This window comes from Candidatus Nitrosopumilus koreensis AR1, from assembly GCF_000299365.1.
Lineage (GTDB): Archaea > Thermoproteota > Nitrososphaeria > Nitrososphaerales > Nitrosopumilaceae > Nitrosopumilus > Nitrosopumilus koreensis.
The window spans coordinates 677,027-730,493 of record NC_018655.1; the positions used below are offsets into that span (position 1 = coordinate 677,027).

The following is a 53,467-nucleotide window of genomic DNA, read 5'->3' on the forward strand; positions in this document are numbered from 1 at the left end:
GTTTTAAATCTCCAATTGGAATAATTTCACTAACTCTAATCATAAAAAACTCGATATTATTATCAGTTATGATAAATATGCTTGTATTCAAATAATATTGTACAGTAAACAATTCCTGTCAGAAATTGAACTGAAAATCGAAGAGATGCCACAGGCCTATGTGGGTAAGGGAGTGGCCATCGTTGATCCAAAAATAATTGAAGAGAATAACTGGAAATCGGGACAGATTCTAGAACTGTCTGCAAATAAAAAAAGTCATGTAAAACTATGGTCTGGATTTCCAGAAGACTATGACAGCAATGTTATCCGCATAGATGGTTTGACTAGATACAACATCGGCGCAAGTATCGGGGAGAATCTTTCTCTCAAAGCAGTTGATGGGGAAGAAGCAGAACAAATTGTGTTATCCCCCATTGAAAAGATTCATGCCGAGGGATTGCATGAGTACATGTCTTCACTTTATCAAGGCCATATCTTTACCACAGGCGATACAGTGATAGTCAATACCCAGATGGGAAGTAAGATTCAGCTTGTTGTGACCAGCACAAAACCTGCAAAGCCTGTTTTTGTAACCGAGGATACAATATTCAAGTTAGGAAACATTACAAAATTAGATGATCCTTCCATACCAAGAATTACCTATGACGAGTTGGGCGGACTAAAAAATGAGATTCTAAAGATACGTGAAATGGTAGAGTTACCGATGAGGCATCCAGAATTGTTTGAGAAAATCGGCATATCCTCACCCAAAGGTGTTTTGTTGTATGGTCCTCCCGGAACTGGAAAGACGTTACTTGCGAAGGCAGTTGCAGGTGAGACAAATTCCCACTTTACATCACTTAGTGGTCCGGAAATCATGGCAAAGCATTATGGTGAAAGCGAGGAAAAACTGCGAGAAATTTTTACACAAGCTGAGGAAAATGCCCCTAGCATTATCTTCATTGATGAAATTGATTCAATTGCTCCAAAAAGAGAGGAGGTTTCAGGAGAATTGGAAAAACGCATTGTATCACAATTACTGACATTGATGGATGGAATGAAATCTCGTGGAAAAGTTGTAGTTATTGCTGCAACCAATAGACCAGATAGCATAGATCCTGCACTTCGAAGACCAGGCAGATTTGACAGGGAAATTGAAATCGGAATTCCTGATGAAGATGGAAGATTAGAAGTGTTAAACATCCACACACGTGGAATGCCTTTGGACAAAAAGGTAGATCTAAAGAAAATTTCTAAAACAACTCACGGATTTGTGGGGGCTGACCTGGAAGTTCTTTGTAAGGAGGCAGCAATGAGATCCCTTAGAAGAATTTTACCTGAGATTAATTTGGAAGAAGAAAAAGTTTCAAAGGAAGTGCTGCAAAAAATAAAGATAACTAGCAAGGATTTTACAGATGCATTAAAAGAAGTCAGGCCTTCTGCACTAAGGGAAGTTCTAGTTCAGATTCCAAATGTAAGTTGGGATGATGTAGGTGGATTGGACAAACTAAAGGAAGAACTGCGTGAGGCAATAGAGTGGCCATTAAAATACAAAGATGCTTTTGATTATGCACATGTAAAAACGCCAAAAGGGGTGCTGCTTTACGGTCCTCCGGGAACAGGAAAAACACTAATTGCAAAGGCAGTTGCGACAACAACTGAATCCAATTTTATCAGCATCAAGGGTCCTGAACTGCTATCCAAATGGGTTGGTGAATCTGAAAAGGGGGTAAGAGAGATTTTCAGAAAAGCACGTATGGCTGCCCCCTGTATAATTTTCTTTGATGAAATAGATGCACTTGTTCCAAAAAGAGGAAGTGGTGGTTCAGATTCACATGTCACAGAAAATGTTGTCTCCCAGATTCTAACTGAGATAGATGGGTTGGAGGAACTCAATAACGTATTGATAATTGGTGCAACAAACAGGCTGGACATTGTGGATCCAGCACTACTCAGGCCTGGCAGATTTGACAGGGTAATAGAAGTTCCAAACCCTGATGTTGCAGGAATAGAAATGATTCTCAAGATTCACACCAAAGACAAACCACTTGCTGAAGATGTCAATCTAAAGACCTTAGCAGAAATGTCAAAGGGATTCAGTGGAGCAGAAATCGAAGAGGTGTGCAATCGCGGAGCACTCTTGGGAGTTAAGAGATTTGTGGAAAACAAGGACAAAGACGTAAAGTCCATCAAAATAACTCAAAAGGATCTAGAATACTCGATAAACGAAATAAATAAGACAAAAAAGATTTGAGGTGTTTCTTGACTTGCTTTGCAAATATAAAATCACAAGCAAATGAATTGTGAAATATATGCTGTCCTGGGCATGACGAAATTCTGATATTCAAAACGGTTTTTACAACATCTTAATTAATTAGAAAATGGAGATCAGTGACATCTATGAATAAATCACATGTGTGCGAAAAATGTGGGAATAATTTTTCTAAAATAGTAGGGATCATAAACATTTCAAAATGCCCTCAATGCAAAGAAATTGGTTTTGACATGACAACCCCTAAAACAGGATTTGAGGATGATGGAGAATTTTTGAATGAAGAAGGATGATGATTGAAATGAAGGTTTTTGCTTCCGTATATGCCTAATTTGGTTTTACCTACAAACCTATTGACGGCACGTTCAGTTCAATTGACATGTATTAAACCAAGATAATGATTGATTTGTGACCTTTACTTGGATTCTAATCATTCAACTGGATAGTGAAAATGACAACTAGGACATATCCACCATTGAGTATCTGCCTCTCTAATCTTCTCACATAGAACGTGGCAATTCTTACAAAAGTGGCAATACAACCTAGTTCCTTACGGACTATCAAGTAAATGAACTAGGTTATTCTAAAAAAAGTACACTTGCCGTAGTAAATGACTTGATAGAAATTAAGGCCTTTTTTAAAATCTGAGTATTTTCTGGAAATCTATGTATGATCTAAACAATTAATGTAACTTTTATCAAAGTTAAGCATTCAAGTTTTGAATCTTTTCAATAATCTTAAGTTCCTGACAGTTTAGAACCTTGATTTTTCATTTTACGCCCTAAAAATGCAATAACCCAACCGATACCAATCAGTGCTGAACCAAATAGGATGTTCCATTCATAATACTTTACATACTCCTCTTCAAATCTAGGATCTTCTTGGAATTGTTCTTGTGGAATATCTGTTAGAAACAGAGCCCATATTGAAAAAACAACTATGAGCACACCCAATGCAAAAAATGCAATCATTACATACTTTGAAGCTCCACGAATCATGCATTCATACAAGAATTCCCCTATATGGAGTGTGGTGTCAATTCTAAACTCTTTTGAGAATAATCAATACGCTCAAGTTCTTAGAAAATGTAATCAATGTTATGGGATTTCTAGACAAATTCAAAAAAACTAAAGACACATCAATTGATTCTGAAAATAGGTCATCTGAGCAAGAAGAGATGAGAGACGAACAGTATCAACTTGAAAGAAAATTATGAAAGTGACGAAAATTATGAAGACTCTAAAGACTAGTTAATCATACTTAAGTTCATAAAAAAATACCTTTTAACGACAATGAACAAAATATGCCCTTGCAAGTGTGGATGTGAACGAAAAATATCCAATGTCTATTACGATACTTGTATCTTTTGTCTACTTGGAGAACATAAAAATGACTCAAACTCTTAATTTGTTCATTTCTTGTCCAATACTAGGTAAACAGTATTTGGTATGCAAGCCAACAATTTATGAAAAATTTAGGACAATATTTTTGAAGTAATTTGCAGAACTTAGGGTATTGATCCAAAAGTAATAATTCCTTTGATATCATTCGATATGTTCAATTTCAACAAAAAACGTATGTTCAAAATTGTTCGTTTTTTACTTTTACCGTGTCCAGAGTTCAAATTGTAATGAGAGCATTTTGTTGTGGGGATATAGTTAGATGATTTAAAATCATACCCACGTGGTAGGAGTTTTGAGTTATTTATGCAGATTTATCAACAGCTTCAGGAAATTTTAGCCAATAACACATTTCAGGATTATGGCATAATTGGATTATTTCTAAATTCTTTTTTGTCAGCTACTGCAATACCTTTACCTACTGAAATTCTGACTTCAGCTTTACTGATAGGTGGAGAAAATCAAATTCTAATTGGGATAGCATTAGTTTTGGGCTCTACAATCGGTGGAGTGTTGAATTATTTTATTGGGTTTGGTGGAAACACACTGATTACAAAATTCAAGAAAAAGAAAGATCAAAAGGAGGCTGAGCAGAAAAACAAAGACAATAAACTACTTGAAAAATTTGGCTGGAGTGCAGTATTTTTCGCATCTTGGATTCCAATTATTGGAGATTTCATTCTAATATCTGCTGGTGTAAAGAAAATGAACTTCACCAAGTTTTTCATTTTTATGGTCACAGGCAAGACTTTCAAAACTATTGCAGTGGTATCTGGATTGGGATTGATCTTTTAAAAAAGACATGTCAAAATTTCCAATATTTTTTGCATTTTTCACAAAACAGAATAGGTGTTAAGATTGGACTCTATTGGAAGATTCATAGTTTTTATGAATTATCAATGTGTCAAAACCCTCGTCTTTGTTGGGCGTTTCAAATTCCTTTAGTTGTTTGTTTATTGCAGCCAATGGAAAGGAATCACGTCTCCTTGTTCTTCTTTGTTCAATGATTCCTGACGAGGTATTCATAAAAACTCCAATCATTTTGGCGTTGTATTTTTTTGCCATATCGATATGCATTTTTCGAATGTCTTTTGTAATATTGGTATCATCAACAACTATGCTTTTGCCTTGCTTGAGGCATTGTTCAATGTAATTCATCTCTTTTTTTCTGTCGTTGTCAAAATAATAAAGTCGTATTTCCTCATGAGTAAAATTTGCTTTGACATAAGTGGTTTTCCCACTCAATGCAATACCTATCATAATGACATATTCCAAGCTCATTTCTTATCTTTTCTGATTTTTAATCAATATGACTGAACCAATTATTCTTGACAAATCATTTCTCAAAAGTGTAATTAATAGAATAATCCTTTGACAGGGGTTTCAGATGTTCTCCTGAGGGGATCCTATATAGAAGACATATACAAAATCTGCACTCCCATAACTTTCTGAATCTTGCCTCATTCCTTTGTCTAGAAAATATGATTCCACTTTGTCTGCATCATCTTTGGAATTGGCATCCCAATCCCTCCAACTATTTGGTTCTCCGCGTTTGGTTTTACTGTTTTCAGAATCATTTGTTCTACCTATCATCCATTTTGAGTAATTTCCATCTGATTGAGACTTTACAAGTTCTTCTATTTCAGAAATGATTTCTGAGGATTCCATGATTTTCTAGTGTCCCTCATCTTAAAAAAGAATGCCAATAAAACCATTCATGATAATTCAAGATGGATGTTTTGTCTTCTTTAATTCATTTATCTGGTATTCCAGATTTTTTTGAGTTATCTTGAGTGACTTTAAACGCTTAAGTTTGAATGACATTAGATAAGTAATATGATAGATGTAAAAGATTTGAGAGTGTGCGTTGATTGTGGAACCGTATACAATGAAAAATTTTCAAGAGGAACGTGCCCAAACTGTCATACCAATAATTATGAACAGGTATCTGCAGATAGCGGCGTGGGAAATTTAGACAGATAAACAGCCTTTGAAAAGATCGAATGGATAAAAAACAGATACGAGAAAACTTGTTCATCTATCAAAGACTCTGAATGATATTCTACTGACATCTGAAATTGCCCCCAAAAACAAGTCAATACTGCAAAAGCTCTCCCTACTCTGCATCCTAATTAACCTCAAACAATATGAAACTCTATAAGCAATATTGGCGTAAAGTTAGTAACGTAGTGGTGTGAGTTTGCATATCTGCAAGGAAGGACTGAATTGACTACTCAGCTACGTGCTGTTGTATTATGATTGGAATTTTATGTCTTTATATGCCAGTAGTGACTAAGTGAATTATATCGGAAAATATTTTTGCAAAATTCAAAGTAAGAAAAGAAAAGACACCAAAGGACGTTAACGCATTCAAAGAATCTGAAGAAACGAAATTAGTGAGGATAGAAAAATAAATGGCGTATCGCTGCAAGCATTGCAATTTTAGATGGGATGCATGGCAAGGCAATTTTCAAAAAGTATTAGATCATGAAAAAACCCATTTGAAAGACAAGAAAGTTCAGACGGCGGAGACAACAGGATAATGCAATGATTGCTATTGATGATTTGAGATCCTGTGAGAATTGTGGTAACGTGTTCTTGAAAAAAATAGGGGGCAAGATGACAAACAGATGTCCTGCATGTAATGTGTGGAAGAAGGAAACTATTTCCCAATGAGACTACACACATATTCATATCTCAAGAAATTACGGATTAGTTTTTAGTTACAAAATCGGTAGATTTGGAAATTCTGTGATCATAGAAAATATGACAACAAGGATCAATTAAAGAGAAATAAAGCACAACACGTCTAGAGCCGCTTAATATGCTTGGTCGGGTCTACAGTACTTATGAAGTACTGCCACAGTTGTTTAACTCCAATTAACAGATATTCAAAAGAAGAGTATTGTTTGATATGTCAAAGAAACAAAACCATCTCAGGTTAACTTGATTTCTACAATTTTTTCCTAAATGTTAAATCGTTATGATTGCAAATATCCTCAAACAGTATTGTACGACAAATGAGTTTTCTGATGAATCCTGGGCAAAGGAGTTTGGTTTCCAAGTAATTGTATCTGTATGATTTATGAGTGTGTATACTTGACCTGTTTTTGATTTATCATGTCTATCCAAAATAAAACACTAGAAAAATTCATGAAAGAGATGGTTGCAGATTTAACTGCAAAATTTCACGATGAGATTGTTTCATTTGTACTGTTTGGCTCTGCAACAACAGGCGAATGGATTCGTGGAAAATCCGACATTGACTGTATTGTAATTATAAAAAATAAAAAATTATGTAAAGATATTGAAACTTATCTAAGCAGTCTTTTGCTCACTCTTGATGCAAAATATGATCTAAAACTATCAGACACATGTACATCCTACAAAAAGACTGACAATCCTGCACTTGATCTAATCTTTAAGACTGAAAACAAGATGATGTTCGGTCAGCCGTTTTATGTGGTAGCAGAGGATCAGCTTGACCTGAAGGGATTTAAGATAAGAAAAAACCTCAAAGTGGAGATTGGAACCAGAACCATTGCGTCTCTTGGTCTGTTCTTGCAGAGAATAAAAAATACTGGAATTATTTTGTATGGACGTGACATACGAAAAGAAATACCAAAAACTGTTCCTACTCTTGAGAAGATAAAGGCATCATTTAATGCGATGTTGCTCTTGATGATGAGCTTTGTGATATTTCCATTCAGTTTTAACTCTGCATTCTCTCATGCAGTAAAGGCAAATTTCTGGGCATGTGATGACGTATTATTTGCATTAGACAAACCTCTGTCCACTACAAAACAGGAGATACTTGACATCTGTTCAATTTTTGGCAAGTCTGAGATTGATTCAGAGCATCTGCTAATGTCCTTGGAATACAAAAAAACTAAAGACAATATGAAACTCAGTAAGGGATTTGTTTTTGGATACATGATAAAGAGCACAAAATTCGTTTATGGGCTGTATGCTGTTGCTCTAAAAAAGATGTTGAGAAAATGAAATACTAGATTTTTTGAATGCTATGAGGCCCAAAATCTCAACAATCTCAAATGCAATTCCTTGACAAACGGTTCATAATTCTGACATATTTGTCGATAAAAGTAACAGAATAGTCAGCATTGGTTAATACTCTTAAATTCACATACTGTACATGGCAACAAAAAATAATCCAGGACGCATTTCAAAGTTTCTTACAAGAGCTGACAAAGCGATTGATGGTGGCATCAAAAAGGCTGATGAAATGTTAGATGAGGCAGTAGAGTTTGGGCATATGACCTATGATGGCGCAAAAAAGACACGTGATGAATCGAGACGAAGAGTAGCCAAGAAGGCTGCAAAGAAAACAGATGGAAAATAAACAATTAGATTTTCAAGTAGAAATTGTGATATTATCATGTTTTCAAGTCGCACTAAAATAATTGGGCAGAGTGGGGCAATAATTAGAAAAACGTCATAATCTGTTCTTGTTGTTTAATTTCTATTAACTGTGACAAATGTGTAAGTAAAAACAACATTCATGTCAGCGTGGCTTAATACACTATTTGCAATTATGTTAACAATGACAAAAACAAAACAAATTCCTAATAATCCAGACAGAGAGCCATTTCGTAAAATGCGTAACGATCGAGAAATTGGAAATGTTTCTAACCTTCCAAAAGATGCAATTGAAGGTTGTAGAAAAGACATGCAAATCGGAACTCTGTTGGATAAATGGAATGTAAGAACTGTTGAGGAACTGAAAAAAAAATTCAGAAAACAAAACAGACTCAAAAAATTTAATCAAAGATTAGATTAACATATGGAATTTACGCTTATCTGCGTCCATTTCTATCCCCAATTTGGTAGTAGTCCACGTGAAGTTGAATCGAATCATTTTCTTTTCCCATAATCGGTTCAGGCCTTTGCGGATTTCATACAAAACACCAGAAGGACTTTTCAATGACTGGGATTGACTTTCATAGAGTATGGTGATATTGTATGTACATAATTGTCAGCGTCACTTAATATCTTATTTTATGAAATAATGTTGTGACCTGCAAATATTGCGGAAAAGATTTTTACCATCGTGCTAGTACTTACTGTTCAACTGATTGCGCAATTAACGGACAAGATGCTGTCCTTTGAATAATTCCAACACCAGATCAAATCTAATTAACAGACAAAAAATTTTATGTATTTCTGTATTGTTTGTTTTCATATTAGGTATTCCTTCCATACCTAGTTCGTATGCTGATCATGCTAATGTTAATGTGAATATCGCAAAAGGATCTTCAGCATCAGGATGTGAGGAAAAAAATGAGTGATAATTTTTGTAGAAGTATATGCGGATACTATGATGCAAAGGCAGAATTTCGAAATTCACAAAGCAACATATTCAGAAAGTACTGCCCCACATGTGAACTAGAACTAGTTTCCAGATATTCTAACTGTCCTTGTTGTCATCAATCATTTGATTAATTCTCAGATTCAAAATTCTAGAATTTTCAAAAATAGATACTTTCTAACTATTAGATGACAAAATTTGGAACCGAAATAGAACTTCATAGATACGAATCCGGTCGAATCCAATCATCTATGATTCGTAAAATCTAGTTTAATTTTGGTTAATTAGGTTAACCCCGTTAATTTTCATAAACATAGTTGTTTGGCATCTCTGTAAATATTACATTGACAATTATGTATGTACCATAAACAAATCTGTATTTGAAACATACGCTAGTGTAAGCGCAGGTTAATACTGATTAGTATACACATTTACTATGATTAAAAATAATGTTTTAAAATATTTTGCAATATCTGTATTACTTCTTTCATCTTTGACTATGTTTCAAAACAATAGTAGTTTTGCAGCAACATCTCTGGATCTTGGAACATCTGCCAACTTTGGTGTCTTGGGTTCCTCAACGGTAACCAATGACCCAACATTAGGCACTGGTACAACCATCACAGGAGATCTTGGATTAAGCCCCGGTACAGCGATTACTGGCTTCTATGGTGCTAATGAAAATGGTGGTCCAGGAATTGTAACAGGAACGACACACCAAGCTGATGCAACAGCAGCCAAAGCTCAAGCTGATGCGCTTGACGCATTTAACGAACTTGCAGCCAAGAGTTGTGACACCTTTGCTCCTTGGCCTGGTGGAGGCGGAATAGAAATGAATGCATTAACACTTGTACCTGGAGTTTACTGTTCTACTTCATCACTTACTTTAGCAACAGGTGGAACACTTACTCTTGATGGTCCCGGAGTTTACATCTTCAAGGCTGCCAGTAAACTAACCACTTTTTCAGATTCTAATATAATCTTGACCAACGGCGCAACAGCTGATAACGTATTTTGGTATGTAGGTACTTCTGCAACTCTTGCATCCCCAACCACAGGTTCTGGAAATACGTCTGTATTCTCAGGAACTGTAATTTCTTCAGCAGCAATCTCGCAAACCGGCGGTGACGCTGACACTCTCTTGGATATAGACGGCAGATTAATTTCACTAAACGCAGGAGTTACATTTGCATCTACTGCGCATATCACAGTTCCAGCAGATATTACTCCACCAACTGACACCACTGACAATACAACAACTAAAACCACTGACAATACAACAACTACAACCAATGACGATACAACAACTAAAACCCCTGACAATACAACAACTAAAACCCCTGACAATACAACAACTAAAACCCCTGACAATACAACAACTAAAACCACTGACAATACAACAACTAAAACCACTGACAATACAACAACTAAAACCACTGACAATACAACAACTGATCCTTACAAATCTAAACAACCAGATCTTAAACTGGTATCACCTTACTTGCAAAGCAATACATTGAAGGATTTTCGTACAACACAACAAACAACTGAAACCATCACATCTTCCAGCGGAAGTTCTGGCTCTGCTGTAGGTTCTACAACATTAGATGAAGAGTATGTTTTACCTAAGCCTGGAACTACTCCTGACTCATTTGCATATGGATTCAAAAAAGCATTTGAAGGGTTAGACTTGGCATTTACATTTAATCAAAACGATAAAGTTGCAAAACATCTGAAATTTGCAGAACTACGACTGAGTGAAACAAATGCAGTAGTTCAAAAAGGAATGCCTGAACTAGTTAATGGTCTAACAAATGACTATGAAAAACAAGTATCTGATGCAAACAAAATTGCAGACTCTGCATCAAAAGCTGCAGACAAGGCATCTTTAACTGAAGATATAATGTCTGCATCATCCAACCATGTAGAAGTTCTAACTGAACTCAAAGATACACTTCCAGAACAAGCACAATTAAGAATCCAAGTGATAATTGATAATTCTAAAAAAGACATTGGTATTGCAATGAAAGAACTCTCAAACTATGCTAATGCTATGGAAAAATCAAAAGAAATGAAACAAACAGCTGAAGATCGCAAACCATAATCTAATTTTTAAAATTAGACTTTTCATGCATACTTGCATCCACTTTTAACCCAATAATGGTGGCAGTCCCCGTGGAGTTGAATCAAACAAATTCTTTTCCCAAGAAAGGTTCAAGCCTCTAAGGATTCGTACATTGGATTAGGACTCTTTATGACTGATTGATTTGAAGAAATAGATAATGAAAACCATTTTCTTGATAATTATTGTAGGGCTTATCATTTTATCATCTGTTATTTTTGTTGCAATTTGGAATAGTATCCCTAAAGAATGTGATGATAAATGCAAACATGAACGGAGAGCAATAGAAGCCGGCAAAATAGTTACTGGCTCATATGAATTAGAAAAGCCATTGTGTTTGGGAGGTAGGGGCATGATATTAAATGAAGATTGTGAGATAATTGGGAAATATGATGTCTCGACAGGAATGCCAATAGTTGAAAACAAAGAACAGTATTCAATTGAAATAACTGGATTGAATAAGATTTATCGTATAGGGGAACAATATGATTTCTCATATGTCATAACAGGATATGGATATTCATGCGGTAGTAAAGACGTCACTTTTCCTGATCAAAATGGAGAACTTGTGACAATTAGTTCAAGTGGATTATGTGCGGCAGATGTGCCTATGAAGAATTTTGTCTTTGATATTCAAAAAGAGAGAGGTACAACATACGGTCATGTTGGATTAAAAAATCCTGGAACCTATAATGTCACTGTTACTTTTGATAGACCAAGTCGGGATTCTCCAACAACTGCCATCAAAGAATTCCGTGTACCTCCACCAAATTCTTGGTATAACAATCAACTCAGAGATGCTGATCTTCAAACCGTTAAAGACAGTTGTGTAAATGACTCTCCAAAAGAAAGAATGACAAATGCATTAAGATATACAAATGAAACTCATGTTTTTTTGAATCTAGGGTGTGAGTGGAAAAAAATTGGAAAGTTTATGGGCGAATAGAAAATGAATACGAATCTTCTTTTGGCATTATCTGTGGTAGTGGTTGGAATAATCCTAATTTCGATAAACTATGAATCAATTTCAAATTTCTACACATATTCTGTGCCTCTAAAAGACTATACAGTATCAAAGTACTCTGATATTTCAAAAACCTTCCAAGGCATGCTTGATGATGATTCTGAATGTTTTACAACGTTAAATGGAAACCTGTTTTGTTATCTTAACCCAGTCAGATTCAATGATGATGGCTCTTCGGCATCTTTTGTAAAAGGTGAAAATGGAATAGAAGGAGAGATTCATTTTGATCCTGTTGATGTTGGTGCAACGTATTTTCTAATGCTTGATATGACTCTGGTTTCCGATAACAAGGCAATGATTACGTTTGCAGACAAGGATTACAGAATCGGCAACAGTCAGGAAACATTCTATGAGGTAGATGACAAGTTTGAGTTTTCTGCAACTGTTGAGAAATTTGATACGTTTATCTCGCATTGTAGCAACTATGAAGGGACAAAAATAACCATAGTGCAATACCTTGGAATCAGAGAGATTAACGGGAATGATTATTTTCTGACATGGCACACATCTGCAGACTCGGAGCAAGGGATTGCATGTGATTACCCTCAAATTATTCAACACAGTCTTGATTATAATTTTAGGGAGTTATAGAAAATGAAAACTAGAAACAAAATATTACTTGGTGTAGGTATCGTTATTGCAATAATTGTATTACTCTCTTCATTAATGGCATATTTTAACAAAAATGGAACGATTCTTGAATCCGATTACAATAATGATCCTAGTAGAGTATTAGCTCATTGTGCCCAACAAAAATATGGTGAAGAAAATGACTGGAAAACTCCTGATGGAAAGAATTTTGCTGTGACCTCAATTGGATTATTTGCCATGAATGAAACTCATTATATTGACAACAATCTTTGCACTTGGATAGAAAGACCTTCTGGATTAAACACTATGTTGTCTGGAGACGAATTAAAATTCTACAAGCAAAAACTAGCAAAGGATAAAGATGAATCAAAATCTTGTCCTGATGGACAAAATTACAACGAAATCCTGTTCAAATGTGTGGTTTCTTGTGAAGATGATCTAGTTTACAATGGTTATACTGATTCATGTACTACTGAATTTGAATTAAAGTATCATGGATTCTGTGATGATGAGTTTACATATGATCCGTTATCTCATATCTGTTATTCTGATGATGGTACTTTGCAGACTCCTCTAAAGGATCCGCCAAGAACTGCTCCTCCAGAACCTGAATGTTCAATTCAATGCTTAGTTTATGATCCTGTTTGCGGAGTAGATGGAATTACTTATGCTTGTGGGATAGAAGATGCTGCATGTCATGGAGTTAAAGTCAAACATGATGGAGAATGTTCAGATTCAAAATTAGGCACAGAATAAGTCTAGTTGTTTAATTTGCGTCCATTTCTATCCCCAATTTGGTAGTTAAGTCCCCGTGGGGTTGAATCTCAAATTACTTTTACAACATATTGTTAACAAAAAAATAATTATTTAAAATGGAATGTCAATAAGCGCATTTGAATTTGCATTGCACTGTATACTGATAGATTAAGTACGAATTCTAAAATCACAAAATCATGGAACCTGTAAAAGTAAAGTTTGACTGGGATAAACCATCACTAATTGAAAACAACGGTCACAATCAAGGTGAATGGGGACAAAAACCAAAAACCAGAATAACTGCATACAAAATGAGTTGGGAATAGATATCATTTTAGATGATTCTCTGTTCATGAAATAGAGGGTAACTGGGCAAGTTTTCTAAAAAATGAATGTCTGTGTAAACGGATATTAGAAATAAAACAACAATACAAATGCGTGAATAAAACATCCTCTATTGCAGTTTTTGCTGCAGTTGTTATCTGCATTGCAGCTATAGTCGCTGTGACCCTATTTTCTGATACTTTTGTGGCTACAAATGCCGCTGATACCGTATTCTTTACGCTGCAAGGTGATGATTCTATAGGTAACCTTGATGGCAAGACATTCCAAGCAGGACCCAAGATGACGTATGTCTCCATTTCACAGGATGGGAATCTAATCCTGGCCACAAGTAGTGGAAGTGACACTGTATTTGCATATGATTCAGATGGAAACAAGCTAGCAGAGATTCCGGTTGGAAAAACCCCAAAGGGTGTAAAGATTCATCCAACACAGGACCTTGCCTTTGTCGCAAATGAGAATTCTGGCACAATCAGTGTCATTGATCTTCAAACCCTAGAATCAATCAAAGATATACCTGTTGGAAAAATTCCTCACAATATTGTTTTTCATCCAAATGGTATAACTGCATATGTTACAATTCAAGGCGGTGATGAAGTTGCAATAATTGACATTTCATCATTGACTAAAACAAATGCCATTCCTGTTGGAGCATTGCCTCATAATCTGGACATAACTCTTGATGGCAAATTCCTGTTTGTGACCAATATTGGAACAAACGATGTTGCAGTAATTGATTTGAATAGTAATGAAATCATCAAAAGAATTCCTGTAAGTACAGGACATCATGGAATTGACATCCCTCCTTTTGGCAACAAAATCTTTGTCTCTGGAATAGGTGATGACAAGGTAAATGTGATTGATGCATCTTCTCTTGAGTTAATCAAACAAATTCAAGTGGGAAAAGGCCCTCATGGATTAAGATCTGATCAAAATGCAAATTTTGTTTATGTCAGTGTATCTCAGACAAATGAAATTGTAGTTATTGATGTGAATAGTCTTGAGATATCAGATAGAATATCTCCTGGCAAGACTCCCTTTTGGGTTGCAATTCCAGGGAACCCCTAGTTTACAATCTTTGTAACGAATTTAACCTAGCCACGATTACATTTACTAAAATATGAAATTCATACTATTACTAGTATGATTGTATAGAAAGATCTTTTAATTGATTAATTGTGGTTTTTTGCATGATAGATTACTACAAGTATCTAAAATGTCCAAAGTGTAAAGAGTCTGGGCTGTATTGTGCTACTCATAGAAGAGAAGTAGAAGAGATGCTTGAGAAAGAAGAACAGATTAGCTCATAGAAGCATTATTTCCAAAATATACTTGTCAGCCTCTAAATTCTTTAATAGTTGACCTACTAATAATAGGTTGACCTAGATACAATGAGTCAGTCTGAGCCCAAACTAGAAAGCCACGAGCGTGAACGTGTACTGTTAGAGACTATCAAAGAGAATCCAGAGGCACACCATAATGCACTCCTAAAACTAGTCGTTCCAAAATTCATGGCAAAAACCACCTTTGAGAAAACCAGAGACTCTCTAATTGAAAAGGAAATCGTCTCTGTGACTATGAAAAGCAACATGAAGTTCTACCATTTGACTGAAGACTATGAACACAAGTCATCTCAGCATATAGAGCAAACAACAAACAGTTCATTTCATCATGTAAAATCCCTGATCAGAAGATTGGACACGGATTTTCCTCACAAAGACATTGATGAGAAAATCAATTTTACAAACTTGCTTCTAAAAGAACTGCTCCAAACAGATAACGGCTTTACAATATTGGATTCTCTCAAAAACCCAAACAAAACACTGTATCGAGACGAACACCTGACCATTCAGCAGCTAATCTACAAGGTTTTTGAGGCAATCAGAAAAGACAAGGATTCTGAACTGTTGCTTCCAACAATAATTAGCTATTTGGGAGTAGTTGTCCTAAAAGATTCTGTGGATAGTCTCTAGTTATTTATTCAGGTTCGATTCAGGATATCTTGTGGGATTACTATACACAAAATTTTACATGGATTTTGATGAAAATGACTGGGACCAAATATCAAATGACCCCATAATCTTTCAGACCAAAAATGACGATGTATCCCTGGAGATAGAAGATGCATCTCGCAACTTTTACAAACTGCGTTTCAAAAAAGGCGGCAAACTTCAGATGTTTCGAGTGACTGGAAGATTTCGCCTGACTTGGAATGATGAAGATGTGCTTGACTAAAAATATAACTGGCTTTTTTTGAAAAATATTCCATGTCATTAGATGAACAAGTTTCTAAAATCTTGGAAAATTTTGAAAACACATCTTCAAGTGAAATTGTTGATGTTTTAAAGCAAATTCAGCCTCAATTTAAGAGCAATTTGACATCTGAATACCTTGATGGAAAAATCCAGAAAATTTTAGATGCTGCAGATGAATCTGAAAAAATGAAGCAATGCAAAGCATTGACTCCATATCTTGATTGGTATCTGCAAGGATTGTAAAATTATTCTGAATACTCTTTTATTTTTGCAATTGCATTCTTGATTATTGGCAAATCATTTTTTGCCTCTACCATGTCTCCGACCAATTTGACAAAATACTCGTGTCCTGTGTCTTGAGCTTTTTGAATGTCAGACTCGTAGCACATTAGCGCTTTCTCAAAAAATGGTACCTCGTCACTTAGTGCTTTTACTTGCTGAATATCATTAATACTGTTTTCAATTTTCTTTACCACTTCATCGATTTTTGGAACTGTTTTCATTGCTTGTTGATTCAAAACTGATGCAAACATCGCAGCAGAATCTTTTAACTCCGGACTGTTTGCAATGGTTCTTAGTCTTTTTCGATAATGTGTTAATGATTTTAGGACTATTTCATATCCTCCCCCATCTTTTAGAAATATTGCACCTGTCCATACTTTTTCTGCCATTAAAAATTACTAATCTTGGTGCAATAATTAAGTTGCCACCAGCATATGATCTACTTTGAAAATCAATCACATTCTATGGTTCAAAACTTTCTTTGATTGGTGGCTGACTTCTGTTAATAAGATATAGCAAGACTCCTGCCACTATCACGCCGATTCCAGATAATCCTACAAACGTTCCAATGTTTTTGATCAGTCTTAAGAGAGGCTCTACTTGGCCCAATTCTATTGAATAAAACATGATCAATCCGGCAATAAACATGCCCCCACCTACGATGATCATTAGAATCCCTGGTTTCATAGTCTGGTGTGGATTTTCTAATTAATAAATCACCTAAAATTTATGCATGTGTAAATTTTTTTAAAAAGTTATTTTTACTAGACTAGAACAAAACTAACAAAAGGCGAATGGCATGCAGCAGTTGACTCTATCCCAAACAATAGAAAATGTACAAGCCTTAATTGATTCTGGGGATGGGGATCCTGGAAGATTATCCTATATCCTTGAATGTCTGAAAGGCAATCGTCCTTTGTATCATTCCGATCAAAATTATTTAGAAAAAAACTAGATTCATCATTTAGTCTTGAAGAAGACAAAGAAGAACCTGAAACTCACAATGATGTTTTGCCAAAAATTCAAGAACTAATCAATTCTGGAATTGGAGATTCTGGCAGGTTGCAACATATTTTTGATATGATTGCAAGCAACAAAACACTATACCACTCTGATGCATTATACTTGGAGGCAAAACTAAACGAGTCTGTTTCTCCAGAACCATCAACACTTCCAAGTGAACCACCTAAACCAAAACCATCAACACTTCCAAAAGAACCACCTAAACCAGAACCAAAACCATCAGTTAGAGGAAGTCTGCCAAAGGGATGGAATGCAAACAATTCTGTTGAGATTGAACAAATCTCAAAAAACATTCGCGATGAGGAAGAAAAAATCGAAAAACAAAAACTGCTTTCAAGTGAAATTAATATACATCGTTCAAAATTAGCTCAACTACAGTCTCACAGAAAAGAATACGAGCAAAAAGTAACTCAGGAAAAAGCAACTCTTGAAGCTCAAATTCAAGAAGAACGACTCAAAATTGAAACCCAAACAAAACTTTCTGAAGAAATCATCTCCCAGAAAGAAGAGTTGGCAAAAGTGAAAAAAGAACGTACACAAATACTCAAAAATATCGATTCTGAAAAATCAAAAATTTCAAAAGAACTAGCAAAACAAAAAAGACAATTGGCCCAAGCCCAATTAGAGCAAGAAAAACTCGAAAAACAGGTTCAAACTGAACAATCACTGCTAGCCAAGATGATTGAAGAGCAAAAATTACGTCTACTTGAGCAAGCAACCATTGCAAATCAAATCAAGTCAAAACAAAGCGAGTTGGAGCAAACCAAGAAAGATTACGAGTATATTGTTTCCCAGGTAAAAGAAGAAAAAGCAAAATTTGCAGAATCTGAGAAACTAAAAAATCTGATAAAATCCCAAGAAGAAGATCTAATCAAATCAAAAGAAGCTAGACTCAACCTGATAAACACCATATCCAAAGAAAAAGAATTGATTACCAAAAAGACAAACGAGGAAAAAGAACGCCTAAAATCCCAACAAAACATAGCAAAGCAACTCAAAAAAGAAGAAAAAGACTATGAATCTCTCAAAAAGAAACGTGAAAAAATAGAACAGCAAATCAAATTAAAAAATAAAAAATTAAAAGAAAAACAACAAAAACTAAAGCAACAAATTTCAGAAAAAAACAAGAAACTAAAGTCTCTTGGTACAAAGACTACAAAATCTACCAAGACTGCCAAAAAATCTACTAAGAAAACTGCAACAAAAACTACAAAATCATCTTAGCTTTACTGTGATTTCCTCACCATTTCCTATTGGTGATGTTATGGTTCGAACATTTTGATTTGCATGTATGTGCTGTGAATATTTCTTCATCTCCTCTCTGTATTTTTCAGGATATAGCATGTTATCAGTAATAATTACTCCGCCAATTGAGACTAGTGGCAAAATCATATCAAAATATTCTATGGCGTTTTCCTTATCTGCATCAATTAATACAAAATCAAAAAAATTCTTGTATTTTTCTTGCAAACTAAGTTTTCTCAATACCTCCATGGCCAAACCTTCCTCAATTGTTATGACCTCTGAAACACCTGCTTTTTGAAAATTCTCCTTTGCCCTTTTGATTTTTACTGGATTTTGCTCTATTGTTATGATGCTGCCTCCATTTTCTATAATGGCTTCTGCACACCATATTGTGGAGTAGCCAACTGACATCCCAACTTCGAGCATGTTTTTGGCATTTTTCATCCTGATTATCATGTTGAGCAGCTCGCCAGTCTCTTTTGTTATTGCCAGCATTCTCTCATTTGGAGCAACATCGACTTTTCTTGATTTTTCTAATGATGATTGTCTTTCTAGTTCTTCTAGAACCTCAAACACGGGACTGGTCATTTTTTCTATATGTTAAGAAACCCTGTTCATGTATTAGTTATTCTAAGATCGTGCATTATTTTTATTAGATTATATTTGCCCGATAATTTTTGCTGTGTAATGGCAGCAAAGAAAGTCGATCTGCTTGAAATTGTTCAAAAAATCATTAACTTGGACTCTAAAATGAGATTTGCAGCAATAATTGATTCTAAAGGTGACATTCGAGAGGCAATTATGAAAACAGGCAAGACAAGTCTCAAATCTCAAAAAGAGGAAGAGCATTTTTGCAAACAAGTAGCCCAAAGACGTGCCATGAGAAAAGAGTTTGATAGATCACTTGGCAAGGTACGATACGTCCATGTTGAAAGAGAAAAGGTGTCTCAAATGGTAGTGTATGCAAAAAGAAACATCGTCTACTTCACAATGGAGCCTGAAATGCCAATTAATACAAAGATTAGATTAATCACAAAAATCAAAAAGTTCACAGCAGACCTCTAGCTGTTCTGGTTTCTTCAAGTCTCATGACTTTTCAAAAATATCTTGGCGATTCAAAGATGTTTGAATACGATAAGCATTACAGGGACTGTCAGCAGCTAGACAAACCATTCATCAAGGCAAAGATAAATCCGCAGCATGGAAACTATTTTGTACAAATTGATTTGATGCCATGTCACTACAAATTCTCAAAAAATGATGAGGAGAAAATCAAAAAAACAATAGAGTCTGAAAATGATTTTCTAAAGTCAAATTCTGAGCCACAAATGCAGGGGTTTAGTATTACTTCTGAGCTTGCATGGTTTGATGGCATTTCAGTCAAACATCTTGATTCTTTTTGCAATTACCTTTATGATTTGACTCAGGATGTCTAAAATCTGATCAAATTCTTTAGTATCTTATCTATGACTTTGAGTTCCTGCCTTCTTTCTTTGATTGTGGTTTCGTTCCATTTTTTTGCAAACTCTGATTTTTGATCCAGTTTTTCTAGTTCGCTGATGTATTTTATGAGGTGTATCTTGTATTCGTGTAGCAAATCCAAGTGTTTGTTGTGATTTTTTTCTGTAGGTGTTGGCATCTCATTCCTCAATGTCTGGAAACATTTCCTTGATTCTTATTTTGTCTTTTTCCATGGCCTCTATTCTTTTTTCAAGATGATTCTTAATAACTGGGTCTTCTTCACCTTTCATCTCACTTTTGAGATTTGAGATTGTTTTTGTCAATGATCTATAATATGTAATGTGATTTTTCTTTGATTCTTCTGATGTGTCTTCCTTTTTTACATCCATAATCTCGGTCTATTTCTTGCAAGTCAAGTATTTGTTGCTTATCCTTTTCTTACAAATTGAATGCAAAAATCACATGAATTTTGAATTTTTCAGGATGTAATTTACACTAATATTGAAATGCTGTTCAGTAATATTATGAAAATTCTTGTAGATGAAAATCTAGATGGAATGGATGAGCGTCTCAAAGCACATGGATATGACGCATATAGCGTACGAAAACTGCAAAGAGAAGGAAAAAAGCTTGGTTCTGATTATTCCATAATTAACTATGCCCGAGAAAACGACATGATCATCGTAACCAAAGACACTGAATTTCGTAAAGCCAGCGAAGAAAACGACTTTCCTCTGGTACTACTTGATGATGAAGAGATTCTCAAAGTTATTGTAGAAAAACTAAAAAATTTTAGTTGATGTTTTTTACATCAATATGCGAAATTCTCAAGTTTGCCATAACTTCATTAAGAAACACGTCTTCAGGCTGACGTGAGATGTTTGTCATGATTGCTTGCCAGCAGTCATCTATTTTCCTATTGATTTGAGAAAACATCTTGTCTTTTCTAAACGTGGGGTAAAACGACAATAGTTTCATGACTCCGTCAGTTGACTGGACTATCTGTATGATGTGGATGATTGCCCTCAATCTCTCTTGAAATGAAAACTTTTCACTCTTGCTAACTGTTTCAAAATTATTAATCTCACCATAAATCGTGTTTACCTCTTTATGCAGACTTTTTAGTTGCTTGTTTACTGATTCGTAGAGATCAACTAACTCGTACTCGATATGTGCTCTGCTGTATACCTGTTTTTCAATATCTCCTGATTCTACCAGTGCACTGATTTCTCTGTATACTGTCTTTTCATTTCCAACCTTTGCTATCACTCTCTTTGCAAGTTCAGTACCTCTGGTCTTTCCGTTTTCATTTAGAATCCTAATGATCTCTGTTCTGATAATCTCTGAATTTTTGTCCATCTATTTTCCCTGATATTTCTCTATGACCTTTTTTTCGCCCATCTCACTAATCTCTTTTGCTAACTGCTCTAAGATCTCAATTCCTTTTTTGATTGGTTCTTTTGGAAGATTTTTTGTGCTCTAGTTTTTGTTTTAGGACCAGTTTCTCATTATTTACAAAACTAAGTAAACTCACCTTTTGACCCATGTTCAGATTAATGAAAAAATCTACATATTCTGAAGCGCTTCCAATCCCCATTATTGACTGGTTTTTTCTTCTTGTATTTGTTTGAAGCCTATTGAATTAGGTTAAATAATTTCATGATTCTATTATTGTGTGGATAAATGTGACAGACGTGTTCGTGCGTACAAGAACGGCAAGACACTTGAGCAATGCAAAGAAGCTGCAGAATCTCTGAACCCTGGTTTCAAAGAGCAGATTGAAAAAAACGGCCAAGTTTTGTGGACTGAAATCTTGGAGCAGGTAGATCATGATGAGTTGGTCTACAAGTTTACGCTCAAATTCCTCAGACGCGACGGATATGATATTGGAAATTGGAAACGCCCTCGTGTCCAAAAGTTCAATCATTGGTTTACATGAAATTCTCTTAACTAGATTTTACAGCTACCATCTGGATTGCGTAGTTTTTTTGCCATGATGTATGGTGTAACCAACAATATTGGTATTGATATTGCAATTAGTAGTGTCTGCAGTTGTGTCAGTGCAATAGATAGTGCAATTCCGCTGGCAGTCCCAATGAACACTGAGAAAAACGTACCAGCACATGTTGGACATGCAATAAATGCACCTGCAATTGCACCAATGCCACTCATGCCAGTCCCTTTCTTAGAAATTGTGTATGCAGTAATTGCAATTGATGTGTTTAGTGCAACCAAATATGATACGACTATTTGGAGAACCAGGTTTATTGGAATTATCTGCAATCCTACGTGGTCTGTAAGGTATATGATAATTTTTGGCATGTATCCAATGTCTCCACAACATGGGGCAACAAACCCTGATGGAATCTCTGCACCATAATGAAATGAAAAACTCACCTCTGGCTGATACACCAATGTTCCAGATACTAGAGAAAAGAATATTCCGTATCCCACAAATGTTGCAAGAAATATCTTTCTTGATTTTGTATTCCATGTGACTATTGCAATAATTGTTGAAAGATCTTTTCCGTTGCTTTCTGTTTTGCCTTTGTGATACCTGTACAGTCCAATTCCAATTGCACCAAATGATGCAAGCAATGTAATGTAAAACCCATAAGCTATTCTTTGAATGGAGTCAATTGCACTTGGTGTTAGCAACTCTGGGTCTTGATATCTTCCATAAATGACAAATAACAATGCGATTGTGACAAATCCTAAAACAATCAGTTTTTTGCCTTTGTTGATTGAATTTGTCTTCATGATCTTTTGCTTTTGCTATGAAATTAATTCCTATCTTAGCTGAGTCTGGGCACGAAAATGTATATGATTGCAATTATTTCCAGCCTTCCAAATATCATCAAAAATCCCAGGACAATCTTTGTTGCAGGATCCGTATCAAAGTCAATTACTCCTGCAGACAGTCCTCCTGTGGTAATTACCCCTGCTGCCTCAAAGAATGCATCTTCAAAAGGCACGTTCTCTGTTCCTGCAAGATGCAGTCCCGTAACTGCAGATATTATTGGAAACAAGGCTAAAATGATTAATGTTGATGTAATCTCTTTTTTTGCTTGAGTTGAAAGCTCTTTTCTTTTGATGCTGCTAAATAATGATCTGCAATTTTTTAGATGGAACAATCTAAAAATCTTCAGACCTCCTGCAGTTGAAAATCCACAACCACCAATAAACATCAAAATTATCAGAATCATCTGTCCAATTCCATTTAGTTCTGCCAAGCTTTCTAGTTGCAGTCCTGCAGTGGTGCTAGCTGATACAGAATAAAACGCACTTTCTAATGGCTCAAGCCCACTTATTCCAATAAACAAAATAGTTGCACTGCCTAATATTGCAAAATAAGTGAGAACCTCTTTTCCTAATTTTGGTGCAAGGAATTTTTTTCTGACAAATGCATAGTGGAATGTAAATGGCAATGCGCCAAGAATCATCGCACCTATCAAGATGACTTGTTCTTGCCAACCTAGATTCTCAATGATTGTAGATGACGGTACAAATCCTCCTGTTGCAAGAGTACTCATAGCTAACGAAAAGTCATCAAGCAGATTATCTTGTCCAAAGGAATACAGCAACATTGCAACTATTATGATATACACTGCAAAGATTACTGTAATAGTTGAGAAGAGCTCTTTCATGTGAAGTGTTCTGCCTGAAATAAAACCTCTCATGGATTGCAGTTTTGATTCTGGATAAAATGCCGTAATTACCAGGTAGATGAAACTCATTCCCCCTACAAGTTGCGTATAACTACGATAGAATGTAAAGCTCTGAGAGAGTTCTTCAGGTTCCTGGAATAATGATATTCCTCCTGTAGTAAAACCTGCAGCACTTGAAAAAAATGCATTTCCAAACACTTCGACACTTGATTCTTCACTGGGCAAGACATACAGATACGGTACTGTTCCAAACAGCGACAGCAAAAACAGGCTTGAGAATACCAGTATTGATGCCTGTTGGAGGTTCAGACTAGATTTTTCACCATATGAATTCAAAAAAAAGCCTGTAACTAACAATAACACGGTTGTAAGGTAAATTCCTGTAGCTGTTGTGGTATCCTCTAAAATTGTTGCAACAATTGCCGGCACCAGCAACAACACTCCTGCAAACTGTAAAACAAATCCAAGATTTCCGAGCACTGCTTTTACTGGTGGACTCAATACACGTGGTTCAGAAGCAGTTGCATCTCTGATCACATTTGCAATTGTTGCTTGGAAGATCATTCCAATGACTTCGTTCTTTTTTGATAAAACTGGTAATTTCCTGATGCCGTTATCTCTCATCTTGTGTAATGCATCTTGTAATGTGGATTTTTCGTTAATTGTGATAAGTGGTGTGCTCATTATGTCTTTTAGTTTTGTAGCTTCAGCATAGACTGTAGTGTCGCTAACTTTGCTTAGAATGTCTTCGTCTGTAACAATTCCTACTGGCATTCTGTCTTCGTCTGTAACAATAATGTCATCTGTTTCATAATGTCGTAGCATTCTAGCTGCTTCTCTTGTGAGTGTGTTCTGACTTAGAATAAGAACATCCTTGTCCATGTATTCTGTAACGTACTTGCTTAGAACATATGAGACTGCACGTTCTGGATTAGATGACATTAAGCTACCCTTAGTTAGGGATTTTAAATAATTTGGGGTTACGCTATAATATTGATCGTCTAAAAATAATTTACCTATCTTGAATTGCTATTTTGATCTCAAAAATTTGCTATCTTTATAAGCACTGGGAGTGGAGTTTATGCGTAAATGGATATCAATCAAGAACCAGAGCCTGACTATGACTCTGTAAAAATTGATTATGTCGGATTCGTTGATCCTTATGCCGTTGAAGGCATGGTTGTTCTAAAAGCAGATGACGGAAAAGAGTTCCATATGAGGGCCTTTTCTGGCGAGGTTGCAAAACACATCTCAAGCTTTGGCGATGATAAAGGAGGCGAAGCTGCACCTTCGATTTACAAAATGATTGAAGACATCTGTGAGGAAAACGAACTGGTTCTAGTCAAAGTCAAAATATATGAAAGCGGTGAGGTTCTCAGAGCAAATCTGTACTTTACTGGCAAAAAAGACCTTGTCTTGAGAAACTATCGTGCATCGGATGCCATGGCACTTGCTGCATATTACAACATTCCAATTCTAGTCAGAAAGAATCTGCTAAAAGAGAGCATGGAAGCTGAGACCTGAAATTAGAACGGTTTTTGTTCTAGTGGGGTTGTGATTTATTATGAATGAACAAGAACAACTGATGGATAATCTGCTAAATGTGGATCTTGAAATTATTGATGTAGTACGAGAACTCCATCAAGGAAATTGGGATTCAGACTCTCACAAACAACAAGTGGGAGATTTGCTAAAAATCCGAGATGAAATGGTTCAAAAACTAATGGCTGCAAAAGGCGATGATCATCAATGCGATTGCGGACATGATCACAGTCATCAATAATCATCAAAAAAATTATCTGGAAACATCTTCCTGATTTTGTCTAGTTCTTTTTGATACTTTTGAATTTTCAAATTTATCTCTATATTTTCAGATGAATTTTCCTTTTGCTTTTCTAGCGATTTTATCTGGTTTGATATTGTCTTGTACATTATAGAATATTCTGGAAATTTTTCTGGAAGTTTACCCATTGTCTAGTTCAAAATGAGATTAAATTTAGTAAATAAAAAAGAATTGAGAGTTAATCTCAGCTTCTAGATGGGAATATGCCTGATGTGCATACAATGTATGAGACATCGTCAGGACCGCTACCTGCACCATTTGGTTCAACAGCTCTGAGGTCTGGTAATGCAAATGTTGTTCTACCATCACCGCCATATGTTGTTCCAAAGATGCTAAACAATGCAGCGTTCTCAGCAATTGGAAGTAATTGTCCTTCAGCACCCATGAATCCACGTGGAGCAAATGTTCCAGCAAATAGTTTTACTTCGCCAAGAAGACATTCTACAGAAGTAGTTCCGGGACTTCCTCCAATATCTCGTGAGCTACCTAGTTGAGGGTTTGTCTCATTTGTTGCACAAATTAGAGTACCATCTGATGCAATTCCAGTTACAACATCACCTACGCCACAAGAACTTCCTCGAAGATCCATAGATAGAATCTCAGTATCAATTCTTGAAATATCTGCATCATGAACTGAAACTTCTGTAAACACATCAAAGAATGAGTCTATCTGAGATTGTTGTTCAGCATCTCGAAGGTCTAGAGAAACAATTTCAGTTTCTATTGTATCAATTTGGCTCTGAAGACTTCCCTTTGGTAATGGTATTTGAGAAACACCATCTTCACCAGATGAACCGATATTGCTAACTGTCAGTCTTTCAGAATTTTGTAATGCTACTATCTCTGTCTGAACTGAGTCAATGTCTGCATCATGAACTGAGATTTCTGTAAACACATCAAAGAATGAATCTACTACGTGTTCTCCAGTTCCAGGATCAACGAAAATATCAAAGAAACTGTCTGGAGCTTCATAGATTTCATAGAACACATCAAAGAAACTGTCTCCTCTAGGATCTGGTTCTACATCATCTAGTCGTTGTTCTAAATCTTGTATCTGTGTTTCAAGTTCTTGGAATGGTTGCCCTTTCTCAGCACCATTTGCAGCGTATGCCATTGTTCCGATCATCATAGAACCTGCAACAAATGCAAATGCCACAAGTCCTGCAATAATTGTCTTATCTGTCATTGCCGATATGATGTTAGGATGTTAATTAAGCTAGATGTTGTGCAAACAATGTTACAAATTCCTAAAAATTTCATTTGAATTGAGAGGAACTGTGGATAAATTATCTAGGCAGTTGCAGAATTTAGAAAAGTGGATGGAATCTAATTTACATTAATGATTCCTTGTTTAATCAAAAATTGAATTCCTGATACAAATGCTTCATCATCAATTTCTCCCGAGGCCCACCACCTTGCATTATTTTTAACCCATTCAGGTACCATCGTTGTGGATGACTCAGTTTGTGATGATGCTAAATCAGGAATTAGTAGAATTTTTGTTTTATCAAATATTCTATAGTTTTGAGAAATTCAGTTTGAGAAATTGCATCGTTTCCCCACCACCTTGCATTATTTTTAACCCATTCAGGGATTTCTAATTTAATTGATGAATTTTCTACTTCAACATATGACACATTTTCCTTTTGTGTTAATTTGCTTGAGATGATTGCAGCCTCTAATGCAGTTTGAATTGCACCATTATCGGAGTATAATTCATTATCACTAAGTTTTGATTTTGCTTGATTAACTAGTGATTCTATTTTTGTTAGTGAATTTTTTGTTGATATTGGTAAGTTGTTAATGTCTTTGCCGTCTTTTTCCATCATGATCATTGAATTATAGACATTGATCTTTGCCGTTTTGATTAGATACAATGCAACCCCTCTAGAGTAATTATCTTTATCAAATTGTGTGAAAAATGTGTCTGCAATGCCACATCCTCGAACATCTTCATATTCTACAAGATAATCATACCATGCACCACATCCTTGAATTGGTTGATTATATCCCATAACTCCCCAATACCATTTTTTGAAATAATCAAAAGTTTTGAATTCACCAGAATTATCATATCCCATAAATGGATGCATAAAGCTTAACGTGTGACCAACTTCATGCAATACAAGATCTGTAACACTTGATTTTTTTTCAAATACGTTATAATCGGTAGTTACCCCGAGGGCACAACAGGGTTGTCTAGGATCATCAGGATGAGCTGGTGCTATTCCTAACCCTCCATATTCTCCAACGTACAGATTATCATTTGATGATGCGACTACTACCACTACAGGAATAGTCCATTTTGACTCTTGAACATCCTTGAAATCCTTAAACTTACTACTGCTCTTAGTTGTTGCCCATTCTGACAATGCTTTTTTTAGTTTTCATCATCAATAATAGAAACAGTACCCAATTCTGGAAAATCCTTAAAGATTGGAACTACGGTTTTTGATTTGATAACTTCTTGAACTGATTTTGATAATTCTTTATCATTAACATCGTAAACAGAGAGATTAACTGACCAGTTTGAATAAGGTGCCAATTCTTCTAACTGTTCTTTGATTTTGATTTCATCAAAATATTCCGATGTTAATGCAGGGATATCTACTAGACCTCCATCTGCTATGAGTAAGATATCTACAATGTAATCTGATTTGTATGTTGGCTCATAAAGATATGATGGTGTAATTATCATTGCAGTAGAATTGTTGACATAATCTGAAATTAATTGTGCATGTCTTTGTGTAGTGTGTATGTCATGTAGATTTATCATATCATTTTGCCATTTTTTATCATAACCGAAATCATCTTCAAAATCATTATCAAAGAAACCTTGAGTTGGATGCCATGGAACAGAATACAAATCAAAGAAGTAAAAATTATGTTTGCCACCAAATCCCATCATTCCAACTGCATCATGATATCTGTTAGTTGATGTATCCTTTCTGTTCAAACCATAAGTGTGTAAGAAATCAATATCGTCCATGTCTCCTGAAAGGAATACTAAGTTTGCTGATGAAGGATCAGAGAACTGGCTGTTAGGAGATATGATGTTTTTGTGTATGTATGATTCCATTTTTTCAGCATCCATTATCTTAAAGTCTACAGTATAGACATCATGTTTTATCCATTCTGTATGGTTCGCCTGAATCCAGGGACCAAATCCCCATGGATTGTCAAAATCCGACTCTCCATAGAATGTATTTTTCCAAGGTTTTGATTCTGATTTTATATAATTAAACAAAGAATTTGATTCTGATTCTGATACGGATATAAAATTAAAGTTGTAATTGTATGTAATTCCTGCACGATTTAATTCAGAATGGATAAATGGAGAGTATTTTTTATTGAGATTCTTTTCAATCATTTGTTTTAGTTCAGATGGCCATTCATCTCCAACTAGAATCAAATTGATATCTAATGACTGAGTTACAACAAGTTCGTCAGGCTGATATTTGTCTGCTTTTAGAGTCAATGGTGTATCCCCAAACATTTCAGTATCTGCCCAAAAATCAGGGGTTGTTGAAAATCCGTTATTTGGAATTCTTATTGACTTGAGATCAAAACCAGTATTGTCAATCTGCTCTATTGCAAATCTAAAGTTTTCAGAGACATTATCGATGTAGAGAAATGCCTTGTACCCATCACTTCTCTGAACAATCCTTCCATCTCCATAATGTTTTTCATTTGTTTTCCATCCCCCACTAGTTGTATACTCTCGTGCACCGATATTTGATGTGCCAATGGCATATGAAATATCATTTTGATCTAATTTATCTATTGAATCTCCTTGTCTGTCAACAAAAATTTGAACTTGATCATAACCTGAATTAGATGGATCATTAACTTCTATCAAAAAAGCAGCAGATTTTGAGGATTTGTCATATGTCAAATAGAAATAACATTCATCAGTTTTTTTTGGCAGTGAAATGTTTTCACCTATGGCAAAATATGTAAAATCTTTAGGGCCATCAACTCCAAACTCAACTTCTGCTTTGAATATATTCTTGGGTGATTTTTGTAATTGCTCAACCCTATTCAAATCCAATAGAAAAGACATTTCTCCACTGCTAGGCGCAGTAGTAAATTTTTCTTCAACGATGTTTGAATCAACATCGTAAATGACAAGTTTTAGACGTTCTCCGTCAGTATCTGTTTTTATGGAAACGTCTACTGATACAACATCATTTAGGGAATAGAGTTGTTGTTTTGTGCTTACAGACACCGTATTATCGGCACATGAAAACGGATTTCTCTGCAAATTCTCTGTTAATACATCAAAAGGTTTGAAAAGAAAATCATCGACTACAATTTTTCCAGAATTAACTTTGATTGGTTGGGTTTCAACATTTGTAATGGGAATAATTTTACCTCTGGACCACACATCTGGAAAGTAATAGAATTCACTTTTTACCAATTTTCCATCTTCATCACTTTCTGTAATGTCAACATAGTCGAAAAAAACCACATATCCATTATCTACCGTAGGTTTTGGTATGTCAACAAAAAATTTGACATATAATCCAAATCCGTTTTCAGTTTGTTTAACTTCTACCGCTCCCCCATCACATCCAGAATATGCTCCTGCCCAAAATTCTGAAAATTTCTCAAATGGGAAAACACATGAATTCCCATTTCTTTCAGCATAAATGAAATATGCTTTATTTTTTTCTGCTTCAAATGACATTAGAAAGTAATCTGAATTAAACGGACGGTAGTATTCTAATCGTTCATCTGTACTATCTTCAATATAGATAAGTAATCTTGGGCTTTTTGATTTGTCATAAAAATAATAACTGTCAATTCTTTCTCCGTTGTCTCTAACCAAAGAATACGGATTAAAATCTCCTACAAGATCACTTTGGCTAAATTTTTTAAAATCATTAATTGTTGGCGCTTCATTTATTGAGTAAATTGGGATTACTGGAGTGAATATTGCATCTGCGTCAATAACTTGGATTAGCAAAACAAACATCAAAGCTGAAATAACAAAGTATGAAATTCTCAAGTATTTTTTTCAAGTATGATGAATAATTAAATCTGATCTAAATTATTGCATTAATTTTTAGTTAAAGTGTCTAAATTAAATATCCATCTTACTAATACTCGTTATGAGGATTGCAATATTTCTTGCATTTGTGGTTGCATTTGGTGCTAGTATGGCATATGCTGAACCAGTTTCAACAGAAATTCCATCTGGAGAAAAAACACACTATGTTGATGAACAAATAATGATTGTGGCTGACATTTCAAATAACCAAGACGTACCTCAAAACTTTGCATACATTACACAAGTAAAAAATGATCAAGACATTGTCATTTCATTGTCTTGGTTAACTGGTTCACTATCTCCAAGACAATCATTTTCTCCTGCACAATCATGGGTTCCTGCTTCTACTGGAACATATCACATACAGGTTTTTGTTTGGGAAAGCATCGATAATCCCGAAGCACTGTCTCCTCCACTTTCAATGACTGTAAATGTCAATGAAAGATTTTCTTGATTTAAAATTCTGCTTCATAATTCGGCAAACTCATCATCTCTCAGTGATAGCTTAGTTGTCGGTTAATCATCAGCAAACTATGTTGTCTTGTATAGTATATTATCATTGACGTATCAGAACCTTTTTGATACAAGGACTTGTTTCTTAAACATGGCAAATTTTGAAAAACTCTACAAAAGAGTTGCATCGCAGGTAATTGAGCGATGCCATGGTGCAATCAAAATAAAAAAGAAAGGAAAAATTATTCAGGTTTACGACCCAAAACGCCACATGTGGAGTATCGGATTGGCAGGATTGGTAATCAAAGAAGAGTGCAAACTTGCAAATCTACGGGACTGGGAGGTTGCAAATGTCCGACACTATGTAATTGAAGACTTGCTCTCAAAACCAGACGGCTAGTATGTTACTTTTCTAATCAGGTGGGGCTCTTTTAGCATAATTGTATCGTCTTTTCGGGATGACAGTTCTACTTGTTTGAGATTGAGATTTGTTACTATGATTAATGCCTCACAGCGAGTGCAAAGAATGGTTCTTCCATCAGACCTCTCCTCTCTGATGATGTCTTTTTCCAATCTGTCTTCTTTTTGGCATGTTGGGCACAGTTTGGGCTCTTTTGCAATGGTGATTATCTCTTTTACAAAGATGGTCTTGCCCATGTTGTACTGTTTTTGGGCTGATCAAAAAAGAGTTTGTATTGTTAATTGGCATCAGCAATTCTGTTTTGAGCGTCAAACCGTTTAATCGCCCAAAATTAGAATGAATGGTATTCAATGTATTTCCAATCTAACCAATTAACAATATCTGTAGTATTTTTTTGAAAATATGTTTTTTCATTTAGATGTATCAAAAATTTATAATAATATTGGATCATTATTGTAAAATTTCATGCTAAATATTAAATACTAAAATTTCCTATAGTGATTGATGTCGTTAGTTATAAAATCTAACGAATAAACCGCGTAGCCCCGCAGAACAATAAAGGCACTCAGGCGTTTTGACGACCTGACCATGAGAGGGAATCTCTCAAAGTTCTGCAGTTAGGGGGTTGCGCCTTTTTCATTTCTAAAAGTTCAGTTCATTCATTCTTAAATACGCGTTGAAATATTTTTGATATGACGAACCATTATGCATCAATTATTAGATATGGATAAAAAAATAGTTTTGCCGTTATTGTTTGGCTTTTTCATTTTATCTGTTGGATTCATTTACCCTGCATATGCAATAGAAAAACCAGACATTATAGTATCTCATACTGAAATTGATTTTGGTGACGTAGTAGTTGGGGAATCAAGTTCTGAATCTTTTTTTTCAATTGCTAATCTTAATGGACCAGAAACCGTAACTCTTAATTTTTCTATTTCACTTGATGATGCGACTAACTTTACTATTGCCTCAAATTCCTGTGGAGCAAGTTTACTTCCAGGAGAATCCTGCGTTGTGGGCTTGATCTTTACACCAATTTCAGATGGTGCAAAGCACTCATCTGTAGCAATCCTTTCAGACGATCATGAAACCTCTGTCATACTAATTGATTTGTTTGGAACTGGAATTTCTGATAATGCAGTTGATTCGGACGGTGATGGGGTACCTGATGTTGACGATGTCTGCGAAGGATTTGATGACACTGTAGATACGGATAGTGATGGAATACCTGATGGGTGTGATATAGAAGTCGTTCCTCTAAGTTGTGGTGGTGGAACAATTCAACAAGGAAATGAGTGTGTGGTGGATCCTGCATTAACTCAACAAGTAAGTAACTTAGAAGACACTCTAGAGGAAAAAAATCAAGAAATAACTACTCTTAATGGTATTATTGATGCTCTAGAACAAACTATTGCAGATCTTACTGCTCAACTAGAAGATGCATTACAAATTATTGCTGATTTGGAAGATGGTATGCCGTGGAATAATAACAACGCCAATGAGAATGCATCGCCTGGCCCTATAGGAAAGAAACCTTAGATAATTAATTCATGCTTTAGACATAACAGAATCGTTCATGGTATGCAGAAACAATATTGTGATTAGATTTTTAATTTTTTGAATTTTATCTAAAATCTCTTATGTGACGATTTCATCTAGTCTGTCTTCTTCCTGTGCACGTTTTATCTCCATTGCAATTCTTCTTCCAACGCCAAATGTTTTTCCGTACTGGTATTTTGTGTACGGACTAGTAGTTGCAACGATTGGGTTTCCTGGAACTCGCAATGACACGTCATAGACAATCAACTCCAAATCTTTTGTAATTACGCTTTGCAGTGAAAATGGCCCAATTATTCCTGGGGCATATTCTTTTTTTACTGCATTGACAAACTTGTCTCCCATCTTAAACACCTTTTCTAATAGCGACTCTCTGATGCTTGCAGGTGTGTGTCCTACCTCGATATTTTGCAAATCCACATCAATGTCTAGTTGCTGTTGTGCTGGAAGTGCATTATAGTCATGAATGTTTGTCTGTAGTCTTCGCTCAATTCCAATAAAATCAACTTGGTCTGAAATTGGAGTGTGAAAGAAATTAAAATTCATGTATGTCCCAATTGCCAACTCTTCAATGCTTGCCTTTTCTAGGTCCTTTCTTGCAATTACTCCTTGTTTTATCTTCTCTTCGGATTTTTTGACATAATCCTTGTATGATGATACTGTAAAAAATGCCCTTTCTAATGGTCTGTTCTTTTCTTGCACTTTGACAATACATGGCTTGTTGATTCTCTTTGGGTCTTTGAATAATTTAGGATATTTTATTCTGGCCTTTTCTAAAAGATAGTACTGTCCTTTTTTGGCAGTTCTCTCTTCTGCCTGGAATAGCTTTCTGTTTCCAAAGATTGGAACTCTAAAAGAGTTTTCAATTGTCTTGTATCCAAGATAAACTGTAAGGGAGCGGTGTGGAACAATTATTGTGTTTGACTCTCTTAATTCCTTTTGAATCTTGGCTGATGTCATGTCTTTGAATTTGTTTAAAACGGTAATCTCATCTGCAATTCTGCCAAATCTTTGGTAAGGTCCTTCTCTGCCTTTTTGGCAAAAAACTCTTGTCTGAAAGTCTTCATCCTTTGCTCCATCCATAATCTCAAGAGCTGAGTGACTTCCAAGTACTCCTATTTTTACATCTGAGTATTCATTAACAATTTTCTTGATCTCCGAGCTATTAATCACAATATGCCTTGAAATTAGGATCTAATATAGCTAATTTTCATTTTTTAGGATCGTATAAAATCACAAGATTTTTGTGAATTGGTGTTTCTTTCTAGTTGTGCTGTATAGTTTTGAATTGCAGATGGCAGGTGTAATACTATTAACTGCAATGGCTGTTGGCGGAATCACACTCTGGCTTAAACGAAGAAAGGAGAGAAAAGAATTGGAGGCATCCGATAATAGCGAGCCTCATATCTAGTGTTAAGGTAATTTTTCTATCTAATACATAAAATACTCTGGCTTCTAATCATATTCATTGAAACTAATAATTGGAATTACTGGCAGTACCGGAGTAATCTATGGCATTCGAATGCTTGAGACTCTCAAGAAATTAAACATTGAAACTCATTTGATCATGTCTGAATGGGGAGAAAAATGCATTCCAATGGAAACTGAATTTACATCTGATTATGTAAAGTCACTTGCAACAAATGTCTCTGATGAAAAAAATATGGCCTCTAGTATTTCCAGTGGAACTCACAAAGTTGATGGGATGATTATTGCTCCATGTAGCATGAAAACATTGGCTGCAATTGCAAATGGATATGATGACACACTTGTCGCAAGAGCTGCAGGAGTTACAATAAAGGAATCTAGGAAACTGATTCTAATGGTACGTGAAACTCCATTGTCTGCAATTCATCTAGAAAACATGCTAAAACTCTCAAGATTGGGAATTGTTATTTTGCCTCCCGTAACTGAATTTTATACCAAGCCCAAATCCATTGATGATATTGTAAATCATGGTGTAGGAAAATGTCTGGACCAGTTTGACATAGAACACAATTTATACCCTCGATGGGGTACTCTCTAAATTACAATTGCCACAGTTTTCCTTTGAAAAAATTAGCACTGCTGATAGAAAAAAAATCTATGACATATTTTCAGATTATGAAAACTATCAAAAAACATCTCCAATGTTTTTCCCTTCTGTTAGGATTCGCTCAGTCAGAGATAATGTTGCAGTAGTTGAAGAGCATTTGAATTTGGGTGATGATGAATTTGTGATTATGGCAAAGCATGTTACTGATGAGCCAGTATTGCATGATGTTTATGTTATTGGCGGTGATGCAAAGGGCTCTCACATTCGTGAACAGTTTTTAGAAGTTTCTCAAGGAACAAAAATCCTAGTTGATGTTGATTTGAAATTAAAAGGAAAAATGAAATTAGGAGGATTATTTTCTAAAAACAAGTATCATCAGAATTACGAAGAAATTGTAGATAATTTTATAAAAATTGCTGAAAACTAGTCTGATTTTGCTTCTTTGTCTTTAAAGTCTTTTAGCTCTTTTTCGCCTTCAATCTTGCCTTTCTCAAACTCACCTTTGGCTTTTCCAAAAGTCTTTGCAAGTTCTGGAATTTTTTTGGCACCAAAGATCAGTACAACTGCAATGACAATGATGAATATCCATTCTTGACCTGCAATGAAATTGGCTAAATTCATACCAAACATTCTGAGTCTCTTTATCTAAATTCGGATTTAAGTGTTCAACTTTTTGCGTTCTTTACGCTCGATTAGTACCATGCCTGCAACATACAATGCTATCATGGGTGCTGCAATAAACCACATGGTGACACCGCTTCCGTCCGGAGTGATGACTGCCCCGAAGATCACAATTGCTACAATTGCGTATCTGATATTTTTGCGCCAAAAATCAGAATCAACCATTCCCGATGCAGAAATGGCATACATAACTAGAGGAAGCTGAAATGAAAATCCAAATGCCAACAAAAATTGTAATACAAACGTGACAAATTCAATTACATTAAGAAATGTTACTAGTCCTGCAGATTCACCGTATCTGTACAAGAATTCTAAGATGTACGGGATTACTAAATTGTATGAAAAAACACATCCTGTGATAAACAACCCAAGAGCTGGAATTGTAATGCTTCTGCTAACATTAATCTCGTTTTCTTTTAGAGCTGGTTTGATAAATCCAACCATCTCTTTGATTATGACTGGCATGCCGACTACAATTCCGACAAGTGCTGCAATGTAGACTTGTGCAAAGAACGCTTGACCAGGAGCTGTCTGAATCAGCTGCACATCTTCTGGAACGAGATTTATTTTCATGTGGTTGGTAATTTGTGCTGCAATGTTGTTTAGCGGTTCAGGTGTTGGATAGTATAGTGTGGTTTGACCAACCTGTATTGGTTCGGCATGAAATGACAGGATAAATGCTGTAATTATTCCAATTACCAGTACAATCCGCAGTATTCTCTTTCTTAATTCCTCAAAATGCTGATTGATACCATCTAGCTCTGACATCTAATCTCTTTGTGTTTTTAGCTATATCTATTTGCCGGGAATTGGCAATAGTTTTGCATCCGGCAATCCGTCTTCTTTTAACTGCTCTATTGAGATGCCCTCAAATTCTAAGGAAATTATGGCCTTTGTGTTGAATTTTGATTCCATCTCTTTTGCCAACCTTGCAATGTCCTTGCTAGAGTAGATTTCTTGAGAACCTTTTAGGAAGATTCTTTCTCCTTTTTCCATCTCTTTTCCACCAAATTTTCCTTGCAGAAAACTGGTAATTTCTGGAAGTTCTTTTCTGTCTATGTTGTTATGATAATAACAGATTCCTTTTACTGACTCATAATCATATGCTGTACCATTTCGATACATGAAAACTCCGATAAAATGTGCTTCATCTTCTGGTTCTCTGATGCATTTTATCTCCCAATTTAGCAAATTCTCTTCTTTATAGCTGAATCCTTCCATCTCATCAGATGTAATTTTCCAGTATCTTGATCTTGGCATGTTGATATGTTCAAAACATTCTGATATAAATTCCAATATTGCCTTGATTGTGACTAATGCCTGTTTGTGGGAAATTCGATGTCTCTTTTTATATTAAAAATGGATATTGTGATTATTGGGAGACCGAATTACCATTGTACTGAACACTGAAAATGCTGAAAAACTTCGAAATATTCAAGCAAAGATGATCAGGTCATCAACAAAATCAGTAAGCTTCTCACACGTTTTGAATTTAGTTCTAAGTGAAGGACTAAAAAAATTCAAAGCATAACTGCAACAATACAATTGTTCATTTACTGTATCTGACTTTGACTATGTGTGAGATCTCATAATCCTCTTTATCCTATAGAAGTTGATGACTACCCCAAACTTTTTGATTATGTATTGACTGCTAATGGATTGGTCTATTTTCAGTCTTTGAAAAGAAATTACATTTTGGGGAAAAACATGACTCAAGATGAATACAACAAACTACGGTTGTTGTATGTGTATTGTGCTACAGCAAACAGAAACCCTTCTGAAGTATTTGCATGGCAGGATCTATGTGTGACTCTTGATAATAAGGGAATTATTGAAAAGGAAATGTTTCATTCAAAAGAAGACTTGATAAATAAACAACTCATCACAAAAAATCCTCATTATCATTCTGGTCTTTATAGAAAATACACTGAATTTGTAAAAAATAAAATGAACTCAGAGTAACCGATTCTGGGCTGGGTAATTCTGTACAACACAAGTCCTCAGAATCGGAAACTTGCTACTTGTTTTCAAAATAAGTATAAAAACACAAAATTATTCGGAAGATAGATTAACCGCGATTCAAATCTGCAGATTGTTGAGCACATTTGATGTCCATGTAACTATTGAAAACAAGCCTGGAATCAATGATCCTGAAGGTGACACAATCCTAAATGATTTGGTGCTAAAAGGAACTCACAAAACTGTATCTAAAATCAAAACTGCAAAGATGCTAAAATTCACAATCAAAGAAAAAGACAAAAAAACTGCTCAATCAAAAGTGCAGGAAATTTGCGATGACTTGCGCATTTACAATCCAATGGTAAGCAAAGTCACAATTGATGTTTTTGATTCCTAATCTTTTTCAGAATCTATGTTATCTAACATTCCATTAATCAAGAGTTTGCTGCGCAAAAATTCTGCCAAGTTTGTTTGAGTAATGACTCCTACTAGTTTCTCATCTTCTAAAATGATTAATCGTCTGATGTTATTGTTTAGCATTTTTTGTACTGCATCCTCAATTACTGTGTCTGGACTAACCCATCTGAACTTTTTTGACATTATGTCTTCAATCAAAACTGATGATGCCTTTAGATCCTCGGCTGCAATCTTTTGAACAATGTCTCTTTCTGAGACAACTCCTACTGGTTTTCCGTCTTGTATTATGACCAAAAAACTGATCTCTTTTTCTTTTAGAATGGTTGCAGCATCGTACACTGTTTTGTTATGTTCAATGGTGATGACATTTTTTTGCATAATGTCTCGTACGTGAGCCATGCGATCATAATGTCTTTTACCATAATTATTTTTTCTGACTAGACTCAGATTAAATATCGCCGGATCTAATTATAATTGTGAAAGTTGGGGTTGTAGTTTTTCCTGGCAGCAATTGTGATCGTGACATGTATCATGTACTAACTGATGTCTTTAATCTTGATGCACAATACTATTGGCATGAAAAACCTCTACCAAAAAATATTGATGCTGTGATTCTTCCTGGTGGATTCTCATATGGTGATAGATTGCGCGCAGGGGTGATAGCTGCCCATAGCCCAATCATTAAAGATGTTCAAAAGATGGCAAAAAAAGGAATTCCAATTTTAGGAGTCTGCAATGGCTTTCAAATTCTTGTGGAGGCCGGCCTTCTGCCTGGTGTGTTGCTAAAAAACGAGTCTCTGAACTTTATGTGTGAATGGACAAATCTGATTGTTGAGAACAACAAAACACCATTTACAAACCAATTCAAATTAAAACAAAAAATTCCAATTCCTATTGCAAACGGTGAGGGGAGATACTATGTTGATGATAAAACTTTGAAACAACTAAAGAAAAAAATCAGATTGTGTTTAGGTATGAAGAAGTAGTTAATGGCTCATCAGATAGAATTGCAGGTGTGTGTAATGAAGATGGAAATGTTGTTGGCATGATGCCTCATCCTGAAAGAGCAGTAGAGTCTGAAATTAATCCAATTGATAACAAACCCTCATCTTTAATCTTTGAATCTCTGTTGACAAAAATGGGTGTAAGCAATTGAGTCTAGAACCCCAGGAACTATCTGAACTAAAATCCAAAATTGGAAGAGAGCCAACTTCTACTGAATTACAAATTGTTGCAGCAGAATGGTCTGAACACTGTTCTTACAAATCCTCAAAAAAACATCTCAAAATGCTTCCAATGAAAGGACCTCTTGTTATTACCGAGAAAGGATACGATTCAGGTGTTTTGGATGTTGGTGGTGGTTATGTTGTAACTGCTCATATTGAAAGCCATAACCACCCATCAGCTGTAGAACCATATGGTGGAGCTGCAACTGGAGTAGGCGGTGTAATTCGTGATATTTTATCTGCTGGAACAAGACCTATTGCTATTTTTGATGGATTGAGATTTGGAGATATTGAAAAAGATCAACAAGCAAGATGGTTGTTCAAAAATGCCGTAACTGGCATTGCTGATTATGGAAACTGCTTAGGAATCCCAACAATTGGCGGAGAAGTGGAGTTTGATCAATGCTATGAAAACTATGCATTAGTAGATGTTGCTGCAGTAGGCTTTGGCAAAAAAGAGAATCTGATAAAAAATCATGCAAAGAAAGGTGACATTGTTGTATTGATGGGGGGCTCTACGGGCAGAGACGGAATTGGCGGCTCTCAGTTTGCATCTGACTCTCTAGAATCTGAAGACCGTTCTGCTGTTCAAATCCCTGACCCATTTATTGAAAAACTAATCATTGAAGCAGTTTTGGAGGCAAGAAATGCCAAACTAATCCATGCCATGAAAGACTTGGGAGGAGGTGGATTGTCTTGTGCCATTTCAGAAACTGCTGATGCTCTAGAGATCGGAATCGAGATGGATGTGAGCAAAGTTCACACTCGTGAATCTGACATGCATCCTGATGAGATCATGGTCTCTGAATCCCAAGAAAGAATGTTGATTGTTACTAGTAAAACCAAATTCAAAAAACTACAACATATTTGTAAAAAATTCAGAATTGGTTGCTCTGTTATTGGAAGTGTAAAGTCTGATAACAAAATGCATATAAAAAAAGGCAAAAAGACGTTTGCAAATCTCCCAACAGATGTTGTTGCAAATGCCACTTTGCTTGATTTGCCATCAAAGGAACCTGCCTATCTTAAAACAATTACAAATGAAAAGAAACTCAAAACAATCTCTGATTATTCAAAGACAATGATGAAACTACTTTCATCCCCAAACATTGCAAGCAAGATTTGGGTCTATGGACAATATGACCATGAAGTGGGAATCAGAACTGTAGTGAAACCTGGAAGAGACGCATCTGTTTTAAGATTAGATAATGGAAAATTCCTTTCAGTAAAAATTGACGGTAATCCAAAACAATGTTACATTAATCCTCGAGAAGGAGCAATTGGATGTTTTGAGGAAGCATGTAGAAATGTAGTTTGTACTGGTGCAAAACCAATTGGAATGCTAGACCATCTTCAGTTTGGAAATCCAAAAGACCCAGAAATTTTCTGGACATTTTTAGAGTCTCTAAAGGGGCTAACTGATTTTGCAAAGGACTTTAAGATTCCATGTGTTGGCGGTAAAGTGAGCCTGTATAACGAAACTCCTGCAGGCCCTATCAAGCCTACTCCATTAATTGGAGTTATCGGGCTAATTGACAAGCATCCACAAATTCCACAAAAAATCAACAATGATGACTGTCTGATTATTGTTGGAGAAACTAAAGATGAACTGGGTGGTTCTGAGTACTTTGAGTACATTCACAAGTTTATTGGCGGTAAATGCCCTGCAGTGGATTTTGCCGAATCAAAGAAGAACATGAAGTCTGTTTTGGAAATCATACAAAAACAACTCTTGAAATCTGCACATGATTGCTCAAAAGGTGGTCTGGCAGTTGCGGTATCTGAGTTATCAATGACAAACCAAATAGGTTGCAAAATATCTTTAGAAAAAGTTCCTGGCAAAAAACTAGATGTTGACAGAGTCTTATTTTCAGAAAGCCATTCTCGTTATCTTTTAGCATTTGATAAGAAAAATCTCTCAAAAGTTGAACAAATTCTCAAAAAGAACAAGACATCATACGATATCATAGGCAAATTTGGAGGAGAAAAGATTCAGTTTGTCAATGGCAAAAAACCAATCATAGATCTAAGAGTTGATAAGGCGCAAAAAGCTTGGTTAAATTCGTTAAGGGACTTGGTACTGCATGGATGATAAACCAAAAATGCATCTTATTGATGACAAACCAAAAGAAAATTGTGGTGTAATTGGAATCTATAGCCTTAGTGGTGCTAATGTCATTCCAATGGCAATTGATGCATTACGTGCTTTGCAACATAGGGGTCAAGAAGCGTGGGGGCTTGCAATTCCAAATAAACCTCCAATCAAAAGACTGGGTCTTGTATCTGCTGCATCCTCTGAGTTTAAAACAATTGCAGAGGAATATTCTTCTCCTTGTGTAATTGGTCATGTTCGTTATTCTACAATGGGCAGAAGTTCCTTAGAAAATGCACAACCACTCAAAGTAAAGGATCTATGTGTTGCCCATAATGGAACAATTGCAAATGTTCAAGAACTCTCCAATTTGGTAGGTGGCTGTTCTTTTACCCCTCAAAATGCAAGTGATACTCTGGTTGCTGCCCAAAGACTAGTTTCATTAATTTCTGAAAAGGGACAAATGGGAAAAGCACTGTCTGTCCTCAAAAATGAGATGGTTGGTTCTTACTGTTTTACATTTATTTCCGATGATAATTCTGTTTATGCTGCACGTGATCCAAAAGGATTCCGTCCGATGGTTTTGGGCCATAAAGAGTCTGATGATACGTACATTGTTGCATCTGAATCATCTGCAGTTTCTGCAGTTGGTGCCCAGATGCAAAGAAACGTGACTCCTGGAGAGTTGATTCGACTAAGTAAAGACGGCATTGAAACTGAAATGTTTTCAGATGATCCTCAGCGTGCACATTGTTCTTTTGAATTTACTTACTTTGCCCATCCAACAAGTAATATGGAAGGCACTAACATCTATGTTGCAAGAAAAAATATCGGTCGATATTTGGCAAGAAAATTCCCAATCAAAGATGCTGACTTGGTTATCCCTGTACCTGATTCTGCAAGACCAGCTGCACTAGGATATGCCCAAGAACTTGGTGTGTCTTTTGATGAAGGATTGCTTAAGGATAGATACAGCAAGAAAGGACCATTACGCAGTTTCATCGAACCACACCAAACAGACAGAGTGGAAATTAACAGATGGATCATCCCAATTAGAGAAATCATTGATGGAAAACATGTTGTCGTAATTGATGATAGCTTGGTAAGAGGCACAAGCTCCAAGGCAATCATCAAGGCACTGAGACGAGCTGGTGCAAGAAAAATCAGTATGGTGATTACTTATCCGCCAATCAAATTCCCATGCTATGCTGGAATAGATTTCCCATCCCAAGAAGAACTTGCAACATTCTCTAACGGAAAAGACATGTCTTCAGAAGAGACAATTGACATGGTACGAAAAAGCATAGGTGCAGACTTTTTGGGATACAATGATGCTGAAAATCTTGCAGCAGCAGTAGGAATAACTGCTGACTCTATGTGTTTTACATGCTCTTCTGGAAATTATGATTCTTTGGGAATTACTCCTGAATTTAAGAGCCGCGAAGAAATCAAAGGCGAGGCGTCTTAATCATGCAAGCAATTTGGAATGGCGAGGTAATTGCAGAAAGTGACGATACTGTGGTGGTAGAAGGAAATCATTACTTTCCAATTGATTCTATCAAAAAGGAATATTTTGAGAAAACTGACATGACCAGTTTTTGTGGATGGAAAGGAATGGCAAATTATTATTCTGTTACAGTTAATGGGAAAACGAACAAAGATTGTGCATGGTATTATGCAGAACCAAATGATGCTGCCATGAAAATTAAAGGAATGGTTGCATTTTGGAATGGCGTTGAAGTAAAATAATCCTACTTAATTATTAGAAAAACTATAGGGATTTTGTGAAACAGTATACTGCACTTCTTGGTATTGGTGTAGGTGTGATTGTAATTATTGGTGTAATTTTTGGTGCAGATTTTTTCAAGTTTTCTGTATCTACACAAGACTATGAAATCTTTGTTGATCCACTTTTAGATGAACAAGGGATGTTTACCATGGGACGCGTCACAATCCAAAATATTGGTGCCAAGCCAATAACAAATGTCCACATCAATTTTGGTGATGGGGATACGCTAGACATTCAAACTCTAGCTGTTGGGCAAAAAAATTCTTGTCTCTCCTCCTCCTGAAAACTCGATGGAATTTGTGATGATCAGTGCTGATAATGAGATATTTGTAAACAAGGCCTACCGTGAAATGCCAAAAATGGTGGGTATGATGGGTTCTTGATCTTTGCTAGCAGTTAAATTCTGTAATAATTCAGTATTTTTGCTTGAAATTTCTTACCAGTGGGAAGGTAAAGGATCTTTATGATGTTGATGAAACCACTTTACTCTTCAAGTTCTCTGACCGGGTTTCAGCATATGATGTGAAATTCAAACAAGACATTCCTAGAAAAGGGGAGGTTTTGTGCAAATTTGCTGAATTTTGGTTCAATGAGTTACCTGTCCCAAATCATTTCATAAAGCGTGAGTCTGATACTGAGATACTTGTAAAGAAGATGAAGATGCTTCCAATCGAGTGTGTTGTTCGTGGTTATTTTTATGGCAGTCTTGTAAGTAGATGGAAAAAAGGCACCGTCAAAGTACCTGAAGGAACTGATACAACTCTTGCTGCAAAACTTCTTGAGCCTATGTTTGATCCTACCACAAAATCAGAACACGATATTCCAATTGATAAAACAAAAGCAATTGAAATGAAACTAGTCACTGAGGAACAGTATCACTGGTTGGAAAAAACTTCGATTGAAATTTACAAAAAGATGGCAAAGATTGCAGATGATGTTGGTTTTATCTTGGCTGATTTGAAATTAGAGTTTGGAATTTTAGATGGCCAAATTACTTTGGGTGATTCTATAGGTCCTGATGAGTATCGCTTGTGGCCAAAGGACTCCTTCGAGGTGGGTAAAATCCAAGAAGCATATGACAAACAACTTTTGCGTGACTGGTTAACTGCAAACGGATATCAAAAACAATTTGATGATGCACGTGATGCTGGCCAAGAACCAGTGGCACCTGAAATTCCCTCTGAGATTATTTCAAAAATGACAGAACGTTATGTTACTGCATATGAAAAACTCTCTGGCAAGCAACTGTGATTGTTGTTTTGTGTTTAATGTTGACTAGTAGCTAACTTTCAACTCGAATTGTATTTTTGAAAATATGCAAATTTGTGTCATGATGACGTATTTTCGGACATCTCTCTCCTGGATCCTCCTTTTTTGTTATTTTACAAAAAATTTCAAACCGTTACAATAATTCTTTATCCAATACAATATTCATTGTAGTGGTATCGTTTTTACTAGTTGCACTATGATAATTATTATAGTAATGATGATTGGATTGATAGCGGTATAATCTTTTTGAAAATGGAAAAAAATTGATGCGATTAGACAAAAAAATATGATACAAGGATCTTTTAGATCAAAAATAAAGGTAATTTCAGCATGTCTACATTATTAGAAAAACCAATCAAAGTAAATCGTATTGTTACGACAAGTATTGAACACGCACGAGCAATTGAAGACCCTGCACGCGCAAAAATTGTTGAGATTTTGTATCATCAAGCTATGTCAGCTGACCAGATCACAACTGCATTAAAAAAATCTGGATTCAAAAAAGCACTAACTACAATTCGTCATCATTTAGAAATTCTAAAAGAATCTGGGTTAATACAAATTGTAAAGATTGAAGAATCTCGTGGTGCCATAACAAAATTTTACAGCACTTCTACAAAACTACTTGATTTTCAAACCCCTGAAGATTTTGAATCAAAGTATTCCAAAATAATCGACAACACATCCACAAAAATTGAAAAAATCCTCAAAGGGTTAACTCCTAAAACTGGAAAGTCAAAAGGGAAAAAATCTGAAGAGTATTCTCAGTATTTGGTCATGGAAATCATGAATCGTGCCATGACAAACGTGCTTGAGAACTCTGGCAAAAAATAATCGCTACACCTAAGTATTTCGTGCAAGAAATTCTTGCATGGTACGAGTGTTTTACAGCCAAAAAACAGAAGATCTAATTGAAAAGATGACTCTTACTAATTGGCGCAAACAAGTTCAGCAAGAACTTGGTAAAGAACACCAAGATATGTCTGATAATTGGAAAATGTGTGCAATTGGTGAGCGAATAAAGATTGAAGGAAAAGATCTTGAATCAATAAAAGATCTTTCTCCTGAGGCGATCAAACTTGGATATGAATTTTCAGTTGCAATGCAAGAAAAAGACAACCAAAAAGCACTTGAAATCATTACAAAAATCGAACAACTGCCAACAATATGGAGAAGTGAAATTAATGGATGAAAAAGTAAAAAAATTATTTTCTGAAAAAAATCTTGTATTCATTGCAACTGTTATGAAAGATGGTTCGCCACAAATTTCACCTGTTTGGGGCAATTATGAAGATGGTTATGTGATGGTAAACACTGCTGAGGGCAGAATAAAACACAAAAATGTTTTACGTGATCCTCGTGTTGCAGTTTCTGTTGTTTCAAAGGACAACCCTCTTGATATGACAACAATTCGTGGAGTTGTTGAAGAACTAATTCCAGATTATAATTACAAACATGCAGATAAATTAACACAACAATACATGGGGCGCGAACACTATCCCTTCAAACGTGATGGTGAAAAAAGAGTTATTCTAAAAATAAAACCTATCAAGGTTTTTGTTTTGCCTGAATTAAAGATGTCCGAGTAACAATTCTCAATGTTTCTAAACTCGAATTTAGAAACATAATAAATTGAGAATGTTAATTATAAAAAAGTTAGCATAGACAGCTTAACGTCGACGTTTAGCTGCCTTTCTCTTTGGAGCGGCTTTGCGTTTTGCTGCTGCCTTTCTCTTTGGAGCTGCTTTTCTTTTAGCTGCAGTTTTTCTCTTTGGAGCGGCTTTGCGTTTTGCTGCTGCCTTTCTCTTTGGAGCTGCTTTTCTTTTAGCTGCAGTTTTTCTCTTTGGAGCTGCTCTACGTTTAGCTGCGGTTCTCCTTTTTGGAGCTGCTGCTTTAGTAGCTGCACTTCTTCTACGTGCTGCTTTTCTCTTACGAGATGCTGCTGCTTTTACTGCCTCTGCTGCTTTCTTAGCTGCATTTCTCTTTCGAGTTCGTGCTGCTTTTTTAGCTGCTTCGGCCCTTTTGGCTTTAGATATTGCCATGATTTTTTTCAAAAATCATGTGTGTTATATGGTAAAAGTCACACAATACTACGCAAGCTATAGAAAAATTTGACACTTTTTTTTGATTTTAAAAATTACCGATCAACAATTTGTTATACAAACAACAGCTGTATCTGTTGTTGATTGTTCTTTTTGTGGCCTGATGATTATTTTGTATGATTTTTCTTCATCAAATGGAATATCAAACTGTGTTGTTTTTTCTACTGGTTTGTTTGGCTCTAACCATTCTAAAAGTAGGTCTTTAGATGAAAATTCACCATAAACTGCTTCGTGTTTTTGCTCTTTTTCATCAACTATGTAAAATTGTCCTCCTGAAAGCAATGTTTTATCATCTCCTGTGTATTTTGCGGTAATTCCGATCATCACAAAGGTGTTTTCTGGTTTTACTTCTTTGCTTCCCTCATGTGTTCCTTCAAATGTGATGACATATTCGACTGGCCCCACAGAAACTGTCTCTCCTGTAACTGTTTCGATGTAGTTTGTTTGGTATTCTGTATACATGTACATTGCAATTGCCATTGAGGCAACTATTGCTCCAATTACTACCATTATTCCTAGACCTGCCACAAAAAAATCATGGTTTTTTTGATATATAGTTGCATAGTTTGGGAAAAAAGCGTCTAGACCCCGTGCAAAATTGCACAAGTGAGAGGGGTGGGGCCTAAACTCTGATAGTATTACGCTTAATTGTAACATAAGATCCGCGGAAAATTATGGCGATCAGGAGTTCCATTATGGTATTTTTACCCTTTTTTACACAATTATTGAATTTGGTATTGTATTCTGTATGATTGTATGAAAATCTTTTTTTCCTATCATGGTTGACAAAATTTGTGGAACTTGTCAGTGCCGAGGCAATTATAGCCATAATTTCTGTAGGTGCTATTATTGTCACATTATTCTTGAATATCAAGGCCCAAAACTCTGTTTCTCGTGGCCAATTTGCAACTCTTTTGAATAGTTTGTCTCAAGAACATTCAAAACTTCTTGAACAAGAAGATAACCTAAAATCTATTGAATCTTGCTTTAATTACTCGTTTGCCTATATTGATCTTCTCAACAGAATTGCATATTTGTGTAGTGACCGAAAAATACCTTCAGAGATTGGTAATTATTTTGAAAGATTTTTTGAATATGTTCAATTAATGATGATTTGGTATGATGATACAGTTTCTTGGGATCAGAAAACTCCTGCAAAAAAACGTTGGAATTACATTGTGGAATGGTGTGAAGGTCGTATTCCTGCAGATGGTGATAGAGGTGATTTACCTAAAATAATGCACAAAATTTGGGACCAATATGAGGAATTAAATCTTAAAGCTACTTTTCCACGATTTTTTGAAATTAAAAAAATTGAGTTTGGGGATAGAACAAAAGAAGAACAAAATGAATTTGAAAAACTGCAAATAAAAATTAGAGAAAAAGAACGAGAAATTGATAAAATTAATGGGGTTTAGCTTTTAGGCACGACTCTAAAAGATCATACATGTTTAGCTGGGACATCAAGGTGGTTTGAGGATTGCATTTCATATCTAGGCACAAGTGTTCAACCCCCCACCAAAACACCTGATTTTGAAAAAATGGTATTGTGCCTAATTGCAGTAAAATTAGAGGGGGGTTTAACGCCTAGGCATAAATTGTTTATTTTAGAAAATTTTGTGTAATCTCTCCAATCCACTCGGAAACTTGAACAAATATCTCTGATGAAAAAATTCTAAAGCTATCAAAGAGGTTGTTGGTTGTTTCAAATGACTCGTTTACTGAATTCTCATCAATCTGTAATGAGTTAATCTCCATATTTTTTCATCAAAATCTTGTGATTTTACCTTCTGCTTGTCCATCTGAACATACATTTTCTGTCAAAATAGGGGGGTTTTTTGGCAATATTTTATCAAAAACACTAACTTAGCAGAACTGATGACATTAATTTCTCAACTAATGCCAGAGTACTATCCATCATTTTGTCTGCAAGTTCTGTTGCAGGGCCAATGATTAATTCCATGTTCAATATTGAATCTAATTCCATGCAAATTCTGTGGATTTTTTTATATTAATCACTTGTATGTTAAATGAAAATACACTCATTTCTTGAACTTTTTATGTAAAATTCTCATTAAAAAGAATTGTTTGGGTTTTCGGCATTTACACATTCAATGTTTCAGTTCTTTTTGAACTGTTTTAACAATGAAATGAATTGCTAATGCAAGCCCCATGACTTTGAAGAAATTATTCATGGGCCGAAACCTCCTGTTTTTCATAGGAATTCAGAATCTCATCTATTATTTTGATGATGTTCACTTCTGAACCAACTCCCCTTTTATCGTGTTTTCCAATTGGATTCTGTTAACATTGATGCTAACATTAATCTCAAAGTTTTTTGTTGCATGTCTGAACAATATGTTAAATTTGTTCATTTTACAAACACCATTAAAGTTGCAATCATGGTCAAAACAAAAACTTTGTTTTTTGAAGCCTTAAATCTGAGAATTTGACTTTCTATGAAACCTGTTTTTGATTTGCACCTTGTTTGTTTTTTTGTTGAAATTATTGTTGTTTTCATACTATGTTTTGATAAATTTATGATAAAAAACTCGCGTAGAACTGATAAATCATCTATTTAGAATGTCTTCATTAGAAATCTTGAGGTCTTTTCATGCATTTCTGAGACTCTGTCAATTGCATCAAACAATCCTTGCTGGTTGATGTTTTCTTCCTTGTCTAGTACCACATAAACTCCGATTTTGCGTTTTCCGTCTTCTGTGGTATTTTTGTTAATTGCCTGTATTGTGTAGCAATAATCTGCTACTTTTTTCTCAAATTTCTCTTTCTCTTCTTCATTGAATCTCAAATATCTTGCAATCTGGTTGTTTTTCATGACGACTTTGGAGCCAATAACTAAAATTCCTTGTTGTGCCTTTGGCTCAAAAATTTCTACAGGAACTCCTGCGGGACCTGCATGCTTTACTAGAATTTGAAACACATTTTCAGGATCTTTTACATCTTCAAATGACAATCCTTCGTGAGTTAGCCATCTTTCCACATTGTCTCTCATTCTTGATGCAGCCATCGTAAATTATTGCAATGCAGTTCTATATGATTCTAAATCAATTGATCACACTGCTAAATTTATAATATTTCTAAACTCGAATTTAGAAATATTGTTAATCTCTACTAGTAAAACACTAGACGTTTACATCAAAGCCTGAATCTAATCCTGGGATGGATGCTGCAAGTGTGATGTTCAAAACAATTCCAATTGCCATCATTATTAGCCCTAAATACAAACAATATCTTGCCTTGCGAGGATCATCTTTTCGCAAAATAAAAAATGCAATTATTCCTCCAATCAGACCTACAAAAATTGGCAACAAAAACCACGCATTGCTTCTTTGTTTTTCTGGATAGGACATCGTAAAATTATTTTGCAGTAGCTGCTTTTTTCTGTAACTGTGTGATTTCAATTTCTACAGTCTCTAGTGGATCTTCTACTTGATTTCGTTTAATTGAAAACATTTTTGGTTTTTCAAAGTCATCAGTGCAATCAGGGCATGCATAAACCAGTACTCTGTGTTCGTTTGGTGCTTTTGGGTTTGATAATCTAGGGTAATACACTAGTCTTGCGCCACAATCAACACAATATCTGTTGGTCCTTCTAGTTCTGACCAATGTAAACCTCCTGCATTATTCTAGATATGCGATCATCTATTAGATCTATGTTGTCTAATAGTGTAAACCAATTGCTGTCAACCGATCAATATTTCTAAATTCGAATTTAGAAATATTATTTTTCTATAATCTGGGTCATGTCTCTAGTATCAAAATAAAATGTTTCAAAACTCGAGTTTAGAAATAAATGGCGCCGCCCATCAGACTTGAACTGACGACCGTCCGATTAACAGTCGGATGCTCTACCACGCTGAGCTAGGGCGGCAACATGTTTGTACCTCGATAAAAGTGATTTAATCCTTGCGACTATACAATTTAGACCAAAGTTGTCTGTAGTTTAGTTAAATTTGGCAAAAAATTCTTTGATTTCTTTTGAATGGCTTTCAACCAATTCGATTATCTCCAAGTGTTCATCAGCTGTTGGTTCTCTTTGATGCACAACTTGAAATGCACTTAATGCAGAACCAACCATCTCTCCGACAAAAAACCCACACAAAAAGTCTCCAATCTTTTCACAGTTCCATATCTCTCCTACTCTGGGAGAAGCTCCTGATTTTTTGTATAAATCTAAAGTCTGCTGAATCAAGTCCGTTGTCTGTTTAGCAAACTCTGGGTCTAGGGTCATCAGAAAAACTGAAATTTTATTTCTCTAAACCTTTTTTCTTTTCATAGACGTAGATGCCATCTAAGAAAACTCTATGATCTTTGTTCTTTACTTTGGTTTTTAATTCAATGTTTGCTGCAGTTTGTGTAACGTCTGTCCAAACCTCTCCAGTAATAATGACATCTTCGCCTTTTGGTGTTACTTTGGTATTTCCCATGATGTGTGTGATTCTTGGTGCCCTTTCACCTTGATAGTTTTCGATTAGAACTTTTTTTCCTTCGACTTTGACTGTAATTGGAAAGTGTGCAAAGACTACCTTCATCTTTATTGTGTATCCCTCTACTAGACCTTCGCAGATGTTTCGAATTATTGATCTTGCGGTATGCAAAATTGCATAATCTTTTTTTCTTTCACCAATTGTTTTCAAGTTTATTTTGTCTTCTGCAATGTCGATATTTACTGGAATATTTCTAAAACTTTTGTGTGTTTTTCCAAGTGGGCCTTCAAACATTAGCATGTGTTTGTTTTGTGTGACCTTGACTCCTTCAGGAATTGTTACCTGGTCTTGCATTTTTTCGAGTTGACTAGTAGACATATCCTATCAAAAATCCTCCAATCTCTTTTTCTATTGCATCATGATGAGACATTACTCCCTGGTTTGTTGTAACTAGAAGCATTCCTCTGTCATATGCTGGCAAGTATTGCTGTTCCCAATTGTTAAATTCATCAGTTTTTACTTTGAATCTTGGTGAAATTGCACCACATTTTGTGATCTTTGCCAATAATTTGATTTTGAATTTTCCTCCCCTTTTATCATCGATGTGTTCAAACTCTCCAATGTATCCATCTTTTTGAAGTGTTTTTAGAACTTCGATTCCTAATTTTGAAGTTGGAAGAATTGTACATTCACTCTTTCTTCTTGTTTCATTATTGTATAATGTGACAAATAGATTTGCTAAAATATTAGTTGCTGGCATGATATCACCTATTTTTCCTAAATCCTAGAGATGTTGCTACCTCTCTGAAGCATCGTCTGCATAACATCAAATCGTATTTTTGAATAACAGCTGTATAATCTCCACATCTTTTACACCATCTTGAACCTCTTCCAAAGTCATGTTTCTTTCTTCCTGTAAATTCGTATGATCTATCTTTTGCCATTATGCTATCGTCACTCCAAACTCTTTTACTAGATAATCCTTTGCTTCTTGATTTGTAATGATATGTGATTTTCCAACACTTGCTTTGTGTTTACTTCTTTTTCTAATTCCATAACCTGGCCTAGTTAGTGTAACTGAAATTCCAAGACCTAAAATTCCAATTGATGGTTCATACTTTACACCTGGAATGTCTATGTGTTCTTTAATTCCAAATGAATAATTTCCAAAATTATCAAATGCTCTGCCATTAATGGTGTTTCCCTTTGCTTCAAGTAATCTTTTCAATAATTCTTTGGCATCATCTCCTCTGATTGTAACTGCAACACCTATTGGTTCTCCTTTTCTTACTCCCCAATCTCTTTGTGTCTCTTTTGCATTTCGTGCTGATGGTTTTTTACCTGAAATTTGCTCTAATGCTCTTCTTGCAATGTCAATTACATCGCCTGATTTACCAACTCCCATATTCAGTACTACTTTCTCTAGTGAGATTTTTTTCATTGGGGATTCTGTTGTTTGAGACATATGATCACTTTAATTGAATTATTGGCTCCTCTTTTCCTATTGGCATAATAATGTCTGCTGGAATTTCGATTTTTCTGTCTCCTAAAGATAGGATGACTCTTTTTGGAAGAATGAATGTTCCTTCCTCGATGTTTTCGATTTTTCCAATTTGTCCTGCATTGACTCCTCGTGTAACTAGTCCGTTGTTTCCTGGTTCCAGCTTTACAACTTCAAGAATTTTTTGATCTGGAACTTGAATTAGACATACATCGCCAACATTTACTTTGGTATCTGAAATTGTTGAACGACCATCATGAAATCCGATTTGTGTTTTTCCTTTGTTGATTGTAGTTTTAGTGGTAACTCTAACAAGTTTCTTTGTTTTTTCTGAATCATTAATTTTAATTGGTTTTAGTAATTTTCCTTCTGTTGGTACCATACGATAAACATCTGAAACATTTTCTAGCTCTACAACATCCATCAATCCAATTGCATGGTGTAGTGATTTTCTAACAACACCATCAATCTTTACTTTTCCTGAATAGATTGCAGTTTTTGCTTCTCTGAGGCTTGATACAATCTTTAGCATGTCCCTAAGGAATACTGCTGTTGGAACTGAATGGGTCTTTTTGTGAGGACCTGGTCTTACTGTAATTACGAACCTCTTGTCTTTTCTGGCAATTCCCCAGAACTGAGGTGCCATTTGACGCTTGAGTTTTTTACTACCTGAAATACTTACCATTAACTTTCATCCTCTTTCTTTTCGACCTTTTCGACCACTTTTGTTTCTTTAGGCTCTTCTTTGACTGATTCTTCTTTCTTTGGTGTCTCTTTTGGTTGCTTTCTTGGATCTTTGCCTTCTAATTTTGCTATTCTCCACTTGTCATCTGTGTTTAGTGATGTGGCTACCAAGTTTGAAGTGTGAATAT

Annotated in this window: 77 protein-coding genes, 1 tRNA gene and 1 pseudogene (1 of these 79 only partly in view); 42 read left to right on the top strand and 37 right to left on the bottom strand. The window is 35.5% G+C overall.

Translation table 11 applies throughout. The features are described from left to right. Positions 1 to 115 precede the first annotated feature (115 nt). Positions 116 to 2,233: a CDC48 family AAA ATPase gene (locus NKOR_RS03995; protein WP_026089962.1), complete on the top strand. Its 2,118-nt coding sequence runs from the start codon at positions 116 to 118 to the stop codon at positions 2,231 to 2,233. Positions 2,234 to 2,379: 146 nt separating this feature from the next. Beyond that, complete coding sequence (locus tag NKOR_RS09975; RefSeq protein ID WP_014963083.1) at positions 2,380 to 2,544, top strand: hypothetical protein; 165 nt, start codon at positions 2,380 to 2,382, stop codon at positions 2,542 to 2,544. 444 nt (positions 2,545 to 2,988) lie between these two features. Here the strand turns inward: NKOR_RS09975 and NKOR_RS04000 are convergent, their stop codons facing one another. Beyond that, positions 2,989 to 3,261: a hypothetical protein gene (locus NKOR_RS04000; protein WP_232212263.1), complete on the bottom strand. Its 273-nt coding sequence runs from the start codon at positions 3,259 to 3,261 to the stop codon at positions 2,989 to 2,991. A 696-nt stretch (positions 3,262 to 3,957) separates the two neighbouring features. Here NKOR_RS04000 and NKOR_RS04005 point away from each other — a divergent pair. Further along, positions 3,958 to 4,446, top strand: a complete 489-nt coding sequence (locus tag NKOR_RS04005) for a YqaA family protein (RefSeq protein WP_014963085.1) — start codon at positions 3,958 to 3,960, stop codon at positions 4,444 to 4,446. Positions 4,447 to 4,503: 57 nt separating this feature from the next. Here the strand turns inward: NKOR_RS04005 and NKOR_RS04010 are convergent, their stop codons facing one another. Both NKOR_RS04010 and NKOR_RS04015 read right to left on the bottom strand, forming a co-directional pair. Then, entirely contained in the window at positions 4,504 to 4,911 is a 408-nt protein-coding gene (locus tag NKOR_RS04010) for an AAA family ATPase (protein WP_014963086.1), read from the bottom strand. A gap of 123 nt (positions 4,912 to 5,034) precedes the next feature. Beyond that, positions 5,035 to 5,319, bottom strand: a complete 285-nt coding sequence (locus NKOR_RS04015; protein WP_014963087.1) for a hypothetical protein — start codon at positions 5,317 to 5,319, stop codon at positions 5,035 to 5,037. 168 nt (positions 5,320 to 5,487) lie between these two features. Between NKOR_RS04015 and NKOR_RS09980 the strand changes: the two genes are divergently transcribed. From NKOR_RS09980 to NKOR_RS04080, 13 genes are all read left to right on the top strand, one after another. Next, on the top strand, positions 5,488 to 5,634 hold the full coding sequence (locus NKOR_RS09980; RefSeq protein ID WP_014963088.1) for a hypothetical protein: 147 nt from the start codon (positions 5,488 to 5,490) through the stop codon (positions 5,632 to 5,634). A 1,137-nt stretch (positions 5,635 to 6,771) separates the two neighbouring features. Continuing rightward, entirely contained in the window at positions 6,772 to 7,653 is an 882-nt protein-coding gene (locus tag NKOR_RS04020; protein WP_014963089.1) for a nucleotidyltransferase domain-containing protein, read from the top strand. Positions 7,654 to 7,804: 151 nt separating this feature from the next. Beyond that, on the top strand, positions 7,805 to 8,011 hold the full coding sequence (locus NKOR_RS04025) for a hypothetical protein (protein WP_014963090.1): 207 nt from the start codon (positions 7,805 to 7,807) through the stop codon (positions 8,009 to 8,011). 201 nt (positions 8,012 to 8,212) lie between these two features. Then, positions 8,213 to 8,449 (top strand): hypothetical protein, encoded by a 237-nt coding sequence (locus tag NKOR_RS04030; RefSeq protein WP_232203038.1) that lies wholly within the window; start codon positions 8,213 to 8,215, stop codon positions 8,447 to 8,449. 964 nt (positions 8,450 to 9,413) lie between these two features. Beyond that, the gene (locus tag NKOR_RS09985; RefSeq protein ID WP_014963092.1) at positions 9,414 to 11,081 is read left to right on the top strand and encodes an ice-binding family protein; all 1,668 of its coding nucleotides are present in this window, start codon (positions 9,414 to 9,416) and stop codon (positions 11,079 to 11,081) included. Between the two features lie 178 nt (positions 11,082 to 11,259). Then, positions 11,260 to 12,045, top strand: a complete 786-nt coding sequence (locus NKOR_RS04050; protein WP_014963093.1) for a hypothetical protein — start codon at positions 11,260 to 11,262, stop codon at positions 12,043 to 12,045. A 3-nt stretch (positions 12,046 to 12,048) separates the two neighbouring features. After that, the gene (locus NKOR_RS04055; protein ID WP_014963094.1) at positions 12,049 to 12,714 is read left to right on the top strand and encodes a hypothetical protein; all 666 of its coding nucleotides are present in this window, start codon (positions 12,049 to 12,051) and stop codon (positions 12,712 to 12,714) included. A 3-nt stretch (positions 12,715 to 12,717) separates the two neighbouring features. Beyond that, positions 12,718 to 13,470: a Kazal-type serine protease inhibitor family protein gene (locus NKOR_RS04060; protein ID WP_014963095.1), complete on the top strand. Its 753-nt coding sequence runs from the start codon at positions 12,718 to 12,720 to the stop codon at positions 13,468 to 13,470. Positions 13,471 to 13,667: 197 nt separating this feature from the next. Next, positions 13,668 to 13,796: a hypothetical protein gene (locus NKOR_RS10545; protein WP_016939339.1), complete on the top strand. Its 129-nt coding sequence runs from the start codon at positions 13,668 to 13,670 to the stop codon at positions 13,794 to 13,796. Positions 13,797 to 13,908: 112 nt separating this feature from the next. After that, positions 13,909 to 14,880, top strand: a complete 972-nt coding sequence (locus NKOR_RS04065; protein WP_014963096.1) for a YVTN family beta-propeller repeat protein — start codon at positions 13,909 to 13,911, stop codon at positions 14,878 to 14,880. A 323-nt stretch (positions 14,881 to 15,203) separates the two neighbouring features. Continuing rightward, positions 15,204 to 15,785 carry a hypothetical protein gene (locus NKOR_RS04070; RefSeq protein WP_014963097.1) on the top strand — a complete coding sequence of 194 codons (582 nt, stop codon included), beginning with the start codon at positions 15,204 to 15,206 and terminating at the stop codon, positions 15,783 to 15,785. Positions 15,786 to 15,843: 58 nt separating this feature from the next. Next, on the top strand, positions 15,844 to 16,047 hold the full coding sequence (locus NKOR_RS04075) for a hypothetical protein (protein WP_016939341.1): 204 nt from the start codon (positions 15,844 to 15,846) through the stop codon (positions 16,045 to 16,047). A gap of 32 nt (positions 16,048 to 16,079) precedes the next feature. Continuing rightward, the gene (locus NKOR_RS04080) at positions 16,080 to 16,310 is read left to right on the top strand and encodes a hypothetical protein (protein WP_014963099.1); all 231 of its coding nucleotides are present in this window, start codon (positions 16,080 to 16,082) and stop codon (positions 16,308 to 16,310) included. Positions 16,311 to 16,312: 2 nt separating this feature from the next. On the opposite strand, the gene NKOR_RS04085 is transcribed toward NKOR_RS04080, so the two are convergent. Next, positions 16,313 to 16,738 (bottom strand): hypothetical protein, encoded by a 426-nt coding sequence (locus tag NKOR_RS04085; protein ID WP_014963100.1) that lies wholly within the window; start codon positions 16,736 to 16,738, stop codon positions 16,313 to 16,315. Positions 16,739 to 16,811: 73 nt separating this feature from the next. After that, positions 16,812 to 17,036, bottom strand: coding sequence for a hypothetical protein (locus NKOR_RS04090; protein WP_014963101.1), 225 nt, complete (start codon positions 17,034 to 17,036; stop codon positions 16,812 to 16,814). A 207-nt stretch (positions 17,037 to 17,243) separates the two neighbouring features. Between NKOR_RS04090 and NKOR_RS04095 the strand changes: the two genes are divergently transcribed. Beyond that, the gene (locus NKOR_RS04095) at positions 17,244 to 18,596 is read left to right on the top strand and encodes a coiled-coil domain-containing protein (RefSeq protein WP_014963102.1); all 1,353 of its coding nucleotides are present in this window, start codon (positions 17,244 to 17,246) and stop codon (positions 18,594 to 18,596) included. Here the strand turns inward: NKOR_RS04095 and NKOR_RS04100 are convergent. Continuing rightward, a complete protein-coding gene (locus NKOR_RS04100) occupies positions 18,588 to 19,205 on the bottom strand; it encodes an O-methyltransferase (protein WP_026089963.1) in 618 nt (205 codons plus the stop codon). The genes NKOR_RS04095 and NKOR_RS04100 overlap by 9 nt on opposite strands. Before the next feature lie 99 nt (positions 19,206 to 19,304). On the opposite strand from NKOR_RS04100, the gene NKOR_RS04105 reads away from it, so the two are divergent. Both NKOR_RS04105 and NKOR_RS04110 read left to right on the top strand, forming a co-directional pair. After that, positions 19,305 to 19,682 (top strand): DUF6659 family protein, encoded by a 378-nt coding sequence (locus tag NKOR_RS04105; RefSeq protein WP_014963104.1) that lies wholly within the window; start codon positions 19,305 to 19,307, stop codon positions 19,680 to 19,682. Between the two features lie 23 nt (positions 19,683 to 19,705). Beyond that, a complete protein-coding gene (locus NKOR_RS04110) occupies positions 19,706 to 20,053 on the top strand; it encodes a hypothetical protein (protein WP_014963105.1) in 348 nt (115 codons plus the stop codon). Here NKOR_RS04110 and NKOR_RS04115 read toward each other — a convergent pair. Both NKOR_RS04115 and NKOR_RS04120 read right to left on the bottom strand, forming a co-directional pair. Continuing rightward, positions 20,050 to 20,256, bottom strand: a complete 207-nt coding sequence (locus NKOR_RS04115; RefSeq protein ID WP_014963106.1) for a hypothetical protein — start codon at positions 20,254 to 20,256, stop codon at positions 20,050 to 20,052. The two genes, NKOR_RS04110 and NKOR_RS04115, sit on opposite strands and share 4 nt — an antisense overlap. 1 nt (position 20,257) lies before the next feature. Next, positions 20,258 to 20,467, bottom strand: a complete 210-nt coding sequence (locus NKOR_RS04120) for a hypothetical protein (RefSeq protein WP_014963107.1) — start codon at positions 20,465 to 20,467, stop codon at positions 20,258 to 20,260. Between the two features lie 135 nt (positions 20,468 to 20,602). On the opposite strand from NKOR_RS04120, the gene NKOR_RS04125 reads away from it, so the two are divergent. Continuing rightward, positions 20,603 to 20,878 carry a DUF5615 family PIN-like protein gene (locus tag NKOR_RS04125; protein WP_014963108.1) on the top strand — a complete coding sequence of 92 codons (276 nt, stop codon included), beginning with the start codon at positions 20,603 to 20,605 and terminating at the stop codon, positions 20,876 to 20,878. Here NKOR_RS04125 and NKOR_RS04130 read toward each other — a convergent pair. Next, on the bottom strand, positions 20,871 to 21,437 hold the full coding sequence (locus NKOR_RS04130; protein WP_014963109.1) for a hypothetical protein: 567 nt from the start codon (positions 21,435 to 21,437) through the stop codon (positions 20,871 to 20,873). The genes NKOR_RS04125 and NKOR_RS04130 overlap by 8 nt on opposite strands. A 316-nt stretch (positions 21,438 to 21,753) precedes the next feature. Here NKOR_RS04130 and NKOR_RS04140 point away from each other — a divergent pair, with 316 nt between their 5' ends. Next, a complete protein-coding gene (locus NKOR_RS04140) occupies positions 21,754 to 22,017 on the top strand; it encodes a hypothetical protein (protein WP_014963111.1) in 264 nt (87 codons plus the stop codon). A gap of 11 nt (positions 22,018 to 22,028) precedes the next feature. Here the strand turns inward: NKOR_RS04140 and NKOR_RS04145 are convergent, their stop codons facing one another. After that, a complete protein-coding gene (locus tag NKOR_RS04145) occupies positions 22,029 to 22,838 on the bottom strand; it encodes a hypothetical protein (RefSeq protein ID WP_014963112.1) in 810 nt (269 codons plus the stop codon). A 35-nt stretch (positions 22,839 to 22,873) separates the two neighbouring features. Beyond that, positions 22,874 to 24,688, bottom strand: a complete 1,815-nt coding sequence (locus tag NKOR_RS04150) for a potassium transporter TrkG (RefSeq protein WP_014963113.1) — start codon at positions 24,686 to 24,688, stop codon at positions 22,874 to 22,876. Positions 24,689 to 24,835: 147 nt separating this feature from the next. On the opposite strand from NKOR_RS04150, the gene NKOR_RS04155 reads away from it, so the two are divergent. Further along, positions 24,836 to 25,270 (top strand): bifunctional nuclease family protein, encoded by a 435-nt coding sequence (locus NKOR_RS04155; RefSeq protein ID WP_014963114.1) that lies wholly within the window; start codon positions 24,836 to 24,838, stop codon positions 25,268 to 25,270. A gap of 40 nt (positions 25,271 to 25,310) precedes the next feature. Next, on the top strand, positions 25,311 to 25,529 hold the full coding sequence (locus NKOR_RS04160; protein ID WP_014963115.1) for a hypothetical protein: 219 nt from the start codon (positions 25,311 to 25,313) through the stop codon (positions 25,527 to 25,529). Here the strand turns inward: NKOR_RS04160 and NKOR_RS04165 are convergent. The 4 genes from NKOR_RS04165 to NKOR_RS04180 form a co-directional block, all read right to left on the bottom strand. Then, positions 25,523 to 25,717, bottom strand: coding sequence for a hypothetical protein (locus NKOR_RS04165; RefSeq protein ID WP_014963116.1), 195 nt, complete (start codon positions 25,715 to 25,717; stop codon positions 25,523 to 25,525). The two genes, NKOR_RS04160 and NKOR_RS04165, sit on opposite strands and share 7 nt — an antisense overlap. 56 nt (positions 25,718 to 25,773) lie before the next feature. Beyond that, positions 25,774 to 26,775 carry a phage tail protein gene (locus NKOR_RS04170; protein ID WP_014963117.1) on the bottom strand — a complete coding sequence of 334 codons (1,002 nt, stop codon included), beginning with the start codon at positions 26,773 to 26,775 and terminating at the stop codon, positions 25,774 to 25,776. 301 nt (positions 26,776 to 27,076) lie between these two features. Next, entirely contained in the window at positions 27,077 to 27,961 is an 885-nt protein-coding gene (locus tag NKOR_RS04175) for a zinc metalloprotease (protein WP_014963119.1), read from the bottom strand. Positions 27,962 to 27,969: 8 nt separating this feature from the next. After that, a complete protein-coding gene (locus tag NKOR_RS04180; RefSeq protein ID WP_016939914.1) occupies positions 27,970 to 30,600 on the bottom strand; it encodes a hypothetical protein in 2,631 nt (876 codons plus the stop codon). Positions 30,601 to 30,703: 103 nt separating this feature from the next. On the opposite strand from NKOR_RS04180, the gene NKOR_RS04185 reads away from it, so the two are divergent. Both NKOR_RS04185 and NKOR_RS04190 read left to right on the top strand, forming a co-directional pair. Next, positions 30,704 to 31,096, top strand: coding sequence for a hypothetical protein (locus tag NKOR_RS04185; RefSeq protein WP_014963121.1), 393 nt, complete (start codon positions 30,704 to 30,706; stop codon positions 31,094 to 31,096). A 150-nt stretch (positions 31,097 to 31,246) separates the two neighbouring features. Next, positions 31,247 to 31,495 carry a hypothetical protein gene (locus NKOR_RS04190; protein ID WP_014963122.1) on the top strand — a complete coding sequence of 83 codons (249 nt, stop codon included), beginning with the start codon at positions 31,247 to 31,249 and terminating at the stop codon, positions 31,493 to 31,495. Here NKOR_RS04190 and NKOR_RS04195 read toward each other — a convergent pair. Further along, positions 31,492 to 31,752: a hypothetical protein gene (locus NKOR_RS04195; protein ID WP_014963123.1), complete on the bottom strand. Its 261-nt coding sequence runs from the start codon at positions 31,750 to 31,752 to the stop codon at positions 31,492 to 31,494. The two genes, NKOR_RS04190 and NKOR_RS04195, sit on opposite strands and share 4 nt — an antisense overlap. Positions 31,753 to 32,221: 469 nt before the next feature. Between NKOR_RS04195 and NKOR_RS04200 the strand changes: the two genes are divergently transcribed. Next, a complete protein-coding gene (locus NKOR_RS04200; RefSeq protein WP_014963124.1) occupies positions 32,222 to 33,058 on the top strand; it encodes a choice-of-anchor D domain-containing protein in 837 nt (278 codons plus the stop codon). A gap of 99 nt (positions 33,059 to 33,157) precedes the next feature. On the opposite strand, the gene NKOR_RS04205 is transcribed toward NKOR_RS04200, so the two are convergent. Continuing rightward, the gene (locus tag NKOR_RS04205) at positions 33,158 to 34,249 is read right to left on the bottom strand and encodes a formate--phosphoribosylaminoimidazolecarboxamide ligase family protein (protein ID WP_014963125.1); all 1,092 of its coding nucleotides are present in this window, start codon (positions 34,247 to 34,249) and stop codon (positions 33,158 to 33,160) included. Positions 34,250 to 34,346: 97 nt separating this feature from the next. Here NKOR_RS04205 and NKOR_RS09990 point away from each other — a divergent pair, with 97 nt between their 5' ends. The 3 genes from NKOR_RS09990 to NKOR_RS04215 are packed head-to-tail and all read left to right on the top strand — an operon-like array spanning position 34,347 to position 35,538. Beyond that, positions 34,347 to 34,487, top strand: a complete 141-nt coding sequence (locus NKOR_RS09990; protein WP_187146207.1) for a hypothetical protein — start codon at positions 34,347 to 34,349, stop codon at positions 34,485 to 34,487. 57 nt (positions 34,488 to 34,544) lie between these two features. Further along, positions 34,545 to 35,102 (top strand): UbiX family flavin prenyltransferase, encoded by a 558-nt coding sequence (locus NKOR_RS04210; protein WP_014963126.1) that lies wholly within the window; start codon positions 34,545 to 34,547, stop codon positions 35,100 to 35,102. Positions 35,103 to 35,109: 7 nt separating this feature from the next. After that, positions 35,110 to 35,538, top strand: coding sequence for an SRPBCC family protein (locus NKOR_RS04215; protein ID WP_014963127.1), 429 nt, complete (start codon positions 35,110 to 35,112; stop codon positions 35,536 to 35,538). Here the strand turns inward: NKOR_RS04215 and NKOR_RS04220 are convergent. From NKOR_RS04220 to NKOR_RS04230, 3 genes are read right to left on the bottom strand one after another with little or no spacing between them, the layout of a single operon-like run. Beyond that, complete coding sequence (locus NKOR_RS04220; RefSeq protein ID WP_012215156.1) at positions 35,535 to 35,741, bottom strand: Sec-independent protein translocase subunit TatA/TatB; 207 nt, start codon at positions 35,739 to 35,741, stop codon at positions 35,535 to 35,537. The two genes, NKOR_RS04215 and NKOR_RS04220, sit on opposite strands and share 4 nt — an antisense overlap. A gap of 27 nt (positions 35,742 to 35,768) precedes the next feature. Further along, positions 35,769 to 36,560 (bottom strand): twin-arginine translocase subunit TatC, encoded by a 792-nt coding sequence (gene tatC, locus NKOR_RS04225; RefSeq protein WP_014963128.1) that lies wholly within the window; start codon positions 36,558 to 36,560, stop codon positions 35,769 to 35,771. A 27-nt stretch (positions 36,561 to 36,587) separates the two neighbouring features. Next, positions 36,588 to 37,052 (bottom strand): hypothetical protein, encoded by a 465-nt coding sequence (locus NKOR_RS04230; RefSeq protein WP_014963129.1) that lies wholly within the window; start codon positions 37,050 to 37,052, stop codon positions 36,588 to 36,590. 115 nt (positions 37,053 to 37,167) lie between these two features. On the opposite strand from NKOR_RS04230, the gene NKOR_RS09995 reads away from it, so the two are divergent. The 3 genes from NKOR_RS09995 (at position 37,168) to purS (ending at position 38,148) form a co-directional block, all read left to right on the top strand. Continuing rightward, complete coding sequence (locus tag NKOR_RS09995) at positions 37,168 to 37,323, top strand: hypothetical protein (protein ID WP_016939348.1); 156 nt, start codon at positions 37,168 to 37,170, stop codon at positions 37,321 to 37,323. Positions 37,324 to 37,499: 176 nt separating this feature from the next. Continuing rightward, positions 37,500 to 37,754 carry a hypothetical protein gene (locus NKOR_RS04235; protein WP_232202955.1) on the top strand — a complete coding sequence of 85 codons (255 nt, stop codon included), beginning with the start codon at positions 37,500 to 37,502 and terminating at the stop codon, positions 37,752 to 37,754. 133 nt (positions 37,755 to 37,887) lie between these two features. Next, on the top strand, positions 37,888 to 38,148 hold the full coding sequence (purS, locus tag NKOR_RS04240) for a phosphoribosylformylglycinamidine synthase subunit PurS (RefSeq protein WP_014963131.1): 261 nt from the start codon (positions 37,888 to 37,890) through the stop codon (positions 38,146 to 38,148). Here purS and NKOR_RS04245 read toward each other — a convergent pair. Continuing rightward, positions 38,145 to 38,567, bottom strand: a complete 423-nt coding sequence (locus NKOR_RS04245; RefSeq protein WP_014963132.1) for a CBS domain-containing protein — start codon at positions 38,565 to 38,567, stop codon at positions 38,145 to 38,147. The genes purS and NKOR_RS04245 overlap by 4 nt on opposite strands. Positions 38,568 to 38,644: 77 nt before the next feature. On the opposite strand from NKOR_RS04245, the pseudogene purQ reads away from it, so the two are divergent. The 9 genes and pseudogenes from purQ to NKOR_RS04290 all read left to right on the top strand — a co-directional run bounded on the left by purQ (position 38,645) and on the right by NKOR_RS04290 (position 46,133). After that, a pseudogene (purQ, locus tag NKOR_RS04250) lies at positions 38,645 to 39,324 on the top strand (phosphoribosylformylglycinamidine synthase subunit PurQ). Beyond that, positions 39,321 to 41,486, top strand: coding sequence for a phosphoribosylformylglycinamidine synthase subunit PurL (gene purL / locus NKOR_RS04255; protein WP_014963133.1), 2,166 nt, complete (start codon positions 39,321 to 39,323; stop codon positions 41,484 to 41,486). Before purQ ends, purL begins: the two are co-directional and overlap by 4 nt. After that, positions 41,479 to 42,954 (top strand): amidophosphoribosyltransferase, encoded by a 1,476-nt coding sequence (locus NKOR_RS04260; protein ID WP_014963134.1) that lies wholly within the window; start codon positions 41,479 to 41,481, stop codon positions 42,952 to 42,954. The genes purL and NKOR_RS04260 overlap by 8 nt, the downstream gene beginning before the upstream one ends. 2 nt (positions 42,955 to 42,956) lie before the next feature. Continuing rightward, positions 42,957 to 43,235, top strand: a complete 279-nt coding sequence (locus tag NKOR_RS04265) for a DUF427 domain-containing protein (RefSeq protein WP_014963135.1) — start codon at positions 42,957 to 42,959, stop codon at positions 43,233 to 43,235. Positions 43,236 to 43,270: 35 nt separating this feature from the next. Next, positions 43,271 to 43,558: a hypothetical protein gene (locus tag NKOR_RS04270; RefSeq protein WP_014963136.1), complete on the top strand. Its 288-nt coding sequence runs from the start codon at positions 43,271 to 43,273 to the stop codon at positions 43,556 to 43,558. 143 nt (positions 43,559 to 43,701) lie between these two features. Next, positions 43,702 to 44,526 carry a phosphoribosylaminoimidazolesuccinocarboxamide synthase gene (purC, locus tag NKOR_RS04275; protein WP_014963138.1) on the top strand — a complete coding sequence of 275 codons (825 nt, stop codon included), beginning with the start codon at positions 43,702 to 43,704 and terminating at the stop codon, positions 44,524 to 44,526. 348 nt (positions 44,527 to 44,874) lie between these two features. Beyond that, positions 44,875 to 45,378 (top strand): winged helix-turn-helix domain-containing protein, encoded by a 504-nt coding sequence (locus NKOR_RS04280; protein WP_014963139.1) that lies wholly within the window; start codon positions 44,875 to 44,877, stop codon positions 45,376 to 45,378. Between the two features lie 37 nt (positions 45,379 to 45,415). Continuing rightward, positions 45,416 to 45,736: a hypothetical protein gene (locus NKOR_RS04285; RefSeq protein WP_014963140.1), complete on the top strand. Its 321-nt coding sequence runs from the start codon at positions 45,416 to 45,418 to the stop codon at positions 45,734 to 45,736. Further along, a complete protein-coding gene (locus NKOR_RS04290; RefSeq protein ID WP_014963141.1) occupies positions 45,729 to 46,133 on the top strand; it encodes a PPOX class F420-dependent oxidoreductase in 405 nt (134 codons plus the stop codon). The genes NKOR_RS04285 and NKOR_RS04290 overlap by 8 nt, the downstream gene beginning before the upstream one ends. A gap of 81 nt (positions 46,134 to 46,214) precedes the next feature. Here NKOR_RS04290 and NKOR_RS04295 read toward each other — a convergent pair whose 3' ends face one another. Next, positions 46,215 to 46,586 (bottom strand): hypothetical protein, encoded by a 372-nt coding sequence (locus tag NKOR_RS04295; protein ID WP_014963142.1) that lies wholly within the window; start codon positions 46,584 to 46,586, stop codon positions 46,215 to 46,217. Between the two features lie 102 nt (positions 46,587 to 46,688). Beyond that, the gene (locus NKOR_RS04300; protein ID WP_014963143.1) at positions 46,689 to 47,174 is read right to left on the bottom strand and encodes a DUF4352 domain-containing protein; all 486 of its coding nucleotides are present in this window, start codon (positions 47,172 to 47,174) and stop codon (positions 46,689 to 46,691) included. A 266-nt stretch (positions 47,175 to 47,440) separates the two neighbouring features. Here NKOR_RS04300 and NKOR_RS04305 point away from each other — a divergent pair, with 266 nt between their 5' ends. Next, positions 47,441 to 48,064, top strand: coding sequence for a hypothetical protein (locus NKOR_RS04305; protein WP_232202956.1), 624 nt, complete (start codon positions 47,441 to 47,443; stop codon positions 48,062 to 48,064). 184 nt (positions 48,065 to 48,248) lie between these two features. Here NKOR_RS04305 and NKOR_RS10000 read toward each other — a convergent pair whose 3' ends face one another. From NKOR_RS10000 to rplX, 14 genes are all read right to left on the bottom strand, one after another. Beyond that, the gene (locus tag NKOR_RS10000; protein ID WP_016939353.1) at positions 48,249 to 48,404 is read right to left on the bottom strand and encodes a hypothetical protein; all 156 of its coding nucleotides are present in this window, start codon (positions 48,402 to 48,404) and stop codon (positions 48,249 to 48,251) included. Positions 48,405 to 48,507: 103 nt separating this feature from the next. Continuing rightward, a complete protein-coding gene (locus NKOR_RS10550; protein ID WP_016939354.1) occupies positions 48,508 to 48,633 on the bottom strand; it encodes a hypothetical protein in 126 nt (41 codons plus the stop codon). Positions 48,634 to 49,017: 384 nt separating this feature from the next. Beyond that, the gene (locus tag NKOR_RS10005; RefSeq protein ID WP_016939355.1) at positions 49,018 to 49,167 is read right to left on the bottom strand and encodes a hypothetical protein; all 150 of its coding nucleotides are present in this window, start codon (positions 49,165 to 49,167) and stop codon (positions 49,018 to 49,020) included. Between the two features lie 57 nt (positions 49,168 to 49,224). After that, positions 49,225 to 49,674, bottom strand: coding sequence for a DUF2299 family protein (locus tag NKOR_RS04310; protein WP_014963145.1), 450 nt, complete (start codon positions 49,672 to 49,674; stop codon positions 49,225 to 49,227). Positions 49,675 to 49,789: 115 nt separating this feature from the next. Beyond that, on the bottom strand, positions 49,790 to 50,017 hold the full coding sequence (locus NKOR_RS04315) for a hypothetical protein (RefSeq protein WP_014963146.1): 228 nt from the start codon (positions 50,015 to 50,017) through the stop codon (positions 49,790 to 49,792). A 7-nt stretch (positions 50,018 to 50,024) separates the two neighbouring features. Beyond that, positions 50,025 to 50,273 carry a hypothetical protein gene (locus tag NKOR_RS04320; protein ID WP_014963147.1) on the bottom strand — a complete coding sequence of 83 codons (249 nt, stop codon included), beginning with the start codon at positions 50,271 to 50,273 and terminating at the stop codon, positions 50,025 to 50,027. A gap of 188 nt (positions 50,274 to 50,461) precedes the next feature. Then, a tRNA-Asn gene (locus NKOR_RS04325) sits at positions 50,462 to 50,538 on the bottom strand. A gap of 72 nt (positions 50,539 to 50,610) precedes the next feature. Continuing rightward, the gene (locus NKOR_RS04330) at positions 50,611 to 50,898 is read right to left on the bottom strand and encodes a hypothetical protein (protein ID WP_014963148.1); all 288 of its coding nucleotides are present in this window, start codon (positions 50,896 to 50,898) and stop codon (positions 50,611 to 50,613) included. A 16-nt stretch (positions 50,899 to 50,914) separates the two neighbouring features. Further along, positions 50,915 to 51,472, bottom strand: a complete 558-nt coding sequence (locus NKOR_RS04335; RefSeq protein ID WP_014963149.1) for a 50S ribosomal protein L6 — start codon at positions 51,470 to 51,472, stop codon at positions 50,915 to 50,917. Further along, complete coding sequence (locus tag NKOR_RS04340; protein WP_014963150.1) at positions 51,462 to 51,854, bottom strand: 30S ribosomal protein S8; 393 nt, start codon at positions 51,852 to 51,854, stop codon at positions 51,462 to 51,464. Before NKOR_RS04340 ends, NKOR_RS04335 begins: the two co-directional genes overlap by 11 nt. A gap of 4 nt (positions 51,855 to 51,858) precedes the next feature. Then, positions 51,859 to 52,038: a 30S ribosomal protein S14 gene (locus NKOR_RS04345; protein WP_014963151.1), complete on the bottom strand. Its 180-nt coding sequence runs from the start codon at positions 52,036 to 52,038 to the stop codon at positions 51,859 to 51,861. Beyond that, a complete protein-coding gene (locus NKOR_RS04350; protein WP_014963152.1) occupies positions 52,038 to 52,559 on the bottom strand; it encodes a 50S ribosomal protein L5 in 522 nt (173 codons plus the stop codon). The genes NKOR_RS04345 and NKOR_RS04350 overlap by 1 nt, the downstream gene beginning before the upstream one ends. 4 nt (positions 52,560 to 52,563) lie before the next feature. Then, entirely contained in the window at positions 52,564 to 53,280 is a 717-nt protein-coding gene (locus NKOR_RS04355; protein ID WP_014963153.1) for a 30S ribosomal protein S4e, read from the bottom strand. Further along, a protein-coding gene (rplX, locus tag NKOR_RS04360) for a 50S ribosomal protein L24 (protein ID WP_014963154.1) crosses the window boundary here: on the bottom strand, positions 53,280 to 53,467 show its final stretch. 268 nt of this gene lie beyond the right edge of the window; 188 of the gene's 456 nt are visible here — the last part of the coding sequence; its start codon lies off the right edge, out of view — the gene reads right to left on this strand; its stop codon occupies positions 53,280 to 53,282. The genes NKOR_RS04355 and rplX overlap by 1 nt, the downstream gene beginning before the upstream one ends.

Coding starts and splice junctions, on each gene's coding strand:
- NKOR_RS04230 (WP_014963129.1), bottom strand. CDS start 37,052: ATGCCAAGATCAAGATACTGGAAAATTACATCTGATGAGATGGAAGGA.
- NKOR_RS04330 (WP_014963148.1), bottom strand. CDS start 50,898: ATGACCCTAGACCCAGAGTTTGCTAAACAGACAACGGACTTGATTCAG.
- NKOR_RS04190 (WP_014963122.1), top strand. CDS start 31,247: ATGGCAAATTTTGAAAAACTCTACAAAAGAGTTGCATCGCAGGTAATT.
- NKOR_RS04280 (WP_014963139.1), top strand. CDS start 44,875: ATGTCTACATTATTAGAAAAACCAATCAAAGTAAATCGTATTGTTACG.
- NKOR_RS04335 (WP_014963149.1), bottom strand. CDS start 51,472: ATGTCTACTAGTCAACTCGAAAAAATGCAAGACCAGGTAACAATTCCT.
- NKOR_RS04010 (WP_014963086.1), bottom strand. CDS start 4,911: ATGATAGGTATTGCATTGAGTGGGAAAACCACTTATGTCAAAGCAAAT.
- NKOR_RS04315 (WP_014963146.1), bottom strand. CDS start 50,017: ATGTCCTATCCAGAAAAACAAAGAAGCAATGCGTGGTTTTTGTTGCCA.
- NKOR_RS04170 (WP_014963117.1), bottom strand. CDS start 26,775: ATGACAGATAAGACAATTATTGCAGGACTTGTGGCATTTGCATTTGTT.
- NKOR_RS04115 (WP_014963106.1), bottom strand. CDS start 20,256: ATGCCAACACCTACAGAAAAAAATCACAACAAACACTTGGATTTGCTA.
- NKOR_RS04290 (WP_014963141.1), top strand. CDS start 45,729: ATGGATGAAAAAGTAAAAAAATTATTTTCTGAAAAAAATCTTGTATTC.
- NKOR_RS04075 (WP_016939341.1), top strand. CDS start 15,844: ATGGATTTTGATGAAAATGACTGGGACCAAATATCAAATGACCCCATA.
- NKOR_RS04340 (WP_014963150.1), bottom strand. CDS start 51,854: ATGCCAGCAACTAATATTTTAGCAAATCTATTTGTCACATTATACAAT.
- NKOR_RS04110 (WP_014963105.1), top strand. CDS start 19,706: ATGACTTTTCAAAAATATCTTGGCGATTCAAAGATGTTTGAATACGAT.
- NKOR_RS04025 (WP_014963090.1), top strand. CDS start 7,805: ATGGCAACAAAAAATAATCCAGGACGCATTTCAAAGTTTCTTACAAGA.
- tatC (WP_014963128.1), bottom strand. CDS start 36,560: ATGTCAGAGCTAGATGGTATCAATCAGCATTTTGAGGAATTAAGAAAG.
- NKOR_RS04265 (WP_014963135.1), top strand. CDS start 42,957: ATGCAAGCAATTTGGAATGGCGAGGTAATTGCAGAAAGTGACGATACT.
- NKOR_RS04350 (WP_014963152.1), bottom strand. CDS start 52,559: ATGTCTCAAACAACAGAATCCCCAATGAAAAAAATCTCACTAGAGAAA.
- NKOR_RS10550 (WP_016939354.1), bottom strand. CDS start 48,633: ATGGAATTAGATTCAATATTGAACATGGAATTAATCATTGGCCCTGCA.
- NKOR_RS04145 (WP_014963112.1), bottom strand. CDS start 22,838: ATGAAGACAAATTCAATCAACAAAGGCAAAAAACTGATTGTTTTAGGA.
- NKOR_RS04160 (WP_014963115.1), top strand. CDS start 25,311: ATGAATGAACAAGAACAACTGATGGATAATCTGCTAAATGTGGATCTT.
- NKOR_RS04120 (WP_014963107.1), bottom strand. CDS start 20,467: ATGGATGTAAAAAAGGAAGACACATCAGAAGAATCAAAGAAAAATCAC.
- NKOR_RS04235 (WP_232202955.1), top strand. CDS start 37,500: ATGACTCAAGATGAATACAACAAACTACGGTTGTTGTATGTGTATTGT.
- NKOR_RS04085 (WP_014963100.1), bottom strand. CDS start 16,738: ATGGCAGAAAAAGTATGGACAGGTGCAATATTTCTAAAAGATGGGGGA.
- NKOR_RS04100 (WP_026089963.1), bottom strand. CDS start 19,205: ATGACCAGTCCCGTGTTTGAGGTTCTAGAAGAACTAGAAAGACAATCA.
- NKOR_RS04295 (WP_014963142.1), bottom strand. CDS start 46,586: ATGGCAATATCTAAAGCCAAAAGGGCCGAAGCAGCTAAAAAAGCAGCA.
- NKOR_RS04150 (WP_014963113.1), bottom strand. CDS start 24,688: ATGTCATCTAATCCAGAACGTGCAGTCTCATATGTTCTAAGCAAGTAC.
- NKOR_RS04355 (WP_014963153.1), bottom strand. CDS start 53,280: ATGGTAAGTATTTCAGGTAGTAAAAAACTCAAGCGTCAAATGGCACCT.
- NKOR_RS04345 (WP_014963151.1), bottom strand. CDS start 52,038: ATGGCAAAAGATAGATCATACGAATTTACAGGAAGAAAGAAACATGAC.
- NKOR_RS04260 (WP_014963134.1), top strand. CDS start 41,479: ATGGATGATAAACCAAAAATGCATCTTATTGATGACAAACCAAAAGAA.
- NKOR_RS04050 (WP_014963093.1), top strand. CDS start 11,260: ATGAAAACCATTTTCTTGATAATTATTGTAGGGCTTATCATTTTATCA.
- NKOR_RS09980 (WP_014963088.1), top strand. CDS start 5,488: ATGATAGATGTAAAAGATTTGAGAGTGTGCGTTGATTGTGGAACCGTA.
- NKOR_RS10000 (WP_016939353.1), bottom strand. CDS start 48,404: ATGGAGATTAACTCATTACAGATTGATGAGAATTCAGTAAACGAGTCA.
- NKOR_RS04030 (WP_232203038.1), top strand. CDS start 8,213: ATGACAAAAACAAAACAAATTCCTAATAATCCAGACAGAGAGCCATTT.
- NKOR_RS10005 (WP_016939355.1), bottom strand. CDS start 49,167: ATGAAAACAACAATAATTTCAACAAAAAAACAAACAAGGTGCAAATCA.
- NKOR_RS04125 (WP_014963108.1), top strand. CDS start 20,603: ATGAAAATTCTTGTAGATGAAAATCTAGATGGAATGGATGAGCGTCTC.
- NKOR_RS04155 (WP_014963114.1), top strand. CDS start 24,836: ATGGATATCAATCAAGAACCAGAGCCTGACTATGACTCTGTAAAAATT.
- NKOR_RS04020 (WP_014963089.1), top strand. CDS start 6,772: ATGTCTATCCAAAATAAAACACTAGAAAAATTCATGAAAGAGATGGTT.
- NKOR_RS04310 (WP_014963145.1), bottom strand. CDS start 49,674: ATGGCTGCATCAAGAATGAGAGACAATGTGGAAAGATGGCTAACTCAC.
- NKOR_RS04245 (WP_014963132.1), bottom strand. CDS start 38,567: ATGGCTCACGTACGAGACATTATGCAAAAAAATGTCATCACCATTGAA.
- NKOR_RS04220 (WP_012215156.1), bottom strand. CDS start 35,741: ATGTTTGGTATGAATTTAGCCAATTTCATTGCAGGTCAAGAATGGATA.
- NKOR_RS04285 (WP_014963140.1), top strand. CDS start 45,416: ATGGTACGAGTGTTTTACAGCCAAAAAACAGAAGATCTAATTGAAAAG.
- NKOR_RS04095 (WP_014963102.1), top strand. CDS start 17,244: ATGTCTGAAAGGCAATCGTCCTTTGTATCATTCCGATCAAAATTATTT.
- NKOR_RS04200 (WP_014963124.1), top strand. CDS start 32,222: ATGCATCAATTATTAGATATGGATAAAAAAATAGTTTTGCCGTTATTG.
- NKOR_RS04185 (WP_014963121.1), top strand. CDS start 30,704: ATGAGGATTGCAATATTTCTTGCATTTGTGGTTGCATTTGGTGCTAGT.
- NKOR_RS04005 (WP_014963085.1), top strand. CDS start 3,958: ATGCAGATTTATCAACAGCTTCAGGAAATTTTAGCCAATAACACATTT.
- NKOR_RS04195 (WP_014963123.1), bottom strand. CDS start 31,752: ATGGGCAAGACCATCTTTGTAAAAGAGATAATCACCATTGCAAAAGAG.
- NKOR_RS10545 (WP_016939339.1), top strand. CDS start 13,668: ATGGAACCTGTAAAAGTAAAGTTTGACTGGGATAAACCATCACTAATT.
- NKOR_RS04130 (WP_014963109.1), bottom strand. CDS start 21,437: ATGGACAAAAATTCAGAGATTATCAGAACAGAGATCATTAGGATTCTA.
- NKOR_RS04070 (WP_014963097.1), top strand. CDS start 15,204: ATGAGTCAGTCTGAGCCCAAACTAGAAAGCCACGAGCGTGAACGTGTA.
- NKOR_RS04015 (WP_014963087.1), bottom strand. CDS start 5,319: ATGGAATCCTCAGAAATCATTTCTGAAATAGAAGAACTTGTAAAGTCT.
- NKOR_RS09975 (WP_014963083.1), top strand. CDS start 2,380: ATGAATAAATCACATGTGTGCGAAAAATGTGGGAATAATTTTTCTAAA.
- NKOR_RS04060 (WP_014963095.1), top strand. CDS start 12,718: ATGAAAACTAGAAACAAAATATTACTTGGTGTAGGTATCGTTATTGCA.
- NKOR_RS04105 (WP_014963104.1), top strand. CDS start 19,305: ATGGCAGCAAAGAAAGTCGATCTGCTTGAAATTGTTCAAAAAATCATT.
- NKOR_RS04080 (WP_014963099.1), top strand. CDS start 16,080: ATGTCATTAGATGAACAAGTTTCTAAAATCTTGGAAAATTTTGAAAAC.
- NKOR_RS04090 (WP_014963101.1), bottom strand. CDS start 17,036: ATGAAACCAGGGATTCTAATGATCATCGTAGGTGGGGGCATGTTTATT.
- NKOR_RS04055 (WP_014963094.1), top strand. CDS start 12,049: ATGAATACGAATCTTCTTTTGGCATTATCTGTGGTAGTGGTTGGAATA.
- NKOR_RS09985 (WP_014963092.1), top strand. CDS start 9,414: ATGATTAAAAATAATGTTTTAAAATATTTTGCAATATCTGTATTACTT.
- NKOR_RS04165 (WP_014963116.1), bottom strand. CDS start 25,717: ATGGGTAAACTTCCAGAAAAATTTCCAGAATATTCTATAATGTACAAG.